Source organism: Marinococcus salis (assembly GCF_054971365.1).
This window is the reverse complement of sequence record NZ_JBQOJB010000019.1, coordinates 1-50929: the sequence shown is the minus strand read 5'-3', so window position 1 is coordinate 50929 and position 50929 is coordinate 1. Positions and strand designations below refer to the sequence as shown.

Below are 50929 nucleotides of genomic sequence, written 5' to 3'. Positions count from 1 at the left end.
GTAAAAAGTTTGATGCTGTGGCATCAGTGATGCCCTAAAAAAGTGTTGCTTTTGATTGGGGCTCTGGCTTGTCTTTCTTTTTCAAAGAACGATCCATCGCTAAATAGCGACTTTTATAATTTATCATTTTTGAATAATGAATGTCAACAACTTTTTTAAGAAGTTTTATTTCGTTATTCTCGTTTTTGTCAGCCGTTTTGGCGACAATTAGTAATATAACATCGGCCCATAAGACCGTCAACCATTTTTGCAAAATAATTTTAAATTAGTTTTAAATGGATTTTTTCTGTTTAAAATGCATACAAAAGCCTTCATCTATGAAGAAGATGAAGGCTTCAAAAACAGCTTACTGTTTGCTCATCTTTGTACATTCTGTACATGTTCCGTATATTTCTAACCGATGATCTTCAATTTCAAAGCCGGTCACGTGTTCAGCTAACGTTTCTACTTCATTCAGGCCTGGATAATGAAAGTCTACAATTTTCCCGCAATCATTACATATTACATGGTAATGATCTGAAGTAACGCAGTCGAACCTGCTCGAGGAGTCCCCGTAGGTTAACTCCTTCACTATACCGGCGTCTTTAAAAACCCGAAGATTGTTGTAGACCGTAGCTACACTCATGTTCGGAAAACGTTCTTCAAGAGATTTATAGATATCGTCAGCAGTCGGATGGCTCATTGAAGAGTGCAGAAATTCCAAAATAGCATGACGCTGCGGTGTCATCCGAACGTTCGTGCTTTTCAAGACACTTACTGCTTCCTGTAGGCTAGCGCTCGCCATCGTCATGCACCTCTCTTCCTGTAAAACGATTCTTTATTTGTAATTCTTATAATCTATTCTATCGGACCCCCGTGATTGTTGTCAATGAAAGGGGTCAGCTATTCTCATCTGCTCCGGCTGATTGAAAAAAAGGAAGCATTGAAACATCCAAAAGAAATGAAGTAAACCTATTCGAATGTTCAGGTCGTTTTTTTCTATGCTTTTCGTAAGCCAAACATATATCTTTTAAATCTGTTTTTAACTTTGGCACTTCCTCTTCGTCCACGCCAAACAAAAACGTTGTATTTCCCTTTTTTAGAAATCCCCCGCTGCTTGCGATTTCAGTCATACGGTAACCCTTTTCTTTCATTTCCATCTCTACCTGATCGGTATAAAAGTTATCAATAATGCAAAGAAGCAGCTTCATGCGTTCATCCGCCTCCTACTTTTTGGAAGATGATAAGAATTCATCAACGTACCTGGATACTTCTCCAATATGATTCTTTACCTTCACTTCGTCCCAAACTTTTTGCACGGTTCCTTCTGTATCAATGAAAAAAGTGGACCTTACAATTCCGAGGTACTCTTTACCAAAGTTTTTCTTCCACTTCCATACTCCATAGGCAGCAGCCGCTTCCTGTTCCTCATCAGACAAAAGAGGAAAAGAAAGATCGTGCTTGGCTGTAAAATTTTCGTGTTTTTTCATTGAATCCGGGCTGACCCCGAGCACTTTAACATTTTTATCGTTTAATTCCGGCAGCGCATCTCTGAAGTCGCAGGCTTCAGTCGTACATCCAGGGGTGTTATCTTTAGGATAAAAATACAAAATCACGTTTTGTCCCTGGTAATTACTTAAACGAATATTCTCACCCGTAGTAGCGGGGAGTTCAAAATCGGGTGCTTTTTCCCCTTCCAAGTCTTTTGGGTTTACACTGCTTTCTTCTGTACTCACATCGATCACCTCAACACTGGTTTTCATCTCATGATATCATGGTTTTTGCTTTACTTCTCCATGATACAATAGATAAGAAATAGTTGATAGTAAGGAGAGTTAAGAAAATATGTCCTATGAAAAATCTGTTGAACTCTACAATGAAGCCTGCGATTTAATTGTGGGCGGTGTGAACAGCCCCTCTCGTTCTTTTAAGGGGGTTGGAGGCGGAACCCCGGTTTTTATGAAAGAGGGACGTGGTGCACATTTGTTTGATGAAGATAACAACCGATACATTGATTACCTCGGAGCTTACGGACCTATAATCACCGGACACGGCCACCCGCACATTGCTGAAGCCATTAGTGAAGCTGCCCGTACTGGCACGCTGCTTGGCACTCCCACTAAATGGGAAAATATTTTTGCTGAAAAACTGAAGGAAGCAGTCCCTTCTCTCGAGAAAGTCAGATTTGTCAATTCCGGCACCGAAGCTGTAATGACAACTATCCGCGTAGCCAGAGCCTATACCGGCAAACATAAAATCATTAAATTCGAAGGCTGCTACCACGGCCATTCCGATCTTGTGCTTGTGGCAGCCGGCTCCGGCCCATCGACGCTGGGATCACCGGACTCTGCAGGCGTTACTCCCAATATAGCTGCAGAAGTCATCACTGTCCCTTTTAACGACATTGACAGCTTCCGCGAAGCTATCGACCGCTGGGGGGACGAAACGGCCGCTGTTCTTATCGAGCCTATTGTCGGCAATTTCGGCCTGGTGGAGCCAGAACCCGGGTATCTTGAAGAAATCAAAAAATTGACGCATGATTCAGGCTCTCTTCTTATTTTTGATGAAGTAATTACGGCTTTTCGTTTCACTTACGGAGCCGCTCAAAATATGCTCCACGTAGAACCCGACATGACCGCTATGGGAAAGATTATCGGAGGCGGCCTCCCGATCGGTGCGTATGGCGGCCGGGTCGACGTCATGGAGCAGGTCGCTCCTCTGGGCCCGGCCTATCAGGCAGGGACGATGTCCGGAAACCCGGCCTCTATGCGCGCGGGCATTGCCTGCCTTGAAGTGTTGGAAAAAGACGGGGTGTACGACACGTTAGACCAACTCGGTCAACGCCTTGAAACGGGCCTTCTCGAGCAGGCTGAAAAATACAGCATTCCCGTTACAATCAATCGGTTAAAAGGGATGTTCACCATTTATTTTACAGAGGAAACAGTAAAAGATTATAAAGGGGCTGAACGTTCGAACTCTGAAAGGTTCAGCATTTTCTTTAAAGAAATGCTTGACCGGGGCGTTCATCTTGCTCCTTCAAAATACGAAGCCTGGTTTCTCACCACTGAACACAGTATTGAGGACATAGAAGAAACGCTGGAAGCTTCGGACCAGGCCTTTGCAGCGTTAAGCAGCCACATTTACTAAGTTCAATATAGAAAGGAATACAATCCGTTATGAAGCTGGGAGCCAGAATTTTCAAGACCGGTCTTGCGATCGTTCTAGCTATATACGCAGCATCGTGGATTGGATTGAATCCTCCTTTTTTCGCAGCGATCGCCGCTACTTTCGCTATTCAACCATCAATATCCCGTACGTTTCAAACGATCCTGGACCAGTTGCAGGCCAACATTATCGGGGCCGGCACAGCGATAGTTATGGTCCTTGCATTCGGTCACGAGCCGGTAATTATTGGAGTCACAGTCATGATTATTATTGCAGGCATTCTAGGTTTGAAACTGGACGCCTCCACCATCCCAATTGCTGTTGTGACAGTCATCATTATCATGGGCAGGCCTGGAAACGATAATTTTATTTTGTTTGCCTCCGAGCGGTTTGCCCTGATCATGCTTGGAATTGCAGCTTCGTTTTTAGTCAACATGCTTTTCCTGCCGCCAAAACATGAAACCAAGCTTTATCAGCAGATTCGTGATGTAACCCAGGATACTATTCAGTGGATTCGGCTGCTTGGAAGACATGAAACTAATCGGCAGACGCTGCGAAAAGACCTTTCTTCTCTTAAAGATCAGACCGTTTCCATCGAAAACCTTTACCTCCTGTTTAAAGAAGAACGCGTGTACACAAAAAAAGCACGCCTTACACGGGATCGGCGAGTCGTTCTTTTCAAGCAGATGATCGCTTCGATGAATAAAATCGTGACCATTCTGCGTACGCTTGATAAATTTGAAAATGATATGCAGCATACATCGTCAGAAATGCAGGAGGCGATCCGCAATCAGCTTGATCATCTTATGGATTACCACGATAGAATTCTCCAGCGTTATGTAGGCAAGGTCACTACTCATCTTACAGAGGAAATGGCAGAAGAGGTCGATGAAGGCAGGGTATCCTTAACCGACCAGCTTATGGAAATGTACGACCGCCAAAATATTGACCGCTCGGAATGGCTTCATCTTCTTCCAATTGTCGCACACATCGTCGAGTATAATGAGCAGCTTGAACACCTCGACCGGCTTGTTGAGACCTATTTCCGTTACCACAGCAGCGAAGACTTTTTTGCCATAGAGAATTAGAAAATTAAAAGGAGGGCTCCCTATTTCGGAAGCCCTCCTTTCGTTTATAAATTTTCACTAATCTCCGCTAAATATTCTGCCAAAGCTTCAAGGCCTTTATCATAGTTTTCCAGGTGAAAATGTTCGTTCGGCGCATGGAAGTTTTCGGTAGGGAGGCCGAATCCCATCAATGCCACTGGCACATTTAAAATTTGAGAAAAAGTTTCAATGACAGGCACAGACCCTCCCATTCTCGTATATGCCGCCGTCGTCCCGTACGCTGTTTCAAGCGCCCTTCCGGCTGCCTGAATGGCCGGATGGTCAAATGGAGTGACAAACGGCCGCCCTTTATCAAACGGAGTCACCTCCACCTCCACGCCTTTCGGTGTTTTTCGCTGAACATGAGCCGTCAGCTTTTCCACGACTTCGCCCGGATCCTGGTCAGGCACGAGCCGGCACGTAATCTTGGCTGAAGCCGCAGAAGGCAGTACCGTCTTGATCCCTTCTCCCTGGAAGCCTCCGTGCATGCCGTTAATTTCAAGGGTCGGGCGGGCCCACGTTCTTTCCAGAAACGAAAATCCTTCTTCGCCAAACAGTTCCGGTACGTTTAATTCTTTTCTTGTATTTTCCTCATCATACGAAAGCTCCGCGTACGCGCGGCGTTCCTGATCGGTAAGCGAAAGAACCCGGTCGTAAAAGCCATCAACGGTAATATGGCCGCTTTCATCGTGCATAGAAGCAAGTATATCAGCTAGTGCATGAAGCGGGTTCGCGACCCCGCCGCCGTACAGGCCGGAATGCAGATCTCCTTTAGCCCCGCTCACATCGATTTGAATACCTGCAAGCCCCCGAAGTCCATAGCACACTGTCGGCCGGCCCTTTTCAAGCATTGGGGTATCAGAAACCAGCAGTACGTCTCCCTGGAGGAGTTCCCGATGCTTTTCCACAAACTCGTCCAAATTGGGACTGCCGATCTCTTCTTCTCCTTCAATACAAAATTTTACGTTCACCGGAAGTTCCTGTTTCGTCCGCATAAAGGCTTCAATCGTTTTAAGATGCATAAACACCTGGCCTTTATCATCCGTAGCGCCGCGGGCATAAATTTTTTCATTTCGTATTTCCGGCTGAAACGGCGGCGTTTCCCACAGTTCAACCGGATCGGCCGGCTGCACGTCGTAATGCCCGTAAAACAGCACCGTAGGTTTCCCCGGAGCATGGATCCAGTCGCCATATACCACCGGGTGTCCACCTGTGTCCATGACAGCTGTGTTTTCCAGACCAGCCGCCTGCATACTTTCTTTTACCCAGGAGGCAGCAGTCTCCATATCCGGCTTGTGGTCAGGGTCTGCACTGATGCTTGGTATCGATAAAAATTCTTTCAGCTGACTTAAATGGCTGCTTCGATGGTGTTTGAAATAATTTTTGACTTCTTCCATAGTTGCCTCCCTTTTCCTCTGTTACACGTGCTGAACGTCAAACAGCCTCTGATAAGAGCCTTCTGCCATCATTAACTGCTCGTGGCTTCCTGATTCCACCACACGTCCGTCTTCAATTACAACAATCCGGTCCGCGTGTGTGATTGTCGAAAGCCTATGCGCCACAATAAATGTGGTTCTGTCCTGGGCGAGCCGCTCCATTGCTTCCTGGATATAATGTTCGCTCTCTAAATCCAGTGCCGATGTCGCTTCATCAAATACAAGTATGGATGGATTTTTCAAAAACACACGCGCAATGGCAATCCGCTGTTTCTGTCCGCCGGAAAGCTTCACACCCCGCTCCCCGACCGGAGTATCATAGCCAAGCGGCAGTTCATTTATGAAAACTTCAGCATTCGCCATGCGCGCCGCCTGTATGACTTCTTCATCCGTGGCATCCGGTTTTCCCATCCGGATATTTTCCTTCACTGATTCGCTGAACAAAATGTTGTCCTGAAGCACCATACCGATATGATCCCGGAGCGTACGTACTTCATAGTCCCGCACATCTTTTCCGTCCAGGAGCAGAGCGCCCCCGGTGACATCATAAAACCTCGGGAGAAGGCTGACGATCGTACTTTTACCGCCGCCGCTCATCCCGACAAGCGCGATCGTTTCCCCCGGCCGCACATGCATATCCACGTCTTTTAATACATCGTTAGTATCCTCTTCATATTTAAACCATACGTGGTCAAACCGAATATCGCCTTTGACATGCTTTACCGGTACGGCTGTTTCTTTGTCAGTAATATCGTATTTTTCATCAATGAATTCAAACACCCGGTCCATTGACGCAATCGACTGCACAAGAGTGGTAGATGAATTCACCAGACGACGGAGCGGACTGTAAAGTCTCTCCATGTAAGAGGTGAACGCCACCATTTCCCCGACGGATAAATTTCCGTACAAAACAGCCATGCCGGCGGCCAGAATAACTACAAGCGGGGCCACGTCCGTGACGGTGTTAACGGCTGCGAACGTTTTAGCATTCCAGCGCGTATGATCCACCGCCCGGTCCAAAAACTGCTTGTTTCTTGTATCAAACTGGCCCTGCTCGTGATTTTCAAGGGCAAAGCTCCGGATCACACTCATCCCCTGCACTCGTTCATGCAGATGTCCCTGCACGTTTGCAAGCGCCTGCGACCTTGCTTTTGTTAAATCCCGCAGCCTCGAATAAAAATATTTAATGAAAAAGGCATAAATAGGTAAAAACAACATCGCGACCAGCGTCAGTTCCACGTCCATCGTAAACATAATAATGAGCGCAATGATAATCGTGGCAAGATCAAGCCATATATTCATCAGGCCGGTGATGACGAAGTCTTTTGTCAGTTCGACATCGTTGATCACCCGCGAAATAATTTCGCCTGCCTTTCGATTGGAATAAAAACGAAGGCTCAATTTCTGAATATGACTGAATAATTGATCACGGATATCGTATAAAATCTTATTGCCCGTCCACTGGGCAAAGTACTGCCGGTAGTATTCAATCGGCGGACGAACGATAATAAAAAGCACAACCGCTCCGCCTGCCAGCCAGGCGAGCACTCGTGCTTTTTCAGCTGTTGCCATACCATCTGCCAACAGCACGTTGTCGATAATATAAGCAAGAATGAGCGGCGTTAAAAGCGGCAGACCAAATTTAAATATACCGATGGTCACTGTCACCGCAATTATTTTATTGTACGGCCGCACAAACTGCATGTAGCGTTTAATACTGCCCATCTTTTTCACCTCTTATCGAAAAAACAAAAAACGCTCATACCACTGTTCGATAAAATGAGAGTTAAATGGGCCCTTTCTCTGGCAGATCCAGTTCTGCAGCTCCCTAATACTAGCGTCCATCTTTTCATCTATCTGGGCAGGGTAATTCATTTCTTTTTTATGCTGGGCATACTCGTCTTCGTCCAGTAAATTGTAGGTCATGTCCGGAAAAACTTTAATATCCAGATCATAGTCGATATATTTCAGAGCTTCACTATCGTAGACAAACGGCGTACCAAGGTTACAATAATAATGCACTCCGTCAGACCGAATCATACCGATAACATTGAACCATTTTTCGGCATGAAAATAACAAATGGCAGGCTCTCTCGTCCTCCAGACTCTTCCGTCCGATTCATGAACCAAAATACGATCGTTCCCGCCAATGACTTCTCTGCTTGTGCCTTTCAGAATTAATGTTTCTTCCCATACACGGTGGAGCGATCCGTTATGCTTATAACTCTGCACCTGGATAGGCTTACCTGTTTCCGGGAAGCTTGCGACGACTTCGTTACGCTCGGCCAATATGTTCTGCCTCCCTTCTTCTGCGATTTTGCTGTCTTCTTTTCTATCATTTCCTATTATACATTTCTTCACCCGATCTGAAAAACTGTTACGATTAAAGAGAGGAGAAAACTATCCATTTGCCAAACGAAAGGAGACGATTTTTTGAAAGCAGTCGTTTATTATGAGCAGGGAACACCGGAAGTTCTAACTATAGAAGAGGTGGAAAAGCCCGGTATCAAGCCGGATGAAATACTTATACGGGTGAAGGCAGCCGGCCTCAACCCCGTGGATACGTATTTCCGCTCCGGTAAACGCCCCGTGTCCTCCTTTCCGGCTATTCCCCATTTTGATGCTGCCGGAATTGTTGAAGAAGTTGGCAGTAGTGCAGGTAACTTTCAGCCGGGAGACCGGGTGTGGGGGACAAACATTCCAAGTGCCGCTGCAGAGTGGGCAGCCGCCCCCGCTTCTAACATTTTTCCCCTTCCTGATACTATGAGTTTTACCGAAGGAGCATCTCTCGGCATACCTGCTCTTACTGCTCATTTGGCTTTGTTTTTCCGGGCCGCTCTTCAGCCCGGAGAAACCGTATTTATCTACGGAGGTGCCGGTGCAGTCGGCCATGCCGCCATTCAGCTGGCCAAGCATCATAATGCCTTCGTGATCACTACAGCGAGCACCAATGAAAAGAATGAAATCGCCCGCCGCGCCGGGGCAGATGTCGTATTGAACCTAAACGACAACGGTTGGAAGGAGGATTTTGCCTCCGCTTCCGGAAAGCCGGGCGCTGATGTTATCCTTGATATGTCTTTTAGTGAAAATGCTTCTACAGACCTGCATATACTCTCACCAGGAGGACGAGTTGTCGCGGTCGGCTCGCCGGTAAACAATATGCCGGCTTTTCCGTGGCAGCTGTTAAACCAAAAATATGCCTCCATTCTTGGCATTTTGCTTTTTACAGCCCCTCTTCCGGCCTTGCAGAAAGCAGCTTCCGGCGTGCAGCAGTCTTATGAACAGGGACTCTTTTCTCCTCACGTAGCCCGGACCTATCCGATGGATGAAGCCGCCCAGGCTCATGAAGATTTAGAAAACAAGCGCTATGCCGGCAACCTCGTGCTTACTGTTTCTGAATAAAAGTAAAACCGAAGGCTGTGGCCTTCGGTTTTATATATTCATCCGGGACTGTCCCCCATCAGCGGTAAGCGTTGTACCAACCAGCCAGCGCGCTTCATGCGAAGCGAGAAACAACGCCGCATCTGCCACTTCCTCCACATTACCGAATCTTCCGGCAGGAATATTTTCGTCTACAAAACGCTCCATCGCTTCCGGATCTTCTTCTATCCGCTTCTGCCAGTTACCAGTAGGATGCAAAATTGAACCTGGGGCAATCGAATTCACCCGTACCCCGTCCTTTATCCACTCGTTGCCAGCTGCTTTTGTGAAGCTAATCAATGCCGCTTTGGCGTTGTTGTATGTTGCTTTTCCACCAGCTTCCTTTCCAAATATCGAAGTGATATTGATAACCGCTCCGCCATGTTCTTTCATTTGCTCGTGCGCCATTTTACTGAAGTGCACAGCCTGAAAGTAATTTATTTCCATTGCCTGCGCAAATTCCTCCATCGAAGTATCTGCAATTTTACTGCCGCTGCTGCCACCGGCATTATTCACAAGCACATCGATTCCGCCGGAAGCTTCTACAAAATTTTGAAAGGCAGTTTCTCTTTCTTTGCCCACAGTTACGTCACAGACGCAGGTCCAAACACTTCCTATTTCTTCTTTGGCGGCTTTCAGCCCCTCTTCTGAACGCGCTAAAATGCCAACCTCGGCTCCTTCGCTGTAAAACGCCTTGGCGATGCCTTTTCCTATCCCTTTCGAACCCCCTGTAACTAGAACTTTCTTCCCTTCAAAAGCTTTACTCACTTTAACTCCATCCTTTCAACCAGTGTTTTATATATTTTCTGGTGAGCCACAGGCAAAGCGTAGTTTGCTATGTCATCCAGCGGGACCCACTTCCAGTCCTCCGGCAATCCAGTTCTTTCAGCCTTACCCTCGTATACATGCACGTTCCAGATCAAATGTGAAAATGTTTGTTCCACTCGTTGAACCGGGCGCTCAATTTCAGGGGTTACGGATGCTTCAGCTTCAAGATAGCCCCTCATCTCTTCAGCCCGCTCCGTTTCTTTTTCCACTGCCGTGTTAGGAAATTCCCATAGCCTGGCCAGCAGTCCTTTATCTGGACGCTGGTGGATTAATATTTCCCCCCTGCCGTTCCAAATAATAGCCGCTGCCATCTCCTGTTTTCTTGGCGCTTTTTTCTTTTCTTTTACCGGCAGTTCCTCCTGCACCCCCGCTGCTCTTGCTTTACAGTGTTCCTGCACCGGGCAAAGCAGGCAGCCCGGTGAGGTTGGCGTACAGATAAGAGCACCAAGCTCCATCACTGCTTGATTAAAGTCCGAGGGGGAGGTAAGCGGCAGAATTTCGCCAAGCACTGCTTCAAACGTACTTTTTGTGGACTGTTTGCCGATATCTTCATATAAGCATAAAAGCCTGGAAAATACGCGCATCACGTTTCCATCCACGGCCGGCTCCGGTTTGTCAAAAGCGATACTGAGTACCGCCCCTGCTGTATAGGGCCCGACCCCCTTTAAAGACCGAAACTCTTTTTTGCCGCTGGGGACTATCCCTCCGTATTCTTCAGCTACTTCTTTGACCGCCTGATGCAAATTTCTCGCCCGCGAATAATACCCCAGGCCTTCCCATTGCTTCATGACCTGGTCTTCTTCTGCTTGTGCCAGAGCTTCAATAGTAGGAAACGCTTCTAAAAAACGGTAATAATACGGAATGACTGTATCGACTTTTGTCTGTTGAAGCATAATTTCTGAAATCCATATGTGGTAAGGATCGGCGCTTCTCCGCCACGGCAGATCCCTTTTTTGGTCCCGGTACCAGCCAACTAAGTCCTGTTGAAACTGCTCCGGCGAAAAATTCTCCAGTAGTGGATGCATAGCTGTTCACTCTTTCTCTTTATTTTCGTTGCCATGAGGGCCCTTTTTTTTGAAACACCAGCAGTGCACTTTTTTTATGCCTCCGGGGACAAATTCATCAAGGCGGCCGAACACGCTGTCACTTTTCTCTGTTCGTTCAGTCCTAAGAACGTTATATTGCTCGAGTGTATTAACTGAAAACATTTCCACAAACAAAGCACCCTGGTCCACAGACTCAAACCACTCGTAATCGTTCACCTGCTTCTTGAGCATTGCAGAAGAAATCTCTTCCATGGTGCGTAAAAATTCCGCTCTTTTTTCTTCCAAAACCCGGTACTCCATAAAAACGACGTATTTCTGCGGATTCATGCAATTCTCCTTTTTGAAACAAACTGTTTAGGGTATGATGAAACTACGCTGATACAGTCTGTGCTTGTTTGATGCCACAGGCTTTTTTTGTTTCAGCATGCCATAAATTAAAGGTGGTGCCAATGGATACAGCAACTCATACAGTGATGGGGATTGGCCTCGGCGGCCTCGCCACCATTGATCCCACTATTTCACCTGAAAGTGGAGCAATGGGTACAGTCCTGATCGCAACAATTATAGGGTCACAGGCCCCTGATTTTGATACCGTGTTAAAACTGAAAAACAATGCCGTCTATATCCGCTACCACCGCGGCCCAACTCACTCTATACCCGCCGTCTTAATCTGGCCGGTGCTGCTTGCAGCCATTATATATATGTTCTCGCCGGATATTGCTTTTTCACATCTATGGTTCTGGTCTTTTATCGCTGTGGCCCTGCATGTCTTCGTGGATATTTTTAATGCCTACGGCACACAGGCGTTGTCGCCTTTTACAAGGCGGTGGATAGCTTTAGGCGTTATTAATATTTTTGACTCGGTGCTGTTTTTTTCCCACTTGTTTGTGTTTATCCTGTGGTGGTTTGATGTACCAAGAGCAGCCTCGATGATTGTTTTATACGTCTTTTTGCTCTTTTATTATTTATGGCGTTTTCAGGCCCGAAACATTGTCCTGCAGCGGGCCCGCCGCCTGCATCCGGATGCCACGCACCTATTTATCTCACCGACATACAACTGGTACCGGTGGCATTTAGTTATCCGGACGCCGCACAAATTATTTGTCACCAATTACCGGAATGGGCGGCTGCGTTACTTTGAAACGTATCCGTTTGAACCTATTCCTGATGACCCGGTCATCAACGCGGCCCGAAACGATCGAAACCTTGCTTCTTTTCTATCCTTTTCTCCTACGTACCGTTGGATCGTACGGGACACAGAGGAGGGCTATGAAGTGAAATTTATTGACCTGCGTTACCGCAGCAAAGGGTATTACCCGTTTGTCGCGGTCGTTCAGCTGAACCAGGAATTAGAAATTATGACTTCTTACACTGGCTGGATTTTTAGCGACGACACGCTCCACAAAAAACTCGACAAAGGACGCGATTTTTCCTATTATACTCAATAATAAAGAGTACGGAGAACAGATCCGTACTCTTTATTATTATCTAGTTAATTCCAAAAAACTTCTCATTTGTCGCTTCATAACGATGCAGGTGCGGACCGTACTGCCGGACCCATTTTTCCACAATCTGCTCCGTTACTTCTTCGCCTTTGTACGTGCGCCCAGCTTTCGCCTGCGTAGATTCAAAATCCTCCCACAGAAAGTCCACCCACTCCCGGGCTTTTTCTTCTGATAATTGACTATTAACTGAAAGAAGAATTTTTAATAAATCATTTTTCTGAGTTTCCATTCCGCTTGTACCTCCATCTTTATTTTTTGACCAGCAGAGAAAAAGGCAGGGCTTCAATCTGAGTCGAATTATTCCGGTATCCCCAGGCAAACACGCCATTGATATATTCTATTTCAAAGGTGGAACCTTCCTGGTCGACCCGGTAAGTTTCCCCCGGCTGATAGTCTGCTGGATCAAGCAGATACGTTTTTGCCATGGCGATTTTACGCTCATATACCGCAAATTCATTACCCCATCCCATTTGTTCCGCCTTTTTGGATTTTTCATTTAAGCTCGCGATTTCCTGTTCGAGCTCATGCCTGCTCATCTGGCTGTACCTTTTTTCCATTCCCATCTTCGGACTCCTCTCTCTTTTCATCTAAAAACCGCTGGATCTGCTCCATCGGAAATTGCTTCCGGTACAGGTACTCTTTAATTTTCTGTTCGAGTGCACGGCCTTCGAGCTTATTTCCCCATTTACGGTAAGCCTTTTCTCCCTGCACTAGCACCGAGTTCCATTCATCCTCCTCCGAAGGGGCAAAATCTGCCTCTTTCACTGCGGCGGATGCTGTTTCATGATCATATCCTTTCCGGAGCAGCATTTGCAACAGACGCTGCTTTACCGAGCCGGCCGACTCTCCCTTTTTCTGGCGGCCTTTCTTTTCTGCTGCTGCCACCGCCCGGTCCAGGGCAAGCTCATCGGTCAATGCCTTCATAGCCTCGGACACATGGTTTTCAGACACTCCTTTTTTTTCCAGGTCCATCCGGATGACTTTCGGTCCTTTATCCGTCGTATTGATTTTCGTGCGCACATAAGCTTTAGCAAATTCGCGGTCGTTTAAGAATTTATATTCTTTCGCCTTTTCCACTGCTTTCGCTGCAGAGGCTTCCGTGAACTCTTTTTCTATTAAATGATCATATACTTCTTTTTCCGTCCTCATTACACTTGATAAGTAATGCAGCGCTCTGTTCCAGGCCTTGCGCTCGTGATCGTCTTCAATTAGAAGCTCGAGCTCTTTTTCGGTCAGCTCTTTTCCTTTTTTCAGATCCCATTGAACCAGCACGGCTTCGTCCACGCCGGTCGTGAACGCTTCACGGCCTGCCTGATCAGTGAAAATATTGTAACGTTCCGGGTTATTTTTCTGCACTTCAATTTTAGTGATTTTCACGAAAGCCCTCTCCTTTTGCATATTAGAAAATGATTATGACAACTTGCTTTTGGGTAAAGTTGAATAGTTTCGAAAGTGACGTTTTTACATCACCTTAAGTAATGAAAGGAGAAATACACAGTGAATATAGCTATTGCAGGAGGAAGCGGATATGTAGGCTCCGCTCTCACAGGCTACCTCGAACAGATGGGTCACCATATTTATATTTTAACAAGAAACAGTAAAAATAAAAAAAATAGTGAAAATATCACTTTTATTGAATGGATGAATCCTGGCAGCAAGCCGGAGTACGAACTTCCGCCGGTAGATGCCTTTATCAACCTGGCCGGTGCCTCACTTGCACAGCGCTGGACAGAAAAAAACAAAGAAAATATTTTAAACAGCCGTATCGATTCCACACGGGAAATCCTGCGCATTTTTGAAGCGAGCAGCCATAAACCTGAGGTGCTCGTAAGCGCCTCAGCTGTGGCCTACTACGGCATTTCTGACGAAAAGGAATTCACTGAGGAATCCCCTAAAGGTGAATCCAACTTTTTACAGGACGTTGCCGTACGCTGGGAAAATGAAGCTGCAAAAGCAGAAGACCTTGGGATCCGGGTAGTACACGCAAGGATGGGACTCGTTTTGCAGGAATTTGTCCCGCCAATTGTTTCTGTATACAAAATGTTCGGCGGCGGCACATTCGGGAGTGGAATACAATGGTTTTCCTGGATTCATCTAAGGGATGCTGTCGAAATGATTCTTTTTGCTGCTACAAACAAAGAGATCAAGGGCGGACTCAATATTACTGCTCCTGAACCTGCGCAAATGGAAACACTCGGACGTGAAATAGCGAAAGTGACTGGACGTCCGCACTGGCTTTCCGTACCGTCATTTATTATTGATAAAATGCTCGGGGAAATGAGCGTAATGATCCTTGGCGGACAGAAGGTTATTCCGCAAAAAGCCTTGGATCATGGTTTTTCCTTCCACTTCCCAAGCCTCCAGCCTGGCCTGATTAATATATTAAAAGATTAACTTTCATCCGTCTGGGCTTCCCAGGCGGCTTCTTTTATCAAAGACGGAGGAATTGTCCATCTGTGCAAGTATTATTTATCGTTTTCGATGTTCAGGTTACATAACACTCTATAAGTAGTAATAATACTCATAAATGACTGATAGGCAAGTTTGAAAATTTCCATAATTAACGTTAAGCTTTTATTTGTGAGTCTGGTAGATCTTATTACATTTTAAAACAACACAATTTTAAGTTTGTATTTTCCATAAAGAGGTATAGTACAGGTAGCCCTCTATTACTTTTAAAAGGTGGTAAGAAAATGGAAACGAAAATGACTGGAACGAACGGTTCCGTCGATTCAATCGTTTTTGACAAACCAACCGTGGAAGACGGGGCAGACATGTGGGAACTTGTCAAAAACTCCACACTGGATTTAAATTCCTCATATAAGTATATTATGATGTGTGAATTTTTTGCCGAAACATGTGTTGTCGCTAAAGAAAACGATGAATTAGTGGGCTTCGTAACGGCCTTCATTCCACCTGAAAAACAGGATACCGTGTTTGTCTGGCAGGTGGGCGTAGATACTTCCCAACGGGGAAAAGGTCTTGCTTCCCGTTTGCTGAACGCACTTTTAGAACGGGATGTTTGTGAAAATGTGCTTTATTTGGAAGCAACTATCACCCCTTCTAATGAAGCATCCCAGGCTTTGTTTAAAAAGCTTGCCCAAAAAAGAGAAACTGAAGTGACGGTTTCTGAATGCTTTACGGAAGACCTTTTTCCAGATGACGAGCACGAAGAAGAGTTGACATTTCGAATAGGACCATTTACAAAATAAGTAGCGGACATGACATGCAAAGTGCATGTCATGTATTATGTAAAAACTGAATTTTTCGATAACATCCCTAAGGAGGATAATTACTTTTATGATGCAGAATGATCTCAGCGTTTTTAATGAATACGAATCGGAAGTACGCAGTTATGTGAGAGGATTCCCTACCGTTTTCCACCAGGCAAAGGGGTATAAGCTTTGGGATCTGGACGGAAAGGAATATGTTGATTTCTTTTCCGGCGCCGGGGCCCTGAATTACGGCCATAATGATGAAAATATGAAACAAAAGCTGCTTACCTATATTCAGGAAGACGGGGTTACGCACTCCCTTGATATGGCAACTAAAGCTAAAGGCGAGTTCATCGATGCTTTCCAAAATATTATTTTAAAGCCGCGTAATATGGATTATAAAATTATGTTCCCTGGCCCAACGGGCGCAAACAGCGTTGAAAGCGCCCTGAAGCTCGCCCGGAAAGTAACCGGCCGGACAAACGTAGTCAGCTTTACTAATGGCTTCCACGGCATGACCATCGGTGCTTTAAGCGTTACCGGAAACAAATTCAAGCGTAACGGAGCCGGCATGCCTTTATCTAATACCTCTACGCTTCCGTATGACCAGTTCTTGAAGGAAAGCAATAATTCCATTGAATATATCGAGAACTTCCTTGATAACGGAGGCAGCGGCCTCGATAAGCCGGCAGCGTTTATCGTAGAGACCGTACAGGGCGAAGGCGGCTTAAATGCTGCAAGCAGTGAATGGCTTCGTTCCATTGAAAAAATCTGCCGGGAACGCGACATTAAGCTTATTCTGGACGATGTGCAGGCAGGCGTCGGCCGTACCGGTACTTTCTTCAGTTTTGAACCAGCTGGCATCAAACCTGACTTTGTATGTCTCTCCAAGTCCATCGGCGGCAATGGCTCACCACTTGCCATTACTTTAGTGGCACCGGAATATGACAAATTTGCTCCTGGGGAGCACAACGGTACTTTCCGTGGAAATAATTTTGCTTTTGTAACAGGAACTGAAGCGTTGAATTACTGGAAAGACGACCGCCTGGAGAAAAATGTTCAGGAAAAATCCGAGCGTATCACTTCTTTTCTCGATGACATGATTAAGAAGCACCCGGAAATGAAAGGTGTCCGTAAAGGGCGCGGCTTCATGCAGGGTATCATGAGTCCTATCGAAGACCTGGCTGATAATATAGCGGGCAGATGCTTTGAGCACGGCCTAATTATGGAAACAGCTGGAGCGGAAGATGAAGTATTTAAGCTGTTCCCGCCAATCACAATCGATGATGAAGGGCTTGAGCGCGGCCTTTCAATTCTTCAGCAGGCAATTGAAGAAGTTACCGCTGAAAGCAACCTCGTAGCCAAATAATCCACTGCATGACTAATTGGATAAAAAGAAGCCGATCGATCGACTCCGGCGGTCGGCCTTTTTATGATATAAACTCTTAACTGACAAGATGGAGGAATAGACAATGAAAGTAATTAAACTCGAAGATTTGCTCGGCACTGAACGTGAAGTAGATGACGGCAACTGGGTGAGCCGCCGTTTCATCATGAAAGACGACAACATGGGGTATTCGGTAAATGACACAATTATTCGTGCCGGTACTGAAACTCACATCTGGTACCAGAACCATCTCGAAACCGTATACTGCATTGAAGGCGATGGAGAAATCGAAACTTTAAGCGACAATAAAGTATATCAGCTGGAACCAGGCGTATTATACGCACTCGATAAAAACGATGAACATATGCTTCGTGGAGGCAGCAAAGATATGCGCATGGTATGTGTCTTCAACCCGCCACTTAGCGGTCGTGAAGTGCATGACGAAAACGGTGTATATCCCGCTGATCTTGATTAATAATAAAAAAATCCCCTGATGCTTTTTGCATTGGGGGATTTGCTTATTAATGCAGAAGATAATGCCGAAACGTCAGCGTTTGGGCGTCAACACCCAGCTTTTCAATGAAAAGCTTCACATCGTGCAGTGAATCCGCTGGATACTGAAACTTACATATTTCCGGGGATTGTTCTTCGATATCTTTTGTCGCAAAACAGAAGGTTGATTGATCCTTGTCGTAATAAACAATCAAATCCTCTTCATGCATTGGATGCTTAAAATGTGCTTTATATAACCGGTAGGACAATCCGAACGCCCCCTTTCTACTCTTCTATTTAAAAATCTTAAACCATCCATTTCGTTTAAACAAGCCCAGCAGTACTACTGCTATAAGGAACATTACCCCGAGCGCTATAAAATATCCGTACCTGTATTCAAGCTCCGGCATATAAACAAAATTCATGCCATAAAGCCCCGCGATAAACGTCAGCGGGATAAAAATGGTCGATACAATCGTGAGGGTCATCATAATAGCATTCATTCGGTTTGAAGCCATCGTTTGGAAATTATCCCTCATATCTGAAGTCATTGCCCGATTGGATTCGATCATTTCTGTCACCTTAAGCAGATGATCGTAAATATCCCGGTAGTATTCCCGCTGTTCGGTAATTAGGTTCAGACGTTCCACAAACAGTACGCGGTATACCAGATCTCTCATAGGAACGATGGTTCGGCGCAGTCTCAGCAAGTCTGACCTTAAATCGAATACTTCTTCTATCAGCTTACCATAGGAAAGCTCCGAGTTGCTTTCCTCGATCTCGTTCAGGCGGTCTTCAATTTGTTCTAGCACCGGAAAATACTCATCCGTCATTTTATCAATAATGTGGTAGCTGACATCATCAGGATTCAGCTCTGCCCCTTCGGCCCGCAGCTTTTTCCAGGAATAGTTCACTGCCGAAGACGGGGCTTCATGATATGTAACGACAAAATTGGGGCCAAGAAACATACAGATCTCTTCAGCTCCAAGCGTTTCTTTATCAAGGGCATGAAGAACAAAAAAACTGTAGCCGTCATAGGTATCATGCTTTGGACGCTGACGTTCTGTATAACAGTCCTCGATAGCCAGAGGATGAAAGTGAAACACTGAATCTAGTGTATTGGTTTCCTCCGTCGAGGGAGAGGAATAGTCAATCCAATACCATTTCCACTCGTACTTTTTAAATTCATCCAACGTAATATTATTTACTGTCTTTCCCTCAGCGTCGATACCGGCACAGGAAATCATCGCAGTACCCCTCCCTTCCTATGGACAGCAGCTCCCTGGTGACTCTGCTGCAGTTATTTTTCTAAAAGAAAACGGGGTACCCATGCCGGGCCCCCGCTCCATATTTTACAACATCGGAAGTATTTCGTCTAATGAGGCGTAAGGATAACCTAAATCCTCTGCTACTGCCTGGTACGTAACCTTTCCCTTCGCGGTGTTCAGCCCTTTGCCAAGCGTTGGGTTATTTGAAAGGGCCTTTGCCGCGCCCAGATTTGCGATCTGGAGCGCATAGGGAATAGTGACATTTGTTAAAGCGATCGTTGATGTTCTCGGAACTGCTCCCGGCATATTTGCCACAGCGTAGTGCACTACTCCATGTTTTTCATAGGTGGGCTGGTCGTGCGTCGTCACCTGGTCTGCCGTTTCAATGATACCTCCCTGATCGATCGCGACATCGATCAGTACAGAGCCCCTATCCATGCTTTTTACCATTTCTTCTGTTACCAGCTTTGGCGCTTTAGCTCCGGGGATAAGCACAGCTCCAATGACCAGGTCTGAACGCTTCACTTCTTCTGCCAGGTTCAGGGGGTTGCTGCTCAGTGTCTGAATCTGGCCGCCGAAATCTTCATCAATCTGCCGGAGCCTGGAGGGGCTCAAGTCGATGATAGTTACATTGGCCCCAAGCCCGTGAGCGATACGGGCTGCATTCGTACCGACAACGCCCCCGCCGATAACTGTTACATTCGCTTTTTTTACTCCCGGTACTCCCGAAAGCAAAACGCCCTTTCCTCCATGTACACTTTCCAGAAATTGTGCGCCTACCTGGGCTGCCATCCGTCCTGCTACTTCGCTCATTGGTGTTAAAAGCGGAAGCGTATGATTCTCCTCAACTGTCTCGTATGCCACTGCAGTAACCCCGCTTTCAGTCAATGCTTTGACCAATTCAGGTTCAGCTGCCAGATGCAGATACGTAAATAAAATCAAGTCTTCGCGGAAAAATGGATATTCTGAAGCTAGTGGTTCTTTCACTTTTAGTATCATCTCTGCCTGTTGCCACACGTCTGCAGCCTTAGTGATAATTTTCGCCCCAGCTGCTTCATATTCTTCATTTGAAAACCCGCTTCCTTCTCCCGCATGGTTTTCAACGTGTATTTGATGGCCAGCTTTTGCTAAATGCACAACACCGGCGGGCGTAATGGCTACCCGGTTTTCATTGTTTTTTATTTCTTTGGGAACCCCTATTATCACGATCCATCGCCTCCTCTAATACCTTTTCTATTAGTATAGCGTGTTTCCTGGTCATAAGCATTGGCGGAACAAAATAATCTTCCCATTGTCTATTTGTGATTTTTCACAACTGGCTTGTTTGTTTTTCTTTCAACAACTCCAGTTCCAGCAGCAGTGTCCATTTTTCATGGGCCGTATTGAGCCTTATCCCCGCAATCGCCTGCATTCTTTTCAAACGATAAGACAATGTATTCGGGTGCACATGAAGTATTTTGGCAGCTGCATTGACATTGCAGTCTTCACTAAGATAAATGTAAAGCGTGCTTAAAAGCTCTGTCTCATTTTCTGCATCATAATCAAATAAGTTCTTTAAGGAAGGATGGGTAAACGTTTCTTCGTCCCATCTTTGCAAAAGTACAGGAAAAAATCGATAGTAACCCGCTTCGTGCAAAAAATAATAGTGGGATGGAAGCTGGCGAACCTGTTTTTTTAAATCAAGCATGGTTAACGCCTGGCTGTATCCGCCCGCCACTTCTGTATAACGATGACAAATTTCAGATGCCGCGATGGCCATAAGCGTATCTCCATACCGTTCCTGCCATACCCTGTGCATTTGGCGTAAGAAAGCAGATTCTGTTGATGAAGACTTGGAATTACTCCCTCGTTCCACAAACGGTGAATCACTTCTTCCGGCACCCGCCGCCCCATGATCGTTGCCGTTCGTGCTCCGTCAGTAACCTGTGGATGGCCGCTGTAGGCAAGCAGACGGTGTGTCGCATCCTCTATGGTGACCGGACCTTTGAGTGCTTCACTAATAAAATCGGCAAACTCGTTTAAGGAACTGGCAGCATGCTGCCAAAGCTGTTTTTCAAACATAAATTTCCGCTCTCCTTTCCTGCTTTATAAAAAAAGGTAGAGCAGCAGATTGGCCAAAATGGTAAGAATAATAGAGACAATCAGGCTGATACCGAGCCAATACAAGCACATTGCTGTTCACCACTCATGTTTATTTTTTTCCTTTTTTCTCCGGTTTGTATACAAACGGCACCACTGCTTCCACCTGGGAGGTCTGAGGGAACATGTCCACCGGCTGGGCATATTCTGGATGGTATCCTGCTTTTTTCAGGTAAGCGGCATCCTTGGCCAGGGTGGACGGGTTACAGGAAACGTATACGAAGCGTTTAGGCTTTACTTTTCCAATCGTATTTAACAGTGCCTCCCCACAGCCTGTGCGCGGCGGATCCGCGACTATTACATCCGGACGCCAGTTTTCCTTCTGCCACTGCAGCATCATCTCTTCTGCCTTTCCGTGGTAGAACCTGGCGTGGGAAGCTCCTGCCTGTTTGGCATTTTTGTTGGCGTCCTGAATACTTGCTTTAATCATGTCCATTCCACGTACTTCTCTGGCGTCCGGGGACATCCATAGACCAATAGTGCCGCTGCCACAGTAAGCATCGACCACTTTTTCCCGGCCCGTCAGCTTCGCTGCCTTTTTCGCTTCGTCATAAAGGGTGGAAGCCTGCTCGGAGTTCAGCTGGAAGAATGCTTCCGGCGATAGATGAAACGAGAAATCCTGCATGTTATATTTGATCGTGTCTTTTCCCCAGAGGCGTTTGGTCGTACCACCAAAAACAGTCGGACTGCTTTCATTCTGCACATGATGATGAATTGATTTTATTTCTGCGAACGAAGAACGGAGGAAATCTACCAGCTCTTCCTGCTCCGGCAGGTCCACCGAAGACGTTACAAGCGTGACCTGAACCTCGCTTTTTTGTTCATTTGCCCGCACGACGATGGTTTTTACCCCTTTTTGGTTACTTGTGTGAACAGGCACCTCTTCATTCTTCATAAATACGGTAATTGCCTTAGTAATCTTATTTAAAATCGATTTTTCCACCATACAGCCGACATTAGTGAGATCCACCAGCTGGTTGGAATCACTCGAGTACAAACCCGCTTCCACTCGCCCTTTTTTTCCTTCTCCCGTCTGCCACTGGCTTTTGTTTCTATATCTCCACGGATTTTCCATGCCGATCGTTTCACGGATCTCGGGTACCGTGGGGGCGTAACGTTCAAATGACTGCAGCACCAGATCCTGCTTCATCCACAGCTGCTCGCCGTATTCAGCGTGCTGCAGCTGGCAGCCGCCACAAATTTTGTACACCGGACAGGGAGCTTTCTGGCGGCTCGGTGAAGCTTCACGAATATATTTTATGCTTGCGATCGCACGATTTCTCTTCACTTCCTCTACCTGTCCAACGATTACTTCGCCTGGAAGGGCACCTTCAACGAATACGGCCTGGCGTTTAAAATACCCAATTCCTTCTCCGTTAATGCCTATTCGTTTAATGGTCAGCGGAAATTCCTGACCCTCCTGAAGCGGTTGACGTTGTTCAAACTTTTCATTTTTCGGCACGCATATCTTCTCCTTTATCTGGTATTTCCATATGAAGCCATAAATAAATACTTGCATAGCTGTTGTAGGGGCTCCACCGTCTGGCCCATTCTGTAATTTCTGTCTTAGACGGTTTGGCTTCAAGCCCAAGCAGCTTCTTTAACCCGTTTTGCACACCGATATCAGCAGCAGGCATCAGGTTTTCCCTTCCGAGCCCAAATAACAAAAAGCATTCTGCCGTCCAGGAGCCTATACCACGGTGCTGCGTGAGCTCTTTTATGACGTCCTCATCGGTCTTTTTCTGAAGAGAATCTATATCAAGCGTTCCTTGAACTATACTCTTAGAGACATCTACGACGTACTCTGCTTTCCTTTGGCTGAACTGCAGGCGGCGAAGTTCGTCTGGATGTATCACGGCCGTTACTTCGGGACCAGGATAAAACCATACTCCGTCTTTAAACACCCCGTACGTCTGGGCGAATCTTGTTGAAAGTGTATAGGCAAAAGCCATATTCAATTGCTGATGAATAATCGTTTTTATAAGACAGCCGTATAAATCAAAGTCACACGTGAGCGGCGCCCCGTAGAACCTGCGGAACAGCGGCTCTAATTCCGTTCCCTGAAAATGTCCGGCTGCCTGCTCCAGGGGCTGATGAAAGCGAAAAATACGTTCAATTTTATCCACAGCCTCCTGTTCTCTGCTCTCCGGAGCCTCTATATATACATACGTCTTCGATTGATGCTCAACAAATCCAAGGGTTACTGTATCAAGCTGCCTCTCACCTGGCAGAGGCAGCTTCACTTGTCTTTGATCAATATCTACATTATACAGCGGATCGAGTGCCATCCGTTTCAGCATCAGCTGAACATCATATACGGACGGGAGCTGCCTTATTATCTGCTGCACAGTAATTACGTCCTTTCATGAAGCTTTGTTATTTTATCACGTTTACCCATGTTCACGCGACCTGCTCCCCGATGCACTTGGGATTCTGCAATATTTTCTTTTTTTAGGAGAAAAGCATTAATTTTCAATAAATTGTTATTTATTTTTTCCGTTCTATTTTCCTATTCTCGACGAAATGGCTTTCTTCCTTTGTTTTCATTCATTACAATAAGCTTTGTGCACTTATGATACTTTCGTCATTTTTAAACGAATTAGGAGGGAAATTATGAGCTCTTCTGCACCAAAGTCGACCATGCTGCAGCGGTCGCTGAATTGGATTGAACGAGTTGGGAATAAGCTTCCCCATCCGGTTACTCTGTTCGCCATTCTAGCCGCGCTTGTATTGGTATTATCTGCCATCCTTTCTGCTGCCGGCCTGCAGGTGGAGTCTCCTGGGGAAGAGGGAGAAACAGTCCAGGTAACCAATCTGCTTTCATCTAGTGGAATTGAATACATATTCACCAGCATGGTGGACAACTTTATTAACTTTGCCCCGCTCGGAGTGGTGCTTGCTACCATGATCGGTATTGGCATCGCTGAGCGTACTGGATTAATCAGTGTGCTTCTTCGCGGATTTATCCTATCCATTCCTAAGTCCTTAATTACCTTCGGCCTCGTTTTTGCCGGGATCATGTCAAGTGTAGCTTCGGATGCCGGTTATGTGGTGCTGCCACCGCTCGGCGCTATCCTCTTCGCCGCACTCGGCCGGCACCCACTAGCAGGTCTTGCTGCCGCCTTCGCCGGGGTTTCGGCGGGCTTCAGCGCCAACCTATTGCTTTCCGGTACCGATGTCCTGCTCGGTGAATTGAACATCCAGGCGGCTTCCACCATCGATCCGGCGTATGCTGAACAGATGAACCTGGCGATGAATTACTACTTTATTATTGTATCTACTTTCTTTTTGGCTATTATCGGCACATTCGTGAGTCAGTTCGTCGTCGAGCCCCGGCTTGGGGAGTATAAAGGCGAATACCGGGAAAACCTTACGTCCCTGTCCGGGACAGAAAAGAAAGGAATTTTATGGTCAATGGGGTCAGCGCTTTTAACTATTATCCTGCTTGCGCTGCTCATTGTTCCGTCTAATGCTCCGCTCCGCGGCGAAGGAGGAGCTGTTGTTCAGTCGCCGTTTATGGATTCCCTTGTTGTCGTAATTATTATAGCTTTCTTTATTCCCGGCCTTGTATACGGTATTGTAACAAAAAATATAAGAAACGATACCGACGTTGCTAATCAGCTGTCTGATACGATGGCAAGCATGGGCATGTTCATTCTTCTTGCCTTCACAGCCGGCCAATTTGTTGCTTATTTTGAAGAAACCAACCTGGGTACATTTATGGCTGTATACGGCGCGGATTTTTTACAATCCATTAATCTTACCGGTATTCCTTTAATCTTAGTATTCGTATTAATTGTCGGATTTATTAACCTGTTTATTGGAAGTGCCTCTGCGAAATGGGCAATCCTCGCCCCAGTGTTCGTTCCGATTATGATGCAGCTTGGCTATTCGCCGGAATTAACACAGATGGCTTACCGCGTGGCAGATTCCTCCACCAACATTATTACGCCGCTAATGACTTACTTTGCAATTATTATCGCGTTTGCCCAGCAGTATGACAAGAATATGCGCATCGGCTCCCTGATAGCGGTTATGCTCCCTTATTCGATTGCATTTCTCATATTCTGGGCCTTGCTGCTTGTCGTATGGATGCTTACCGGACTTCCGCTTGGTCCAAATGGCCCTATCGAATACAGCGGATAAACATGAAAAAAGCAGGAGCTGCAGCTCCTGCTTTTTTCATGTTACTCTAAATGTGTAATCCGGTTAATGTATTGAATAGAAGCACGGTCTTTTCGAAAGTGAATCCTGGACACCCCCGTGTTGTCGATACGCATGGAACGCTGGAGCGATACCCAGTTGTCTTTGGCCAATAAATACATAAAAAAGATGGTAATGAAGCCCCCGTGCGAAACAACTGCAACCTGGTCCTTCTCTTTCCATTCTTCTGTCAGCTTATGATATAACCAGGCACACCGTGCTGTCAGGTCGTTTTTTGTTTCCGCCCCTTCCACTTCGGCGGTTAAAAGGTCTCGTCCAATGAGGTCCGGAAATTCGTTTTGAATAACCTCTCTTGCTTTTCCCTCGAGCACGCCTAAATGTACTTCACGAAGCCGCTCATCGGTGGATATGTCCACCTGCTGAAAGTCTGCCAGGGCCGCTGCAGTGCCAGATGCCCTCATTAAATCACTTGCAATTACAGCGTCGAACTGAACCTCGCGAAAGTAACTGCCCAGCGCTTCTGCCTGCGTTTGGCCATGCCGGGTTAATGGATAATCCATCGATCCCTGCAGCACTTGGGCGTAGTTTCCTTCTGATTCCCCGTGGCGGATAAAATAAACATCGGGCATTAGTAATCCTTCCAATCCGGCTGAAACTGGCGGCATTTAATCCGCAGCTGCTCCACCATTTCTTCGAGTCTCTTCATTTCTGATTCGGAGCCTTCTTCAGGATCAATATTGTCCACCATCGTTGAAAGCAGATGCAGACGCTGTTTAATATACTGAAGCTGCTGGTTTTTATCGTGTATTGGCGTGCTCATGACGCTCCCCCTTTTTTCTTTTCTTCTTTAAATATATCAATACGGTTCCAGCCGCCAAATATATAATAGCTAGCCGAAATCACAGCGCTGATCACAAAGCTGGCGCCTATACCAAGTGCGATGCCGTTTTCCCCTATTCTTTCGGAGAAGAACCATGCAAGTGGAAAACGCAGCACCCAGAAGGAAATGATATTGAGGGCAAGTACTTGGATCATAGCCCCGGAACTGCGTACAATACCGTTCAACACGAAATTTATTCCTAAAAACGGGTAAAAGAATGCGACAATCTGCAGGTACGTTTTACCATACTGAATGGTCGCTTCGTCATTTACAAACAGCCCCATTAAAAACTCGGCCAGTAAAAAGACGGCTGTGCTCATGGTAATCGAGACTATTAAAATTAAAATCAATGCATTCTTCGCAATAGAGCTGATCCGGTCCCAGCGGTTAGCCCCAATATTCTGCCCTGCCATACTTGTGATGGCAGAACCAAGCGTGGTAGCCGGAAGCATAATCAGGCTGTCCAGCCGCTGGGCTGCCCCGTACCCGGAGAGCACCACGGCGCCAAACGAGGTGACCACTGTCATAATCGCAAGCTGGCCTCCAGAGATCGCCATCATTGATAGGCCCGCCGGAAGTCCGAGCTTCATAATGCGCTGGAATTCTGCTTTCTCCGGGATGCTCGGCACAGCAAACGGCAGGCCCTTCACGAGAATCATGTAAACGATTCCGAACACAAATGCGCTCCCCTGGGAAATAACCGTCGCAATTGCTGCTCCCTGGATCCCCATATCAAAACCCGAAATAAACAGCGGATCGAGGAAAATATTCAGCCCTACAGCGAGCATGATGAAGCGCAGCGGTGTCTTGCTGTCGCCGACCGCACGCAGGACAGTGCCTATAAAATTATAGCCAAACAAAAAGACAATACCAATAAAATTAATGCGTAAGTATATGACTGCACTTTCCAGGACGTCCGGCGGCGTCCCCATCCACGTTAAAACGGTAGGCGCTGCAAAAAAACCTATCGCTCCAAGAATAATTGCAAGCGTTCCTAAAACCGAGACAAAAGCATTGAGAGACCGCTTCAAGCCCTCATCGTCGTCAGCCCCCACCCTCTGGGAAAGCACTGTTAATGTTGCACTGTTAATGCCTATAATAAAAGACAGCACAGAAAACAAAATGGTGGAAGCCAGAGAGACTGCCCCCAGGGCCTCTGCTCCGATTAAATTACCGACCCACAAACTGTCCACGATTTGATAAGAGCTTTGAAGCAGGTTCCCAATAAAAATAGGAAAAGCAAATATCACCATTTTTTTCATGATACTGCCTTCCGTGAAGTCTAGCTGGTTACTTCCGGCGTTTGCCATACTTTTCTCTCCAATTCTCTTCTAAGACCTTCCGCACTGCTAGTTGGAAAGAAGTTCAAATGTTTCTGTTACCGCAATGCTGTCTTTGACTGACTGAACCATCGAACAGTTTTTCTTTGTCCACTCCATATTCTTTTGCATTTGAGCTTCCGTCACGTTTTCTGCCTTTACGGTAAAGTGCAGGTGGATGGAGGTAATTTTATTCGCCTCTTTCTCATCGCGCTCCACCTCTGCTTCTATTTGAATATCATGCACCGTCTGGTGTCTTTTATTCATGATCTTTCGCAGTACTCCGCCACTGCATACCGCAATTGAAGACGTCATCAGCTGAAAAGGGCGAAAGCCATACTCTTCCTCCCCAGAAACAAACAACTCTCCGTATTCTGTTTTTGTTTGAAATCCTCCATCAGTCATTGAAAATTTCATTATATTCACCTCTTTAAAAGTATCATTCGTGTTGTTATCTTATCTAAATATAAGCTTATCGCCAAACAAAAGGTATTATATCAAAAACTCCGTTGTTTTGTGCAGAGGCTCCGTTTATTCATGAAAAAAGCAGCTGCTATTATAATAGCAGCTGCCGCACTCATACCGTTTAGCGTACGTTTTCAGGATAAATTTCATTTAATATTTCATGCGTTGGCGTAGAGATTAAGTTTTTGTTGATAACTTCTTTTACCCTTTCACCCATGTTCTCTTCCAAGTCTTTAGCATATTCTTTATCGCCAATAATATATGCTGTATCCAGGCCGCGGTTTTTCATCTGTTTGTTGATAACAGGCGCCAGGCTCTTATACCAACGATGACGGTTTTCTTCAAAACGCTTTTGGACTTTATCTACCTGTGTAGAACCCGAAGCCGTCCGGTCAGCCGATGCTGTGCCTTTGTATTCCTGCCAGTCTTCGCTGTCCACATCCCAGTGGAACTGCATTTCTTCGCGGACTACCCCCATGGAAGTATCGATCAGGTAAACATCCTGCTTGTTTGTCAGAAGGATTGCTGTAGGCGGGAAGGTTTTTTCGAGCTTTTCGAGCTGCTCGGTCTGTGGCGTTGGTTCCCACATTACTTCTGTCTCCACCGGCACCTGGAAAATGTCCGATTCCCAGGTGGAGCCGTCACCAGAAGCGAAAATGATAATACTTTTCTGCAATTCATCGCGGTGATCTTCAATGTATTTTTCAATATCATCGGTAATTTTTTTGATCGCGTTTTTTTCATTTTTCGTTTCGCTCTTATCTGCATATTGCTTTAAGCCATTGACAGCCTTTTTGTATTTAATTTTCCATTCTTCGCTAGGCTGTCCGCCTTCGCCAATATCTGTGTTCAAATAAAAGGAAACAAAACCGTATTCATCCTCTTTATTTTTTAACTGCTTTAAATTGTTTGTAATTCCCATTGTCTGTTGCCCCTTTCCGTGACTGTGTTAACTGTTCTATTATCATTCTATATGATGTATTTCCTTCGTAAGGCCAAGGTAAACGTCAAATGCAGTAATAATTTCAAACCACTAAAAAAAGCAGGTTCAAATGAAAGAACCTGCCCTTTATTATGAAGAAGAATGCGTATCTTCAGCTTGCTGCAGCTGGCCTGCATTACTGTTAGAAGAACTGCTTTCGATCGCTGTACTTTCTTCTTTTAATTCTTTTAATTCACCCGTAGTTTCAAGCGTGGTTGTTTTTGCTTTCATCAGAGTTTCTTTTAAACTGTTCACCCGGTTGACGATCTCCTGGATATCTGTGCTTGCCGACTGAAGCAGCTCCGAATAATAATTCGAGGTTTCCCTTAACGTGGAAATAATCGATTCTCTATTTTCTGAAAGAAACTGCGACGTGTCATTCAATGTGGAAGCTGTCTGCTTCGTGCCGCCAACAATAGGAGAACGGGTTTTACGGGTGCTGAGTAATACAATAACGGAGACAACGCCCCCAAGGATTAAACCAATTTTAAGTGCTGTGTTTCCATTTTCCTCTGCCATCACTATCCATCCTTTCGGCTCTACATATATTAATACCTATACCACATTTTACATGAATTTATTCTTTTTTACTTTATCTTATCAAAAAAAATCTACCTTTCGGAAAAAGAATGTACTTTTCACCATATTTTCAAAATTTAATGGGTTGTCAAACGCGTGCTATAGGGTAAACTAGTGGTCAGCAGGAGTATAACAGAAGGAAAGGAAGATGTTGGCATGAGAAAACCACAGAGACTTTCATTTGATGACTTAATGGAAGCAAACAAAAATGAACTCAAAAGCAACAAGCAGGCACTTGATTCCATAGACCGCAAGCTTGATGAAAAGAAATCCAAAGAAGTATACGTCCGTCCGGCCACTAAAAAACGAGCCAACTAAAATCGCTGCAGGGATGGCAGTCATCCGGGTATTTTCATGCCATCCTTATATAATCCAATTATTTTTTGAAAATTCCGTCATTAGTGGCGGCTACTGTATATCCCTAACATAAAAAAACCGCCTCCCGGCGGCTTTTTTACTCTATTTTACAGATCGGAACCTTCAAGAATGCGTTCAATTTCTTCTTTATGACCGGTCTCATCAGAAATGAGGTCTTCAAGTTTGTTTTGAAGCTCGATCATGTTCAGTTCTTCTGCCTGCTGGGCACGTTTAGTATAGCGCTCAATTGTGTCTGCTTCAGAATCACGGGCAGCTTCAAGCATTTCGCGAACCTGGAACGTCTGCTTAATATCAGCAGGTTTTGTCGTCGGCGTGCCGCCAAGCGTACGAATTTTGGAAGCAATGTATTGAGCGTGGCCCTGCTCGTCACCGATTTCATCTTCAAACAATGGTCTGAGCATAGGTGTGTGAATGCCGGAAACCACAGCTGCGTAGTTTGTATACATAATAGCTGCTGCATATTCGTGTGCTAAGTCGACGTTAAGTCCATCGATTAATTCCTGTACTTTAGGATCGTTTTCTCTTACGCGTTCCATGAATAAATTCCTCCTGTCGTCTGTTTAGTGCAATTGATGTTTTCTCATAGTTGTAACCTTCCAAAGTATATTTTACCCTTTTTCAGGCTGAAAAAACCTCTTTTTTATTTGAACAGGTACAGATATTCACTGTAACCCTGCTCTTCAAGCTCATTGACCGGGATAAATTTAAGAGCAGCCGAATTGATACAATACCGTAAGCCTGTTGGTTCAGGGCCATCCGGAAATACGTGCCCAAGGTGGGAATCTGCTTCATCGCTGCGGACTTCTGTTCTTCTCATCCCTAAAGAATCATCAAAGTTTTCTTTAACTTCACTTTCCTTTAAAGGCATGGTAAAGCTTGGCCAACCACAGTTGGAGTCAAATTTATCCTTTGAACTAAACAGAGGCTCTCCGGAGACAACGTCTACATACAGACCTTCTTCTTTATGATTCCAGTATTCATTTTCAAACGGACGCTCAGTGGCATCGTTTTGAGTCACTTCATACTGCATTGGGGTTAAACGCTGCTTCAGTTCTTCTGTACTGTATTTTTTATTGGTGCTCATTCTGCTCACTCCAGTAATTGTTTATAAATCCTTCACGGCCGGAGCCTTTCCGGTACATCATATAGTGAAAACGATTTTTGTGATGATAATCCTGATGATATTCTTCGGCCGGATAAAACACCCCGGCTTCCCTGATTCTCGTTACCACTGGTTTTTTAAACGGGCCGTTCTCATCAAGCTCCTGTTTGGAAGCTTCCGCGAGCCGGTGTTGTTCTTCATCGTGGTAAAAAATATTTGTCGTGTACGATTCCCCGCGGTCATTAAACTGACCACCCGGATCTGTAGGGTCAATCTGGCGCCAAAATATTTCGAGCAGCCGTTCATACGACACCACCGATGGGTCGTATTTCATCTGGATAGCTTCTACGTGACCGGTAGTTTCTGAACATACTTCCCGGTACGTCGGGTTTTCTGTATGCCCGCCGGTATATCCCGACATAATATCGCAGACTCCTTCCTGCTGTTCAAAGGGACCTACCATACACCAAAAACACCCTCCGGCAAAGGTGGCCAGCTTCGTGTTTTGTTCTTCTGCCATGTTATTCACCCCAATCTCTCATGTACTGTTAATTATAACATTTCTTCATTTGATTTCCTGTTTATGTGCTCACTCTGAATCCTCTTCCGTTAATCTCATCAATAACAAAAGGCCAGCTATCCAGCCGGCCTTTTGGTCTTATTTTGCTAACTGTTTCAGAGATTCGCGGTTAAATGCCGGGATGTCATCCGGCTCACGGCTTGTGACAAGGTTGTTGCAAACGACTACTTCTTCATCATGAAGCTTCGCTTTCGCATACTCCATATCTGTCTGAATGGATTTAAATCCTGTCGCGTTACGGCCTTCCAGCGCTTTTGCTGTAATAAGCAGCTGTGGACCGTGGCAGATTGCAAATACCGGCTTATCATGATCCATGAAATATTTGGCGAAATCCACAAATCGCTGATCGCCGCGAAGCTGATCCGGAGAAAATCCTCCTGGAATAAAAAGAGCATCAAAATCTTCCGGCTTCACGTCTGCAATAGAAGCGTCAACGGTTACTTTTGCTTCTCCCTGTTTACCGGTAACGGTTTTGCCTTTTTCATTTTCGATTACGGTAAGTTCATGACCTTCTTTTTCGAATGCTTCTTTCGGGTCTGTGAATTCCACATCTTCAAAAAGATCTGTAAGGACTACTGCTATTTTACTCATCATATATCACCTTTCCTGGATATAATTTTTAGTCACACAGATAAGTTTACCCAAGTTCCTGCTCATTCTAAACCTGGTGGCTGTTTATTTTAAACCGGTCGGCAATCCGCCGCATTGAGGCAGCCTTCTCTTCAAATGACGGAGTGATGCCTGCAGTCATAATTTCTTCAGCACCGTAAGCTTTTTCAAGCCATTTGAGCTTTTCCTCCACCTGGTCTATCGTCCCCACCGCGTTATGATACCGGTTTTTTTGAAACATGTCTTTTTCTTCATCCATGTACGTAACGTCCTTGATCATCTCATACGAGGGTATACCGAGCAGCCCGAGGCCCTTAGCGGTTACTGAAGAAACGTAATCCCCCACAGCCCTCCATTCCTCTGCCTGCCGCTCGGACTCTGCTGCAAGGGCCGAGACCGCCAGCATAAAATAAGGAGTCGGACAGACGCCAGACGGCTGAAAATGCTCATGATAATAATCAGCTGCCTGAAAGCCTTCATCCGGATTAATAAAATGAGCGAAGCAAAACGGCAGGCCGTTTTCTGCCGCTGTTTTAGCACTGTCCCGGCTTGAGCCGAGAATCCAGACTGCCGGCTTCACCTCAGCACGTGGCGTCACCGGAGCATAGTCGTACAGCCCTTCGTATTTATTTCCTTCCGGGGACAAAAAAGTAAGCAGTTCTTTCAGCTGGCCGGGATACCTGGCGGCATTTCTTGATCCCCCTTCATGTAAGGCCCGGGTAACGTTTGGCATAGCTCCCGGCGCCCTGCCGAGGCCCAGGTCAATACGGTCTTTGTACAGAGAAGCCAGCACTTCAAATACTTCAGCCACTTTAAACGCGCTATAGTGCGGAAGCAGCACTGCACCCGATCCAATTTTCATACGTGTGGTGCGGGCGGCCAGATGGGCAATTAATACTTCCGGAGCACTTCCGGCTATATGCTTTGTGCCGTGATGCTCAGAGACCCAGAATCGGTGGTATCCGAGTTCTTCAGCAATCCTGGCATACTCCCCGGTCCAGGCTAATGTGTTTTCCGGCGTTTCTCCATAAGGCATGATGGATTGGTCAAGTATACTCAGTTTCATAATTCCCCTTCTTTCTTTACTTGCGCTGATAATCCGCTTTAATTTCACCCCAGTTATTTGTATCCCATTTATAAATCGGGTTGTCCCACGTATGCTCCTTCAGCCAGTTTTCCGCCCGGCGGATCTCTTCCCAGATTTCCCGGCTGTCGGCATCTTCCACCAGCGTCGAATTTGCTTTTTTCTTTTCGACCCAGCCGATGGCTGTCGCCGAATCCGAATATACAGGCATAGCGCTTTTTTGTTCCTTTAAATACTGAAGGGCATGCACGATCCCAAGGAATTCCGCCATATTGTTTGTGCCCTTTTTAAACCCGGGATGGGCAAACACAATCTCTTCTGTTTTCGTGTAGACACCCCGGTATTCTACCGGCCCCGGGTTGCCATGGGAACCGGCGTCTACGGAAATACTTTCCATTATGTAACTGCCCCTTTCAGTTTCAGGTTTTTGTCCAGCCCCGTTAAAAGCTGCCTCTGCTTCTTCATACGAAGAAAATGACTTAAATTTTGCTCCTTTGAATCCCTTGACCTGCTTTTCGCATTCAGCCCAGGTACTGTAAATGCCCGGTTTTTTCCCTTTCCATACTACATACCATTTCTTTTTCGCCATGTGTCTCTCTCCCTGGAAAAAAGAACGCCTCCCAATCAGCAGAGGCGCTCCCTTTCTTATTCTTCTGTTGCTGAAAAACGCTGGAACACCGTATCTTTCTGTACGGGATAACGTTCAAATCCGCACAGGTTATTGATGACCGTCTGGTTTCTTACGACGGATAAAGATAAGTTCGTCGCAGCTGTGCCGTGCGAATGATCAATATTTGTGAGCATGTATATATAATTGTCACGTCCGTCTTTGAACTGAAGGCGGTAATAATCATCAATCATATAATGGTCCGCGTCTTCCTTTTCCACCAGCTCCCCGTACTCCTGGATCCAGTCCGGTACACTCGGCTGAAAACCGGTGGCAAGCACGACTTTATCCGAAAAACAGCGGAACATTTTATCCTGCTGCCATTGACGGAGCTTTAACTGATAGCCTCCCTCCACCGACTGAATATCCGACAGCTCAGTGGCAGCCTGGAGAACAACGTTTGGATCTTCACGTTCGATAGAACGATGATAAAGAAGATCGTATATTTTTTCAAGCGTAGGCTGCTCAATGCCCTTTCTTGCATGGTCAAGCTCCGGCAGTGTCTCGAGCCTTGTTTTAATATCAAGTGAACGGAAATATTCGACAAAATCCGTGGAAAAAATCTCGCGGGCGACCTTAGCGTCCTCGGCCTGGAAAAACTGAGGGGAGCGGGTAAACCAATTGAGTTTGTAATGAAAATGCTTCTGGTCCTGCAGGAGGTCATGAAAAATCTCTGCTGCACTCTGGCCAGAGCCAACAACGGTAACCTCGTCTCCGCTTTTCAGTTCTTCCTTGCGAAAGGAGTAATCGGCAGCATGATAAATGTCGTCGCTCTGCTGCCTTTCAATATTAGGAGGAAGCATCGGTGCTGCTCCTGTGCCCACTGCCACATTTTTCGTATAAAAATATTCCTTTTCTCCGCTGCCCGTATTTTCTGTCGTAATTTTGTAGCAGGAAGCTCCGTTCCAGCTGCTGTCAGCCACCTCAAGCACCCGCTGCCCGAAAAGACAGTACGGAAGCTGTGCGGCCACCCACTTTCCATAGGAGTCATATTCTCTTCTTGGCACCTTCAGCTGCTTATTAAAAAAGAACTGAAACATGCGGTTATGCTTGTGCAAATAGTTTAGCAGCGTAAAACGGCTAGTCGGATCGGCAAACGTCACCAAATCAGCAAGAAAGGAAGAATTCAGCACTGTCCCCTCAAGCAACATTCCCGGATGCCAGGCAAATTCATCCTTTTCATCTAAAAAGACGGCTTCTATATCGTCCACTGGTTCAAGCAGGGCGGCCATACCAAGATTAAACGGCCCGAGCCCGATGCCTGCTATATCATAAAGCTTGTTTTCCAACCTGATCACCTCAAATTAAGTACTTCCGGCTTCAACCAAAAAGTCCAGCAATTCCGCTGGACTTTCATTCCGTATTGAAAGGCTGCCGGAAACCTTTGACTTTATACGAATTTCCAACCTTGTAATCAAGTTCTATTTTCCCTTCCTTTTTTAATGTTAATCACCCAATATGGTTACAAATAAGTGAATTTATTTTTAGGACGGAAAAACAGCTGAACAAACAGAATCACGGCAGCCACAGCCGCTGTCCATGCCACCAGATTCACTTCCTGCCAGCGCTGTACAAAAATACCGGTAAACGCCCATACAAATACCAGCGTATATAAAACGTCGCCCGTTTTTCTATAAAACAAAATCACGGCAGCAGACGCTGCGGCAATCACAAGAGCAGTCCACCAGCTGCCGTCAATGATCCAGCTGCGTATGCCACTCGCTGTAAGTACAACTCCGATGTTTGTAATAGAAGCGACCGTAACCCAGCCAAAATATACACTGATTGGCACCAACAGGAGCCCCCGGCGCGGACTCGTTTTAATTTTCATATAGATAACGCCCAGGCTGACCCACAGGCCCAGAATAGCTGCCATGGTGCCGTAAAATATTTCATAATGAAATAAGAACAGCCACAGCACGTTAAATACGCATGACAGGATAAACATATAGCCGATGCCTGCATATATATACTCTTCCGTCGGTTTTGCGAAAAAAGCACGCAGCACCCACAAAATCAGGAGCAGATAAATAATTCCCCATATCGAAAAAACGTATCCGGCAGGGGTGAATAATACGTTGAGGCTGTCCGAGATGCTGCCAGTAGTCTGGCCGTTTAGTGGCAGGGCGTTGGCAAGCCCGTTTACGGCAATGACTACTGCCAGGGCGACCGCATTCAAGAGTTTAAGCTTCATAGAAGGAACGGAAAACATAAACACCCACCTTTGGTTGAAAGACCTGATCTCAGCTTCTGCAGCTGCTTGTATACGATATGTTCATTTTAAAAAATCCTCCGGCCGTTTTTGACCGGAAGATTATTGGAGGGTTTAATTGATTTCTGCTGGCCTTGGTCCTTTACGGGCTCCTTTATCCAGACGATTAATAGTCGCCATATCTTCATCCTCAAGCGCAAAGTCAAACACATCGATGTTGCTTTCAATTCGTTCCGGCGTCACCGATTTTGGAATGATAATCGTATCGTTCTGCAGGTGCCAGCGCAGCACTACTTGAGCAGGATTTTTTCCGTGCTTCTCAGCGATATTTTGAATGTGTTCATCATTCAGCACTTCTCCGCCCTGCATGATCGGGCTCCACGCTTCCACATAAATATTTTTCTTTTTGCAGTAATCTTTTAATTCATTCTGCGCCAGGTAAGGATGGCATTCCACTTGGTTTAATACAGGCTTCACTGTGCACTCGTTTAAAATTCTTTCCAGATGCTCCACCTCAAAGTTACTCACGCCGATCGCTTTTACCTTGCCGTCTTCATACAGCTTCTCAAGCGCCTGATACGTTTCTACGTAATCATCATTTGCCGGCGTCGGCCAATGGATCAGGTATAAATCCACATAATCGAGTCCCAGACGCTCGAGGCTCGCATCAAATGCCTTAAGCGTGTTTTCATAGCCATGATCAGAGTTCCATACCTTTGTCGTAATAAAAAGCTCTTCTCTCGGGATTCCGCTCGCTTTAATCGCACGGCCGACTCCCTCTTCATTTTGATAGATCATCGCCGTATCAATTGAACGATAGCCAGATTTCAGCGCATGTGTAACGGCTTTTTCAGCTTCCTCATCGCTTACTTGAAAAACACCGAAACCGAGCTGTGGCATTTGCAGCTGATTGTTTAAAGTTACGTAATCCATATTGTATACCTTCTTTCTGTAAATGCTGTGACCATTACTGTATACCCGCTGTTCTTTATTTTACACTTGAAGGGGTCAGCGTTTTTTTATAACCCGCTGGAGATAATGCTTCCACTCCTTTACACTTGCCGGTTTATTGCTGCCGCTTGAAACGGAGATCTGCACCCCGTCTTCCATAAACGAAGCCGGAAAAGCCACATTGCCGATAGAAGGGTTGTCGGCGCCGTTTACCAGCTGCCAGGGATGCTTGTGCTCAGCAATCATCTGCTGAGCTGCTTTATCTCCGGAGGCGGAAACAATCAGCCAGGCGGTCCGCAAGTCTTCGGGCCCGCCCGTCTTCTCTTTCCAGGTGATTCTGTTTTCTTTCCACAGCCTCTCCAGCTCTCCGGAGAGCTCCGGCGCCACCACTGTAACAACAGCCTTTGCCTCTAACAGCTTTCCGGCTTTTCGTTCCGCTACGTTTCCGCCTCCAATAATCACAGCTTCCACCCTGTCAAGACTCACAGTCAACGGAAGAAGAAAATCAGACATGAATTCCTGTTTCTTTTTCGAGCGTTTCAGCGACACGGGATTCGAGCACTGGAAGCAGACGCTCATCAAAGCCTAAAAAGTCGCATCTGGTAAAATGGCCGGGTTTAGTTTGATTATAATGGGCTGCTGCTTCATCCATCTCTTTAATGAGCAGGCCGACAAACATTAAATACGGCAGAACGTACACGGGACGCCCGCTTTCAGCCAGTTCTTCCATTTTTTCCTGGAAACCCGGCTCGGCAGCGGCAAGAAAAGCTGTTTCCACTCGCGAACGGCCGGTATGCTTTTCAAGCTCTCCGGCGATCTGGTAAAAGTCTTCTATTGCCCCGGGGTCCTTTGCGCCTCTCCCTACAAATAGAATTACTGCTTCTTTCTCCGGTTCCCAGCCTTTTACACGGAGGCGGTCCAGGAGAAGGTCATTGATGCGGCCGTGAACTCCAAAAGGCTCTCCGTATTGAATAGCTACTTCCGGATGCATTTTCTGCACCTTGCCGAGCTCCTCCGGGATATCCTTTTTAATATGGCCGGCTGAAAGTAAAAGCACTGGCACAACAGCCAGAGTATCCGCCCCGTTTTCAATGCATTCAACAGCGCTCGTGACAATATCCGGCTCTGCAAGCTCCAGAAAGCAGGTTTTCTGCTCATATTCCGGGAAAGCAGCCCCCGCTTTTTTCGTAAAGGCTTTTACCTGCTCGTTTCCTTCAGGGACTCTCGTTCCATGCCCGACAAACAAAATGGCTTTCATGATAGTTCCTCCTTACAGAATGGGACTGAAGCACTTTTGAATAGAAGTGCTCACTGCTTCAGATGACGCTCCTGCTGTCGTATCCACCCGAAGACCATATCCCTCAGCTTGTTCTTTTGTACCTTCCCCAACGCAGACAATCGTTTTTTGCGACCACCATAGTTCCGCTTCACCATTGTACAGAGAATTTATTTTCTCCACCGCCACTGTGACAGCTTTTCTACATGGAAAAATAACTGTATTGATGGCGTTATCCGCGAGCAGCCTTTCAAGTGTATGATCTGAAGAAGAGACGCTGCTTAACACGTGCCCAACATCACTACTACTGTGGTTGATTTCTTTTATCCATTCTTCACTTCCAATAACGTGAACAGCCTCTGCGTGCTTCCATTCCTCTTTCGAACGGTATTCCGGAAAAACACCGTAAGCCTTCCATTTCTCCTCTGCCCGCCGGGTCACGGTCACAAGATGACAGTCCACCTGCCTCAAATCCAGACGCCAGTTCTTCAGCTGAGCCATAAACGCTTCAACATCAATGGCTGTTTCAAATACAATTTCATCATAGGAAAGGTCCTTTTGTAAGTGGATAAGCTTCGGCAAGGTTTCCTGCCATACAGGGCCTTCATACACTTCTGCCCCCTGGCTTTTCCATTCGCTGCTCCAACCGCTCGCACCTGAGGTTGTACGCACGTGCCACATGTAACGTCCAAACAGCGGGAGCCCTTCAAACCACGTGGAAGCGGGCCCAGCTTTGACGACATTACCGACCAGCGTGATTGAAGGGTTTTCGATCGCGTGTGCCTGCACCACGTCGTTGATATCTGCCAGGGAGCCTTTGACCGTCCGCTGCTTTGAATATGTTCCCCATTCAACTATCATTACGGCAGTTTCCGGCGGCTTTCCTGCTTCTATGAGCCTCTTCGTAATAAATGGCAGATTCTTGACCCCCATGTAAAAAGCAACCGTATCGATGCTTTTAGCAAGCGGCTCCCAGTTCAAATCCGGCTCTCCAGTTTCTTTCTTTGTATGAGCTGTAATAGCTGCAAAGCTTCCTGAATAATCACGGTGAGTTACGGGTACGCCAGCATAAAGCGGAGCAGCAATACCGGAAGTAATGCCGGGGACGATTTCGTATTCAATACTGTTTTCCTCCATCACAGCCGCCTCTTCCCCGACTCTTCCAAATACCCCGGGGTCGCCGCCTTTGAGGCGCACTACCCGTTTTCCCTCCCGGCTTTTTTCCACCATCATTTTCTGAATTACTTCCTGCCGCAGAATATGCTTCTGCGGCAGTTTTCCACAGTATATACGTTCCGCTTCAATCGGAGCCTGTTCCAGAAGAAGCGGGTTGACCAGCCTGTCATAAAAGATGACGTCCGCCTTCCGGATGCACTCTGCTCCGCGAACGGTAATAAGTCCTTCATTGCCGGGGCCCGCTCCTACTAGAAATACTTTTCCATCTGCCACCCAACCCCTCCTTTCTCTTTTACAAATGGTAAAAAAGGACACGGCTTAACAGCCCGCGTCCTCTACCTATGTTTCTTTATTATTCTTCAATGTACTTCCAGTTGACTAGGGCATCTACTACTTCCTGAGCAGATTCTTCAATGGATTTTTGTTCTGTATTCACCGTAAGCTCCGGGTTTTCCGGTTCTTCATACGGAGCATTAATACCGGTAAAGGAAGGAATTTCCCCGGAACGCGCTTTTTTATACAAGCCTTTCGGGTCCCGTTCTTCGCAAGCTTCAAGGCTCGCTTCCACGTATACCTCGATAAACTCCCCTTCCGGAAGCAGTTGACGCACCTGATGGCGGTCCTCCCGGTACGGAGAAATAAAAGCAGTACTGACAATCTGGCCGCTGTCAACAAACAGCTTTGCCACTTCTCCGATACGGCGGATATTTTCGGTCCGGTCCTCCGGAGAAAAGCCAAGGTCTTTGTTCAATCCATGGCGTACGTTATCTCCGTCGAGCACGTAAGTGTGGCTCCCCCGTTCAAAAAGCTTCCGGGAGACAGCATTTGCAAGCGTGGACTTACCGGAGCCCGAAAGACCGGTAAACCAGAGCACAAAGCTTTGATGTTTATTTTTTTCCTGGCGTTCTTCTTTGGATACCGAGGCGTCATGCCAGACGATATCTGTGGATTTTGATCCCATCATTTTCCTCCTGTCATTTATGAATTGGAAGGCTGGCGCTGCATACCGCGAATCAGTACTTCCACGACTTCCGGACGGCTGAACTCTTTTGGAGGCATTTCGCCGTTGGTCAGCATAGCGCGCACTTTCGTACCAGAAAGAATGACATGATCAGCTTTATCGTGCGGACACGTTTTCGCCGTCGCCATGTTTTCACATTTCAGGCAGTAGAAGGAATGCTCAAAGAAGCGCAGCTGAATGCCAAGTTCTTCAAACGTAAAGTCGGAGAAAATTTCCTGGGCGTCATACGTGCCATAATAGTCACCGACACCAGCATGGTCACGGCCGACAATAAAGTGGGTGCAGCCGTAATTTTTCCGTACCATGGCATGAAATATCGCTTCTCTAGGTCCTGCGTAGCGCATGGCGGCTGGAAATACAGCGAGGAATGTCCGGTTTTCAGGGTAGTATTCGTCGAGAATAGTCTCATAGCTTTCCATACGCACATCAGCAGGAATGTCATCTGATTTCGTTGCCCCGACAAGCGGGTTTAAAAACAGGCCGTCTACGGTTTCAAGTGCTGCCTTTTGAATATATTCGTGCGCCCGGTGGACAGGATTTCTCGTTTGAAAACCGACCACCGTGTTCCAGCCGCGGCTTTCAAAAGCACTGCGTGTTTCTTCCGGATCCAGATAATAGTTTTCAAACTGCTCATGGCTGATTTCTTTTACCAGCGTAACTTTACCGGAAACATACGTGTCCGGACGATCATACATTTTCTTTACGCCGGGATGCGCTTCTTCTTCGGTGCGGTATACTTCTCTTGCTTCCCGCTTCTTATCCGGGCTGTAGAATCCTTCAAGTTCAATCGTACCGTACGTTTCTCCGTCAAAAACCAGGCGGGCTTCCTCCCCAGCTTTCAACTCCTCTGCTTTTTCCTTCGTGACCGGCAGAGTGATCGGAATGCTCCAGACCGTGCCATCCGCCAGGCGCATCGAAGAAACCACCGAGCTGTAGTCCTCTTCGCTCATAAAGCCTTCAAGCGGACTGAACGCGCCGTTGGAGAGCAGCTCGAGGTCGGACAAAGCAATCTCGTCAAGCTCGATTTGTTTTTGAATGGATGAAACGTCTTTGTTCAAATCCTTACGATTTACTAGTTTTCCACCGTGTGGAGTACTTAAAGCCATGATCATCGTCCCTTCTTCGTCTTAATTCATCAGCGGTGCAGGCCGCATTCTGTTTTTCCGCTTCCTGTCCACCGGCCGCTGCGGTGGTCTTCACCTTCGAGCACTTTCGCAGTGCACTGTACACATCCGATACTTGGATAATTCTGCTCATGCAGCTCATTGTAAGGAAGATTGTTGTCTTCGATATAGGCCCAGACATCGTCCCACGTCCAGTGGATCAAAGGGCATATTTTAATGGACTCAAACCGTTTATCCTCGTTAACAAACTGCGTGTTGCGGCGGGTAAGTGACTGCGACCTCCGCAGGCCGGACATCCAGGCCCCGTACTGGCTCAGTTCATTTTCGAGCGGCTGCAGCTTCCGGATACCGCAGCAGCGGTCCGGGTCTGTTTCCCAAAGCCTCTCACCTTCCTGGGCTGCCTGTTGTTTAGGCGACAGTTCGGGCTTCAGCATTTTAATGTTTAACTCCGGATACTTTTCACGAACGGAGTCAATTACATCATACGTTTCTTTAAAATGGAACTGGGTGTCGAGAAAAGCGATGGTTGCATCTGGTTTCACCTGGCTGATTAAATCAATCAATACAATCCCTTCTGCTCCGAAACTGCATGCATATACTAAATCATCACCATATTCGCCGTAGGCCCAGCGGATAACTTCAAGCGCACTTTTTCCTTCCAGCACTTCGTTATTCACGTGTTCCAATTCATTTGTCTGCAGGGAATCGTATACTATCATGCGCTTCCATCCCTTTCACTTTAATATTGTACCTGTTTCCATAAAAAATGAAAATCTTATTTTAAAAGACGTTAAAATCCTTAGTAAGTTTATCAGGTTTATTAGCTTACCATACATTTTAGTGGGTACTTTTTACAAAGTCAACAATACAAATCGTTTAACTAGGGATTGTTTCCAGGCTAGTATACCTCTTCCCTTCTTTCCCCCTGTTAGCATTAGCTTTCTCATTAGTATTTATGGCATAATATAAAAGGATATTTTTTCACCAGCATCGGTTCAGGACCACTCATTTAGGAGGTTACGAATGAAATTTATTGATAATGAAGGTATCAATGACCCAAGAATCAATTTGGCCATCGAAGAATTTGCTTTAAAGAATATGGATCTGGGCAAAGACGAAATGTATTTACTTTTTTATGTAAACACTCCTTCTATAATTATTGGAAAAAATCAGAATACAATCGAAGAAATCAACACCGATTATGTAGAGAAGCACAACATTCAGGTCGTCAGACGCCTTTCCGGCGGCGGTGCTGTTTATCATGATCTTGGCAATTTAAACTTCAGCTTTTTAACCAAAGACGACGGCAACAGCTTTCAAAATTTCCAAAAGTTTACTCAGCCGATCGTCGATGCTTTAAATAACATTGGCGTGCCGGCCGAAATGTCCGGGCGCAATGACCTCCAGGCAAATGGAAAGAAAATTTCCGGAAACGCCCAGTTCGCCACAAAAGGAAGAATGTTCAGTCACGGCACGCTTATGCTTGATTCGGAAATTGAAAATGTCGTTGCTGCATTGAATGTAAAAGATGAAAAAATCCGTTCGAAAGGGATTAAATCTATTCGAAGCCGCGTAGGAAACATCAACGAATTTTTAGACGAGCCATTGTCTGTGGAAGCATTCAAACAGCTGATCCTGCGGTATATTTTCGGCAGCGATGAACAAATTGAACAGTATCATCTTACCGACGAGGACTGGAAGGAAATACACAGAATATCCAGCGAGCGTTATAGCAATTGGGACTGGAATTATGGTAAATCCCCTGCTTTTGACATTCACCGCAGCAAAAAGTTTGATGCCGGGATGCTCGACATTCGTTTCAACGTCAAGAAAGGCGTGATTCAGGAAACGAAAATCTACGGGGACTTTTTTGGTACCGGGAACGTAGAGGATCTTCAGGAAGCACTTCAGGATACAAAGTATGAGCGAGATGCCATTTATGAAACTTTGTCGCAATTTGATTTATACACATATTTTGGAGCCATTTCTCTCGAGGAAGTAGTGGATTTAATTTATTAATTCCTGTCAACATTCCGTAAAAATGGGAAAATACTCATTTTTTACGTGACCTTAGACCCTTATTTAAGTATTCTTACTCCTCTACAATTAATTACTGGAGACTATTAACCCGGAAAAGGTGAGTAAATAAAATGGCATTAACAGAAATAGGTATTGATTTAGGAACTGCGAACATTCTCGTTTACACAAAAGAAAAAGGTATTATCCTCAATGAGCCTTCCGTTGTAGCACTTCATATAGATACTAAAGAAGTGTACGCCGTAGGTACAGAAGCAAAAGAAATGGTGGGAAAAACTCCAGCCAACATTATCGCTACCCGGCCAATGAAAGAAGGAGTAATTGCAGATTATGATATTACATCTGCGATGCTTTCCCACATCATGAAAAAAATTCAAAAAGAAGCAGGCTTTACTCTCCGCAAGCCGAAAGTCGTAGTATGCACACCTTGTGATTCCACTTCTGTAGAACGCCGGGCTATCAGGGATGCTGTACTTGGCTGCGGTGCTAAATCTGTTTCCTTAATCGAAGAGCCGATTGCAGCTGCGCTCGGTGCAGAGCTGCCGGTGGATGAACCCAAAGCAAATGTTATCGTTGATATTGGCGGAGGTACGACAGAGGTCGGTATTATTTCTTATGGCGGCATTGTCTCTTCCCGGGCGATACGCCGCGGCGGGGATCATATGGATGAAAGCATTACTCAGCATGTCCGCAAGGAATACAATATGCTGATTGGCGAACGGACCGCTGAAAATATCAAAATGGAGATTGGTTCCGCTATTCCTGACGGGGAAGTACGCACGATGGAAATCCGGGGCAGAGACCTTGTAAACGGACTCCCGAAAACCATTACACTGGAGTCTCCGGAAATCCACCGGGCCATCACAGAAACGCTGGATCAAATTCTGGAAACTATCCGTGTTACTCTTGAACAATGTCCTCCTGAACTAAGCGGCGATATCGTCGATCAGGGAATTGTACTTACCGGAGGAGGCGCACTCCTGAACGACCTTCAGGATTGGCTGAGCCGCCAGATCGTGGTTCCGGTCCACCTCGCCTCAGCACCTCTTGAAGCTGTCGCGATTGGCACTGGCAAATCGTTGGCAATGATCAACAGCTTGCAAAAAGCTTCCATGTAATAAGAAAAAGGACCGTCTAGAGGCATATTCGCCTGCAGACGGTCCTTTTTCATGTAACCATGGTTATTTAACATTATTGTATTTGTTTTTGCAGCCACGGGTAGAGATGATCCAACAGTTCATGGGAGAGATTGGCGTCTTGCTGTTTTTTATATCTTCGCTTTGTTTTAATAATTGAAAACTCTTCCGGCTGATGTCTTAGAATATGGTTCATCTCTTCAACTACATATGCTTCCACCGGGCCTCCCGTATGCTGGGCTACGGCGCTGACGTCTTCTGCTTTCACCTGGGCATCTTTGCCGCCATTTACGGCAATCACCGGAATGCGTGTGCGGTGAAAGGCTTCCCGCGGGTCATAGTCAGCGTGTTCCTGAAACCATTTCACGTTCACGTTTTTATATTTTTTTGAAGCTTCTTCATCAAGCAGCTCCTTAAGCACTTTGTGCTGCTTTTTTATCATACGCTTGTTTACTTTCCCCGTTCTCAACGCCCGGTAAAAAATTCCTCTCCCCTCGCTTATTTCTCTTTCCACCGATTCGCCCTGTTCAAGCAGAATATCAAACAACGGCTTCGGCGACGAGGCTAGCACCATCATTCCCTGTACCTCTTCTTTCTCAGCCACCCTGGGAGCAATCGCCCCGCCTTCGCTGTGGCCCAGAATAAAAATTTTGTTCTCATCAATTGCAGGATTCATTTTCAAAAGCCGCACCGCAGCAGCAGCATCTTCAATTAAATCTTCCAGCCCCGTGGCCCGAAAATCGCCATCACTGGACCCGGTGCCTCTCTTGTCATAACGAAGAGCTGCCACTCCCTGCTTTTCAAGCCAGGCGGCCAGCTGGTTATAAATATTTAATTTTATTCCCGGCGCGTTACCGTCACGGTCTATAGGCCCGCTCCCACCAATTATCAGCACGCCGGGAGTTTTTTCAGACGCATTAGCAGGCATCGTGAGCGTTCCGTATAACGTTTCAGTCTGATCGATTGTTATCAATTGTTCCATGATTTCACGCTCCATTAAAGGGGTTTTATTTTAGTATTCCTATTTTTCATTTAATAAAAACCTTTTTACTCATGATAATTATATTGACTAATTTGTATATACAAGTTAAAGTGAGTTTATAAATTGGTATCGTTTTCAAAAATACCCACTTAAGGGGGAAACACAATGGCAAAAATTACGAAAGAAGCTGTTGAAACGATCGTTGAAGCCGTGGGAGGCAATGATAACATTGAAACAGTTACCCACTGTGTAACCAGGCTGCGGTTTGTTTTATACGATGAAGAAAAGGTAGATAAAGAAAAACTTACTAACCTTGATCTTGTGCGTGGGGCTTTTGCCTCTGGAGGCCAGTATCAGGTCGTTATCGGCCAGGGCACCGTAGATAAAGTTTATAAAGAACTGATGAGCGTTACAGGACGTTCTGAGGAAAGCGGCGGACGTGCTGGAGACGGAGACTCTGAACACGACACCGCTGATAAACAGAAATCCGGCAAAAAACAGAATGCCTTTCAACGTTTTATTCGTCTGCTTGCTGATATTTTCATTCCCATTCTTCCAGCTATTATTACCGCAGGGCTGCTGCTCGGCTTGAACAACCTGTTAACCGGTCCCGGTATTTTCTTCGATGATGCTGTGATTGATGTATATCCACAGTGGACCGGTATTTCTGAAATTATCTTCATTATTGCAAACGCTTCATTCAACTTTCTTCCCGTTCTTATAGGGTGGTCGGCCGTTAGGAGGTTTGGGGGCAGTCCCCTCCTCGGTATTGTGCTCGGGTTAATTTTTGTCCACCCGCAGCTTTTAAGCGCGTACGCTTACGGTGACGCGAGTGCAAATAACGAAGTGCCGACCTGGGATCTGTTCGGCTGGAATGTCGAGCAGGTTGGCTATCAGGGACAGGTGCTCCCAGTGCTTGTAGCTTCCTATGTTCTAGCCCAAATTGAAATGTTTTTAAGAAAACGGATTGCAGATTCTATCCAGGTACTGCTGGTTGCTCCGATTGCTTTACTCGTTACTGGCTTCTTTACATTTATTATTATCGGCCCGGTTACTTTCGGGCTTGGAAATGCGATTACAGACTTCTTCCTGTGGACATTTGACCAGTACGCATGGCTTGGGGGCCTGCTTTACGGCCTGCTTTATGCACCGCTCGTTATTACCGGGCTCCACCACACATTCCTTGCGGTCGACCTTCAGCTTACCGCTTCGACCGACGGTACTTTTTTATGGCCGATTCTTGCTCTCTCCAACATTGCCCAGGGATCTGCTGCAGTCGGCATAATGATTCTGGCCTGGAGAGATCAGAACATGCGCGGCCTGGCAGGCTCAGCCGGACTTTCAGCGTATCTTGGAGTTACCGAGCCGGCATTGTTCGGGGTGAACCTGCAGTACCGGTTCCCGTTCTTTTGTGCGCTGATCAGCTCAGCGATCGCAGCTACATTTATCAGCATCAATAACGTCCTGGCCTTTGCTGTTGGCGTCGGCGGCATTCCGGGCATCTTTTCCATCCGTCCGCCGGACTGGGGAGCTTTCTTTATCGGGATGCTGATTGTCATTATCCTTCCGATTGTATTAACCTATCTCTACGGGCGTATTCGTAAAGTAGAAATTTAACCAATGAATTCAGGCGTCTGCTGGTATTGTTTAGCAGGCGCCTTTAATCCATACAGCATATATGCGAAAGGATGAGAAGAATGGAACCATGGTGGAAACGAACTGTTATTTACCAGATTTATCCTAAAAGCTTTAACGACACTACCGGAAATGGAGTCGGCGATCTTCCGGGCATTATCGAAAAACTCGATTATCTAAACGATCTTGGCATTGATGTTTTATGGCTTAATCCTGTGTACCCTTCCCCTCAAAAGGATAACGGATATGATATCAGTGATTATTATAATATTTATGATGTGTACGGAACGATGGAGGACTTCGAACGCCTGCTCGCCGAAGCCCACGCAAGAAACATGAAGATCATTATGGATATCGTTATTAATCACACCTCCACCGACCACGCCTGGTTTCAAGCCGCTTCTTCAGATGCCTCGAGCCCTTACCGCGACTACTATATCTGGAAAGATCCTGTCGATGGTGCTGAACCAAATAACTGGGTGTCTAAATTCGGCGGCTCCGCCTGGCAGTGGCATGAACCGACAAGCGAGTATTACCTGCACCTTTTTGACGTGAGCCAGGCGGACTTAAACTGGGAAAACGAAGAACTGCGCCAACAGCTGTATGATATGATGAATTATTGGTTCGAAAAAGGCATCGACGGCTTCCGTCTCGACGTTATTAATTTAATTTCGAAGGACCAGCGGTTTCCAAATGATGATATAGGGGACGGCCGCCGGTTTTATACCGACGGGCCGAGAGTGCACGAATGGATGCATGAAATGCACCAAAACGTATTCGCCCGGCATGGAGCCATGACAGTCGGAGAGATGTCCTCCACGACAATCGACCACTGCATCAAGTATACCCGCCCGGACCGGGAAGAACTGAGCATGACCTTTAATTTCCATCATTTAAAAGCGGATTATCCCGGAGGGGAAAAATGGGCCCTGCCGGAATTTGATTTTGTGCAGTTAAAAGAAACACTATCCGACTGGCAGATCGGTATGTACGAAGGCGGCGGCTGGAATGCGCTGTTCTGGTGCAACCACGATCAGCCCCGGATTGTAAGCAGGTACGCCGATGACGGCAAGTACCGCGTGGAATCAGCGAAAATGCTCGCAGCCACCATGCACTGTATGCGCGGCACTCCTTACATTTACCAGGGGGAAGAGCTTGGGATGACTAATCCTTCCTACAGCTCTATCGAGGATTACCGCGACGTAGAAACCATTAATTATTATGATATTATGCAAAAGCAGGGAAAAAGCCCCGAGGAAGCGTTCGCCGTCATCCAGGCCCGCTCCCGCGACAATGCACGAACGCCTATGCAGTGGGACAGCTCAAAAAATGCCGGTTTCAGTGAGGCTGAGCCGTGGCTGCCGGTCCCGGAAAATTATACGTCCATTAACGCGAAGGAAGCGGTAAACGATCCGGATTCCGTTTATCATTTTTACAAAAAATTAATTCAGCTCCGCAAGGACTATAAAATTATGACGGCTGGAGATTATCAGCTCTACCTGCCGGATCACTCTTCCCTTTTCGCCTATACTCGTGAGGACGAAGACGAGGCATTACTCCTTGTGAGCAATTTCTCGTCTGAAACGATTGAAGCCGGCGGCCTGGACCTCCCCTGGAAAGAGCAGCCCGGCACCATTTTTCTCACCAACTATCAACGGGAGCATTTTTCCTTTGGGACTGACAGCCTGCAGCCATACGAATCGATCGTTCTGCATTATCAAAAATAGCCGCCCTGAGGTGTAACGAGCATGAGTACAAAAAGAAAGTATTTAGACATCTATGAAGAAATAGCGCACGGCATCCGCAGTGAGCAGTTTAAGCCTCATGCCCTGCTTCCTTCCGAGCATGAGCTCACTTCCATGTACGATACGTCACGGGAAACTATCCGCAAAGCGTTGAACCTGCTTTCCGAACATGGATATATTCAAAAAATTCAGGGCAAGGGCTCTGTCGTGCTTGAAACTGGCCGGTTTGATTTTCCAGTATCCGGGCTCGTCAGCTTTAAAGAGTTGGCAGAACAGACCGGCAGCAATAGTAAAACCCATGTGCATTCCTTGACCCTTTCACCTGTTCCGGCAGCTCTCCAGCACGTATTTGAGGCGGAGGAAGAGGCAGAACAGGTCTGGGAAGTAAAGCGGCAGCGGAAAATGGATGGTGAAAATATTGTGCTCGACATTGACTATCTGCTTGAGCGCTGGGTGCCCGGACTGACTGAAGATATTTGTGCTGATTCCATTTATGACTATGTAGAAAATAAGCTGGAGCTTGTGATCAGCTTCGCGCGTAAAGAAATCACTATTGAAAAGCCGACGCACGAAGACGGGCAGCTGCTTGACCTTTATCCGGATTCAAGTATTGCGGTCGTCCGGAACTATGTATATCTCGATAATGCGGAATTATTTCAATATACCGAGTCCAGGCACCGTTCAGATAAGTTCCGTTTTATCGACTTTGCCCGCCGTCACCGTTAAAATGGTAGCAGGAGCAAGGTAAAGACAAATCAAAGGAGTGGTTTCTCCTGTTTACTATACGGGACTATCCGGAGTTTTCCTGGTCGCTGTCGAGGCATAAAACGCTGCTTCAATGCGAACGGCAGTATGCCCACCAGTACTACTCCTCACACAATGGCTGGCTGCGGAATGCAGACCCCTTTCCGCGCCACGTCTACCGACTGAAAAATTTAACTAATCTTGAAATGCTGTTTGGGTCTATCGTACATGATTTAGTAGAAGAAACGCTGAAAAAATATTTAAATAACGGGCACCTCCCAACAAAAGATATTTTGAAAGAAACAATCCGCACCCGGCTGAATGAAGGGTTTATTGATTCGACTAAAAATGCGGAGCAGTGGCGCAAAAAGCCGAAACATACGACCATGCTCCACGAAATATACTACGGTGAAGAAAAGAAGCTGCCCGCAGAAAAAATAAAAAAAATCCAGGATCGGCTCGAGGCCGTAGTAGAGCATATTCTAACCTGTGACACCATACAGGAACTTACTTCGGAGCGGCCAACGTATTATCTCGAATCAGAGGAACTCCGCACGATGAACCTGGAAAACACTAAAGTGTTTGCCGTGCTCGACTTTCTTTATAAAGACGAAGAAAATAATAAATGGGTGATCGTGGATTGGAAAACCGGCCTGCAGACAGAGGAAGATCCCTATCAGCTGGCTTTATATGCGCAGTACGTTCTCGATTACTACCCGGAAACGGCTCTTGAAGATATCGTCGTGCGAAATGAATACCTGCTTGAGGGGACAAGTGTCGAACATAAGCTTAACCATTCCACCCTTCAGGAGGTCCGGGAGCTGCTCGTGCAGAGTGTAGAACGTATGGCCGGTTTCCTCGAGGATAAAGAAGCCAACAAGCCGCTTCCCCTCGAATATTTCAAAAAAACGACCAATACCTTTGCCTGTAAACGATGCAATTTTTACGAGCTGTGTTTCCCGAAGCAGTGAAAGTAAAGCTGTATCCTGTTAAAAATAAAGAACACCCGAGCCTGTATTGCACTGACCTAGAAATATGAGACAAGATAAAGCACCTAGCCTTCTGCCGTTCGGTATTCCACCGGCGTGTGGAAGG

General features: G+C 46.2%; 56 protein-coding genes and 1 pseudogene. 16 read left to right on the top strand and 41 right to left on the bottom strand.

What is annotated here, in order from left to right; genetic code table 11:
* Positions 1-346 precede the first annotated feature (346 nt).
* The 3 genes from perR to bcp all read right to left on the bottom strand — a co-directional run bounded on the left by perR (position 347) and on the right by bcp (position 1742).
* On the bottom strand, positions 347-784 hold the full coding sequence (gene perR / locus ACTTK6_RS13670) for a peroxide-responsive transcriptional repressor PerR (RefSeq protein ID WP_462833696.1): 438 nt from the start codon (positions 782-784) through the stop codon (positions 347-349).
* 94 nt (positions 785-878) lie between these two features.
* Positions 879-1190, bottom strand: a complete 312-nt coding sequence (locus ACTTK6_RS13665; protein WP_079474354.1) for a cyclic-di-AMP receptor — start codon at positions 1188-1190, stop codon at positions 879-881.
* A 15-nt stretch (positions 1191-1205) separates the two neighbouring features.
* Positions 1206-1742: a thioredoxin-dependent thiol peroxidase gene (gene bcp / locus ACTTK6_RS13660; protein WP_462833695.1), complete on the bottom strand. Its 537-nt coding sequence runs from the start codon at positions 1740-1742 to the stop codon at positions 1206-1208.
* 82 nt (positions 1743-1824) lie between these two features.
* On the opposite strand from bcp, the gene ACTTK6_RS13655 reads away from it, so the two are divergent.
* Complete coding sequence (locus ACTTK6_RS13655) at positions 1825-3126, top strand: glutamate-1-semialdehyde 2,1-aminomutase (RefSeq protein WP_462833694.1); 1302 nt, start codon at positions 1825-1827, stop codon at positions 3124-3126.
* 29 nt (positions 3127-3155) lie between these two features.
* Entirely contained in the window at positions 3156-4232 is a 1077-nt protein-coding gene (locus tag ACTTK6_RS13650; RefSeq protein ID WP_094909113.1) for an FUSC family protein, read from the top strand.
* 44 nt (positions 4233-4276) lie between these two features.
* Here the strand turns inward: ACTTK6_RS13650 and ACTTK6_RS13645 are convergent, their stop codons facing one another.
* The 3 genes from ACTTK6_RS13645 to ntdP are packed head-to-tail and all read right to left on the bottom strand — an operon-like array spanning position 4277 to position 7975.
* The gene (locus tag ACTTK6_RS13645; RefSeq protein ID WP_462833693.1) at positions 4277-5647 is read right to left on the bottom strand and encodes a dipeptidase; all 1371 of its coding nucleotides are present in this window, start codon (positions 5645-5647) and stop codon (positions 4277-4279) included.
* 21 nt (positions 5648-5668) lie between these two features.
* Positions 5669-7411, bottom strand: a complete 1743-nt coding sequence (locus ACTTK6_RS13640; RefSeq protein ID WP_462833692.1) for an ABC transporter ATP-binding protein — start codon at positions 7409-7411, stop codon at positions 5669-5671.
* Positions 7412-7423: 12 nt separating this feature from the next.
* Positions 7424-7975 (bottom strand): nucleoside tri-diphosphate phosphatase, encoded by a 552-nt coding sequence (gene ntdP / locus ACTTK6_RS13635; protein ID WP_462833691.1) that lies wholly within the window; start codon positions 7973-7975, stop codon positions 7424-7426.
* Positions 7976-8119: 144 nt separating this feature from the next.
* Between ntdP and ACTTK6_RS13630 the strand changes: the two genes are divergently transcribed.
* Entirely contained in the window at positions 8120-9088 is a 969-nt protein-coding gene (locus ACTTK6_RS13630) for an NADPH:quinone reductase (protein WP_462833690.1), read from the top strand.
* Positions 9089-9118: 30 nt separating this feature from the next.
* On the opposite strand, the gene ACTTK6_RS13625 is transcribed toward ACTTK6_RS13630, so the two are convergent.
* The 3 genes from ACTTK6_RS13625 to ACTTK6_RS13615 are packed head-to-tail and all read right to left on the bottom strand — an operon-like array spanning position 9119 to position 11307.
* A complete protein-coding gene (locus ACTTK6_RS13625) occupies positions 9119-9874 on the bottom strand; it encodes an SDR family NAD(P)-dependent oxidoreductase (protein ID WP_462833689.1) in 756 nt (251 codons plus the stop codon).
* Positions 9871-10959, bottom strand: coding sequence for an A/G-specific adenine glycosylase (mutY, locus tag ACTTK6_RS13620; RefSeq protein ID WP_462833688.1), 1089 nt, complete (start codon positions 10957-10959; stop codon positions 9871-9873). Before mutY ends, ACTTK6_RS13625 begins: the two co-directional genes overlap by 4 nt.
* Before the next feature lie 6 nt (positions 10960-10965).
* Positions 10966-11307: an MFS transporter gene (locus ACTTK6_RS13615; RefSeq protein WP_079474345.1), complete on the bottom strand. Its 342-nt coding sequence runs from the start codon at positions 11305-11307 to the stop codon at positions 10966-10968.
* A 122-nt stretch (positions 11308-11429) separates the two neighbouring features.
* Here ACTTK6_RS13615 and ACTTK6_RS13610 point away from each other — a divergent pair, with 122 nt between their 5' ends.
* On the top strand, positions 11430-12428 hold the full coding sequence (locus ACTTK6_RS13610) for a metal-dependent hydrolase (protein WP_079474344.1): 999 nt from the start codon (positions 11430-11432) through the stop codon (positions 12426-12428).
* A gap of 40 nt (positions 12429-12468) precedes the next feature.
* Here the strand turns inward: ACTTK6_RS13610 and ACTTK6_RS13605 are convergent, their stop codons facing one another.
* Genes ACTTK6_RS13605 through recX form a run of 3 tightly spaced genes read right to left on the bottom strand, consistent with a single transcriptional unit; the run spans position 12469 to position 13862 of the window.
* The gene (locus ACTTK6_RS13605) at positions 12469-12714 is read right to left on the bottom strand and encodes a YfhJ family protein (RefSeq protein WP_079474343.1); all 246 of its coding nucleotides are present in this window, start codon (positions 12712-12714) and stop codon (positions 12469-12471) included.
* A 19-nt stretch (positions 12715-12733) separates the two neighbouring features.
* Positions 12734-13042 (bottom strand): YfhH family protein, encoded by a 309-nt coding sequence (locus ACTTK6_RS13600; RefSeq protein ID WP_079474373.1) that lies wholly within the window; start codon positions 13040-13042, stop codon positions 12734-12736.
* Complete coding sequence (gene recX / locus ACTTK6_RS13595; protein WP_462833687.1) at positions 13008-13862, bottom strand: recombination regulator RecX; 855 nt, start codon at positions 13860-13862, stop codon at positions 13008-13010. The genes ACTTK6_RS13600 and recX overlap by 35 nt, the downstream gene beginning before the upstream one ends.
* A gap of 120 nt (positions 13863-13982) precedes the next feature.
* Here recX and ACTTK6_RS13590 point away from each other — a divergent pair, with 120 nt between their 5' ends.
* The 4 genes from ACTTK6_RS13590 (at position 13983) to ACTTK6_RS13575 (ending at position 17562) form a co-directional block, all read left to right on the top strand.
* Positions 13983-14879, top strand: coding sequence for a TIGR01777 family oxidoreductase (locus tag ACTTK6_RS13590; protein ID WP_462833686.1), 897 nt, complete (start codon positions 13983-13985; stop codon positions 14877-14879).
* Positions 14880-15178: 299 nt separating this feature from the next.
* Complete coding sequence (ectA, locus tag ACTTK6_RS13585) at positions 15179-15697, top strand: diaminobutyrate acetyltransferase (RefSeq protein ID WP_233133499.1); 519 nt, start codon at positions 15179-15181, stop codon at positions 15695-15697.
* 88 nt (positions 15698-15785) lie between these two features.
* Complete coding sequence (gene ectB / locus ACTTK6_RS13580) at positions 15786-17069, top strand: diaminobutyrate--2-oxoglutarate transaminase (protein ID WP_079474340.1); 1284 nt, start codon at positions 15786-15788, stop codon at positions 17067-17069.
* Positions 17070-17172: 103 nt separating this feature from the next.
* Complete coding sequence (locus ACTTK6_RS13575) at positions 17173-17562, top strand: ectoine synthase (protein WP_022795050.1); 390 nt, start codon at positions 17173-17175, stop codon at positions 17560-17562.
* Between the two features lie 46 nt (positions 17563-17608).
* On the opposite strand, the gene ACTTK6_RS13570 is transcribed toward ACTTK6_RS13575, so the two are convergent.
* From ACTTK6_RS13570 to ACTTK6_RS13540, 7 genes and pseudogenes are all read right to left on the bottom strand, one after another.
* Positions 17609-17848: a hypothetical protein gene (locus ACTTK6_RS13570; protein ID WP_022795051.1), complete on the bottom strand. Its 240-nt coding sequence runs from the start codon at positions 17846-17848 to the stop codon at positions 17609-17611.
* Between the two features lie 24 nt (positions 17849-17872).
* Positions 17873-18826, bottom strand: a complete 954-nt coding sequence (gene corA, locus ACTTK6_RS13565) for a magnesium/cobalt transporter CorA (protein WP_462833685.1) — start codon at positions 18824-18826, stop codon at positions 17873-17875.
* A gap of 105 nt (positions 18827-18931) precedes the next feature.
* Positions 18932-20053 carry an alanine dehydrogenase gene (ald, locus tag ACTTK6_RS13560; protein ID WP_462833684.1) on the bottom strand — a complete coding sequence of 374 codons (1122 nt, stop codon included), beginning with the start codon at positions 20051-20053 and terminating at the stop codon, positions 18932-18934.
* A 103-nt stretch (positions 20054-20156) separates the two neighbouring features.
* Complete coding sequence (locus tag ACTTK6_RS13555) at positions 20157-20606, bottom strand: PucR family transcriptional regulator (protein ID WP_462833683.1); 450 nt, start codon at positions 20604-20606, stop codon at positions 20157-20159.
* A 62-nt stretch (positions 20607-20668) separates the two neighbouring features.
* Positions 20669-20908, bottom strand: a pseudogene (locus ACTTK6_RS13550) (hypothetical protein); the annotation flags it as partial.
* Positions 20909-21038: 130 nt separating this feature from the next.
* A complete protein-coding gene (rlmD, locus tag ACTTK6_RS13545) occupies positions 21039-22448 on the bottom strand; it encodes a 23S rRNA (uracil(1939)-C(5))-methyltransferase RlmD (RefSeq protein WP_233133486.1) in 1410 nt (469 codons plus the stop codon).
* A complete protein-coding gene (locus ACTTK6_RS13540; RefSeq protein WP_462833680.1) occupies positions 22435-23334 on the bottom strand; it encodes a DNA-3-methyladenine glycosylase family protein in 900 nt (299 codons plus the stop codon). The genes rlmD and ACTTK6_RS13540 overlap by 14 nt, the downstream gene beginning before the upstream one ends.
* A gap of 265 nt (positions 23335-23599) precedes the next feature.
* On the opposite strand from ACTTK6_RS13540, the gene ACTTK6_RS13535 reads away from it, so the two are divergent.
* On the top strand, positions 23600-25132 hold the full coding sequence (locus ACTTK6_RS13535) for an AbgT family transporter (protein WP_462833678.1): 1533 nt from the start codon (positions 23600-23602) through the stop codon (positions 25130-25132).
* A gap of 41 nt (positions 25133-25173) precedes the next feature.
* On the opposite strand, the gene ACTTK6_RS13530 is transcribed toward ACTTK6_RS13535, so the two are convergent.
* The 6 genes from ACTTK6_RS13530 to ACTTK6_RS13505 all read right to left on the bottom strand — a co-directional run bounded on the left by ACTTK6_RS13530 (position 25174) and on the right by ACTTK6_RS13505 (position 29315).
* Positions 25174-25779, bottom strand: coding sequence for a histidine phosphatase family protein (locus tag ACTTK6_RS13530; protein WP_158219196.1), 606 nt, complete (start codon positions 25777-25779; stop codon positions 25174-25176).
* Positions 25779-25970, bottom strand: coding sequence for an SE1561 family protein (locus ACTTK6_RS13525; protein ID WP_094909001.1), 192 nt, complete (start codon positions 25968-25970; stop codon positions 25779-25781). The genes ACTTK6_RS13530 and ACTTK6_RS13525 overlap by 1 nt, the downstream gene beginning before the upstream one ends.
* A complete protein-coding gene (locus ACTTK6_RS13520) occupies positions 25967-27340 on the bottom strand; it encodes an MATE family efflux transporter (protein ID WP_462833675.1) in 1374 nt (457 codons plus the stop codon). Before ACTTK6_RS13520 ends, ACTTK6_RS13525 begins: the two co-directional genes overlap by 4 nt.
* A gap of 39 nt (positions 27341-27379) precedes the next feature.
* Positions 27380-27766, bottom strand: a complete 387-nt coding sequence (locus ACTTK6_RS13515; RefSeq protein ID WP_462833673.1) for an OsmC family protein — start codon at positions 27764-27766, stop codon at positions 27380-27382.
* A 169-nt stretch (positions 27767-27935) separates the two neighbouring features.
* Entirely contained in the window at positions 27936-28736 is an 801-nt protein-coding gene (locus ACTTK6_RS13510) for a VLRF1 family aeRF1-type release factor (protein WP_462833671.1), read from the bottom strand.
* A gap of 150 nt (positions 28737-28886) precedes the next feature.
* Positions 28887-29315, bottom strand: coding sequence for a hypothetical protein (locus ACTTK6_RS13505; protein ID WP_079474328.1), 429 nt, complete (start codon positions 29313-29315; stop codon positions 28887-28889).
* A 216-nt stretch (positions 29316-29531) separates the two neighbouring features.
* On the opposite strand from ACTTK6_RS13505, the gene ACTTK6_RS13500 reads away from it, so the two are divergent.
* On the top strand, positions 29532-29693 hold the full coding sequence (locus ACTTK6_RS13500; protein WP_143745382.1) for an FbpB family small basic protein: 162 nt from the start codon (positions 29532-29534) through the stop codon (positions 29691-29693).
* A 146-nt stretch (positions 29694-29839) separates the two neighbouring features.
* Here the strand turns inward: ACTTK6_RS13500 and ACTTK6_RS13495 are convergent, their stop codons facing one another.
* The 15 genes from ACTTK6_RS13495 to ACTTK6_RS13425 form a co-directional block, all read right to left on the bottom strand.
* Positions 29840-30289 (bottom strand): ferritin-like domain-containing protein, encoded by a 450-nt coding sequence (locus ACTTK6_RS13495; protein ID WP_079474327.1) that lies wholly within the window; start codon positions 30287-30289, stop codon positions 29840-29842.
* Positions 30290-30393: 104 nt separating this feature from the next.
* Complete coding sequence (msrB, locus tag ACTTK6_RS13490; protein WP_027847418.1) at positions 30394-30837, bottom strand: peptide-methionine (R)-S-oxide reductase MsrB; 444 nt, start codon at positions 30835-30837, stop codon at positions 30394-30396.
* Complete coding sequence (gene msrA, locus ACTTK6_RS13485) at positions 30824-31375, bottom strand: peptide-methionine (S)-S-oxide reductase MsrA (protein WP_462833669.1); 552 nt, start codon at positions 31373-31375, stop codon at positions 30824-30826. The genes msrB and msrA overlap by 14 nt, the downstream gene beginning before the upstream one ends.
* Before the next feature lie 138 nt (positions 31376-31513).
* A complete protein-coding gene (locus ACTTK6_RS13480) occupies positions 31514-32029 on the bottom strand; it encodes a type 1 glutamine amidotransferase domain-containing protein (RefSeq protein ID WP_462833667.1) in 516 nt (171 codons plus the stop codon).
* A gap of 64 nt (positions 32030-32093) precedes the next feature.
* The gene (locus ACTTK6_RS13475; RefSeq protein ID WP_462833666.1) at positions 32094-33110 is read right to left on the bottom strand and encodes an LLM class flavin-dependent oxidoreductase; all 1017 of its coding nucleotides are present in this window, start codon (positions 33108-33110) and stop codon (positions 32094-32096) included.
* A 16-nt stretch (positions 33111-33126) separates the two neighbouring features.
* The gene (locus tag ACTTK6_RS13470) at positions 33127-33717 is read right to left on the bottom strand and encodes a ribonuclease H1 domain-containing protein (RefSeq protein ID WP_462833664.1); all 591 of its coding nucleotides are present in this window, start codon (positions 33715-33717) and stop codon (positions 33127-33129) included.
* A 56-nt stretch (positions 33718-33773) separates the two neighbouring features.
* On the bottom strand, positions 33774-35084 hold the full coding sequence (locus ACTTK6_RS13465; RefSeq protein WP_462833662.1) for a lysine N(6)-hydroxylase/L-ornithine N(5)-oxygenase family protein: 1311 nt from the start codon (positions 35082-35084) through the stop codon (positions 33774-33776).
* A 173-nt stretch (positions 35085-35257) separates the two neighbouring features.
* Positions 35258-36007: a TspO/MBR family protein gene (locus tag ACTTK6_RS13460; RefSeq protein ID WP_462833660.1), complete on the bottom strand. Its 750-nt coding sequence runs from the start codon at positions 36005-36007 to the stop codon at positions 35258-35260.
* A 114-nt stretch (positions 36008-36121) separates the two neighbouring features.
* Positions 36122-36940, bottom strand: coding sequence for an aldo/keto reductase (locus tag ACTTK6_RS13455; RefSeq protein ID WP_079474321.1), 819 nt, complete (start codon positions 36938-36940; stop codon positions 36122-36124).
* Between the two features lie 75 nt (positions 36941-37015).
* The gene (locus ACTTK6_RS13450) at positions 37016-37471 is read right to left on the bottom strand and encodes a precorrin-2 dehydrogenase/sirohydrochlorin ferrochelatase family protein (RefSeq protein ID WP_462833659.1); all 456 of its coding nucleotides are present in this window, start codon (positions 37469-37471) and stop codon (positions 37016-37018) included.
* Positions 37464-38216, bottom strand: coding sequence for a sirohydrochlorin chelatase (locus tag ACTTK6_RS13445; RefSeq protein WP_462833658.1), 753 nt, complete (start codon positions 38214-38216; stop codon positions 37464-37466). Before ACTTK6_RS13445 ends, ACTTK6_RS13450 begins: the two co-directional genes overlap by 8 nt.
* Positions 38217-38228: 12 nt before the next feature.
* Positions 38229-39683 carry a uroporphyrinogen-III C-methyltransferase gene (gene cobA, locus ACTTK6_RS13440; RefSeq protein WP_462833656.1) on the bottom strand — a complete coding sequence of 485 codons (1455 nt, stop codon included), beginning with the start codon at positions 39681-39683 and terminating at the stop codon, positions 38229-38231.
* Between the two features lie 79 nt (positions 39684-39762).
* Positions 39763-40374, bottom strand: a complete 612-nt coding sequence (cysC, locus tag ACTTK6_RS13435; protein WP_079474317.1) for an adenylyl-sulfate kinase — start codon at positions 40372-40374, stop codon at positions 39763-39765.
* A 14-nt stretch (positions 40375-40388) separates the two neighbouring features.
* The gene (gene sat / locus ACTTK6_RS13430) at positions 40389-41537 is read right to left on the bottom strand and encodes a sulfate adenylyltransferase (RefSeq protein WP_079474316.1); all 1149 of its coding nucleotides are present in this window, start codon (positions 41535-41537) and stop codon (positions 40389-40391) included.
* A 29-nt stretch (positions 41538-41566) separates the two neighbouring features.
* Positions 41567-42274, bottom strand: a complete 708-nt coding sequence (locus ACTTK6_RS13425) for a phosphoadenylyl-sulfate reductase (RefSeq protein ID WP_079474315.1) — start codon at positions 42272-42274, stop codon at positions 41567-41569.
* A 304-nt stretch (positions 42275-42578) separates the two neighbouring features.
* Here ACTTK6_RS13425 and ACTTK6_RS13420 point away from each other — a divergent pair, with 304 nt between their 5' ends.
* Together ACTTK6_RS13420 and mreBH are read left to right on the top strand one after the other, a co-directional pair.
* A complete protein-coding gene (locus tag ACTTK6_RS13420) occupies positions 42579-43574 on the top strand; it encodes a lipoate--protein ligase (protein ID WP_094909008.1) in 996 nt (331 codons plus the stop codon).
* Positions 43575-43705: 131 nt separating this feature from the next.
* Complete coding sequence (mreBH, locus tag ACTTK6_RS13415; protein WP_079474313.1) at positions 43706-44710, top strand: rod-share determining protein MreBH; 1005 nt, start codon at positions 43706-43708, stop codon at positions 44708-44710.
* 73 nt (positions 44711-44783) lie between these two features.
* Here the strand turns inward: mreBH and ACTTK6_RS13410 are convergent, their stop codons facing one another.
* On the bottom strand, positions 44784-45710 hold the full coding sequence (locus ACTTK6_RS13410; RefSeq protein ID WP_462833654.1) for an alpha/beta hydrolase: 927 nt from the start codon (positions 45708-45710) through the stop codon (positions 44784-44786).
* 165 nt (positions 45711-45875) lie between these two features.
* Between ACTTK6_RS13410 and treP the strand changes: the two genes are divergently transcribed.
* From treP to ACTTK6_RS13390, 4 genes are all read left to right on the top strand, one after another.
* A complete protein-coding gene (gene treP, locus ACTTK6_RS13405) occupies positions 45876-47327 on the top strand; it encodes a PTS system trehalose-specific EIIBC component (RefSeq protein ID WP_079474311.1) in 1452 nt (483 codons plus the stop codon).
* 80 nt (positions 47328-47407) lie between these two features.
* Positions 47408-49072 carry an alpha,alpha-phosphotrehalase gene (treC, locus tag ACTTK6_RS13400; RefSeq protein WP_094909012.1) on the top strand — a complete coding sequence of 555 codons (1665 nt, stop codon included), beginning with the start codon at positions 47408-47410 and terminating at the stop codon, positions 49070-49072.
* 21 nt (positions 49073-49093) lie between these two features.
* Positions 49094-49816, top strand: a complete 723-nt coding sequence (gene treR, locus ACTTK6_RS13395; protein WP_094909013.1) for a trehalose operon repressor — start codon at positions 49094-49096, stop codon at positions 49814-49816.
* Positions 49817-49863: 47 nt separating this feature from the next.
* Complete coding sequence (locus tag ACTTK6_RS13390; protein WP_462833697.1) at positions 49864-50805, top strand: PD-(D/E)XK nuclease family protein; 942 nt, start codon at positions 49864-49866, stop codon at positions 50803-50805.
* The last annotated feature ends 124 nt before the right edge of the window (positions 50806-50929 follow it).

Excerpts from the sequence above, each read along its gene's own strand:
- perR (WP_462833696.1), bottom strand. The coding sequence starts at position 784 with ATGGCGAGCGCTAGCCTACAGGAAGCAGTAAGTGTCTTGAAAAGCACG.
- ACTTK6_RS13665 (WP_079474354.1), bottom strand. The coding sequence starts at position 1,190 with ATGAAGCTGCTTCTTTGCATTATTGATAACTTTTATACCGATCAGGTA.
- bcp (WP_462833695.1), bottom strand. The coding sequence starts at position 1,742 with ATGAAAACCAGTGTTGAGGTGATCGATGTGAGTACAGAAGAAAGCAGT.
- ACTTK6_RS13655 (WP_462833694.1), top strand. The coding sequence starts at position 1,825 with ATGTCCTATGAAAAATCTGTTGAACTCTACAATGAAGCCTGCGATTTA.
- ACTTK6_RS13650 (WP_094909113.1), top strand. The coding sequence starts at position 3,156 with ATGAAGCTGGGAGCCAGAATTTTCAAGACCGGTCTTGCGATCGTTCTA.
- ACTTK6_RS13645 (WP_462833693.1), bottom strand. The coding sequence starts at position 5,647 with ATGGAAGAAGTCAAAAATTATTTCAAACACCATCGAAGCAGCCATTTA.
- ACTTK6_RS13640 (WP_462833692.1), bottom strand. The coding sequence starts at position 7,411 with ATGGGCAGTATTAAACGCTACATGCAGTTTGTGCGGCCGTACAATAAA.
- mutY (WP_462833688.1), bottom strand. The coding sequence starts at position 10,959 with ATGCATCCACTACTGGAGAATTTTTCGCCGGAGCAGTTTCAACAGGAC.
- ACTTK6_RS13615 (WP_079474345.1), bottom strand. The coding sequence starts at position 11,307 with ATGAATCCGCAGAAATACGTCGTTTTTATGGAGTACCGGGTTTTGGAA.
- ACTTK6_RS13610 (WP_079474344.1), top strand. The coding sequence starts at position 11,430 with ATGGATACAGCAACTCATACAGTGATGGGGATTGGCCTCGGCGGCCTC.
- ACTTK6_RS13605 (WP_079474343.1), bottom strand. The coding sequence starts at position 12,714 with ATGGAAACTCAGAAAAATGATTTATTAAAAATTCTTCTTTCAGTTAAT.
- ACTTK6_RS13600 (WP_079474373.1), bottom strand. The coding sequence starts at position 13,042 with ATGGAAAAAAGGTACAGCCAGATGAGCAGGCATGAGCTCGAACAGGAA.
- ectA (WP_233133499.1), top strand. The coding sequence starts at position 15,179 with ATGGAAACGAAAATGACTGGAACGAACGGTTCCGTCGATTCAATCGTT.
- ectB (WP_079474340.1), top strand. The coding sequence starts at position 15,786 with ATGATGCAGAATGATCTCAGCGTTTTTAATGAATACGAATCGGAAGTA.
- ACTTK6_RS13575 (WP_022795050.1), top strand. The coding sequence starts at position 17,173 with ATGAAAGTAATTAAACTCGAAGATTTGCTCGGCACTGAACGTGAAGTA.
- corA (WP_462833685.1), bottom strand. The coding sequence starts at position 18,826 with ATGATTTCCTGTGCCGGTATCGACGCTGAGGGAAAGACAGTAAATAAT.
- ACTTK6_RS13555 (WP_462833683.1), bottom strand. The coding sequence starts at position 20,606 with ATGGCCATCGCGGCATCTGAAATTTGTCATCGTTATACAGAAGTGGCG.
- ACTTK6_RS13535 (WP_462833678.1), top strand. The coding sequence starts at position 23,600 with ATGAGCTCTTCTGCACCAAAGTCGACCATGCTGCAGCGGTCGCTGAAT.
- ACTTK6_RS13530 (WP_158219196.1), bottom strand. The coding sequence starts at position 25,779 with ATGCCCGATGTTTATTTTATCCGCCACGGGGAATCAGAAGGAAACTAC.
- ACTTK6_RS13525 (WP_094909001.1), bottom strand. The coding sequence starts at position 25,970 with ATGAGCACGCCAATACACGATAAAAACCAGCAGCTTCAGTATATTAAA.
- ACTTK6_RS13520 (WP_462833675.1), bottom strand. The coding sequence starts at position 27,340 with ATGGCAAACGCCGGAAGTAACCAGCTAGACTTCACGGAAGGCAGTATC.
- ACTTK6_RS13515 (WP_462833673.1), bottom strand. The coding sequence starts at position 27,766 with ATGAAATTTTCAATGACTGATGGAGGATTTCAAACAAAAACAGAATAC.
- ACTTK6_RS13510 (WP_462833671.1), bottom strand. The coding sequence starts at position 28,736 with ATGGGAATTACAAACAATTTAAAGCAGTTAAAAAATAAAGAGGATGAA.
- ACTTK6_RS13505 (WP_079474328.1), bottom strand. The coding sequence starts at position 29,315 with ATGGCAGAGGAAAATGGAAACACAGCACTTAAAATTGGTTTAATCCTT.
- ACTTK6_RS13500 (WP_143745382.1), top strand. The coding sequence starts at position 29,532 with ATGAGAAAACCACAGAGACTTTCATTTGATGACTTAATGGAAGCAAAC.
- ACTTK6_RS13495 (WP_079474327.1), bottom strand. The coding sequence starts at position 30,289 with ATGGAACGCGTAAGAGAAAACGATCCTAAAGTACAGGAATTAATCGAT.
- msrB (WP_027847418.1), bottom strand. The coding sequence starts at position 30,837 with ATGAGCACCAATAAAAAATACAGTACAGAAGAACTGAAGCAGCGTTTA.
- msrA (WP_462833669.1), bottom strand. The coding sequence starts at position 31,375 with ATGGCAGAAGAACAAAACACGAAGCTGGCCACCTTTGCCGGAGGGTGT.
- ACTTK6_RS13480 (WP_462833667.1), bottom strand. The coding sequence starts at position 32,029 with ATGATGAGTAAAATAGCAGTAGTCCTTACAGATCTTTTTGAAGATGTG.
- ACTTK6_RS13475 (WP_462833666.1), bottom strand. The coding sequence starts at position 33,110 with ATGAAACTGAGTATACTTGACCAATCCATCATGCCTTATGGAGAAACG.
- ACTTK6_RS13470 (WP_462833664.1), bottom strand. The coding sequence starts at position 33,717 with ATGGCGAAAAAGAAATGGTATGTAGTATGGAAAGGGAAAAAACCGGGC.
- ACTTK6_RS13460 (WP_462833660.1), bottom strand. The coding sequence starts at position 36,007 with ATGTTTTCCGTTCCTTCTATGAAGCTTAAACTCTTGAATGCGGTCGCC.
- ACTTK6_RS13455 (WP_079474321.1), bottom strand. The coding sequence starts at position 36,940 with ATGGATTACGTAACTTTAAACAATCAGCTGCAAATGCCACAGCTCGGT.
- ACTTK6_RS13450 (WP_462833659.1), bottom strand. The coding sequence starts at position 37,471 with ATGTCTGATTTTCTTCTTCCGTTGACTGTGAGTCTTGACAGGGTGGAA.
- ACTTK6_RS13445 (WP_462833658.1), bottom strand. The coding sequence starts at position 38,216 with ATGAAAGCCATTTTGTTTGTCGGGCATGGAACGAGAGTCCCTGAAGGA.
- cysC (WP_079474317.1), bottom strand. The coding sequence starts at position 40,374 with ATGATGGGATCAAAATCCACAGATATCGTCTGGCATGACGCCTCGGTA.
- sat (WP_079474316.1), bottom strand. The coding sequence starts at position 41,537 with ATGGCTTTAAGTACTCCACACGGTGGAAAACTAGTAAATCGTAAGGAT.
- ACTTK6_RS13425 (WP_079474315.1), bottom strand. The coding sequence starts at position 42,274 with ATGATAGTATACGATTCCCTGCAGACAAATGAATTGGAACACGTGAAT.
- ACTTK6_RS13420 (WP_094909008.1), top strand. The coding sequence starts at position 42,579 with ATGAAATTTATTGATAATGAAGGTATCAATGACCCAAGAATCAATTTG.
- mreBH (WP_079474313.1), top strand. The coding sequence starts at position 43,706 with ATGGCATTAACAGAAATAGGTATTGATTTAGGAACTGCGAACATTCTC.
- ACTTK6_RS13410 (WP_462833654.1), bottom strand. The coding sequence starts at position 45,710 with ATGGAACAATTGATAACAATCGATCAGACTGAAACGTTATACGGAACG.
- treP (WP_079474311.1), top strand. The coding sequence starts at position 45,876 with ATGGCAAAAATTACGAAAGAAGCTGTTGAAACGATCGTTGAAGCCGTG.
- treC (WP_094909012.1), top strand. The coding sequence starts at position 47,408 with ATGGAACCATGGTGGAAACGAACTGTTATTTACCAGATTTATCCTAAA.
- treR (WP_094909013.1), top strand. The coding sequence starts at position 49,094 with ATGAGTACAAAAAGAAAGTATTTAGACATCTATGAAGAAATAGCGCAC.